Here is a 56,977-nt window from a genome sequence, read left to right as displayed (position 1 = left end):
CTCTGGTCGCGGGTCGAAGTGCTCGGCTCCGTCTGGGACATCGTGACCCCGCCGGCCTATCACCACGGCGAGCGCAGGACGCGGCACTGGTCGATCGATATCCGCGAGAGGCCGAGCTGATGGCCGAGCTCTACTGGAAGCCTGGGAAGGACGAGAAGGACCGACTGCACAAGCTCGTCGCCGAGCTCGACGGCGTACAGGAGGAGGTCTGGGAGCGAACCTTCCAGATCGCGGCCAAGGCTGAGGCCCTCCTGGTCAAGCGCCGGGCCGAGGGTATCGCCCGCATCGACATGGCCAAGGGCGACATCGACGGCTACGTGGTCCTCGAAGACACCAACCGGACCAACACCGGCTCGGACAAGGCCAGCTCTAACTCTGCCGCCTCGATCGAGTTCGGCCGCAGCGGCTACGAGGTCGAGCTGGTCAACGACCAGGGCCAGGTCGTCAAGGAGTACGAGGTCGGGCCGGCTGAGGGCCTCTTCATCCTCACCGAGGCGTCGCACCTGCCGAAGAAGCAGCGCAGCCTCTCGGTCCGGAAGAAGAAGGTCCGGATCAAGATCGAGAAGAACAAGAAGCGTGGCGGGGGTCGAGGCTGATGGCTGGACTCCCCCCGGAGATCAAGGCGCTCGCCGAGCTCTCCCCCGTCGAAGACCTGATGCTCGCGGTACTCCGTCAAGGACTGCCTGGCATTCAGGTCAACTCGCTGATCGCCAAGAGCCAGACGTTCCCGCTCGTACTTGCGCGCCGCGACCCGTCCTTCGGGGCGTGGAGTGGCGACACCCGATTCCTCGACGCGGCCCGCGTAGCAGTCCACTGCTTCTGCGAGGACCCCAACGGCGACGAGGACGCCTCCATCCTTTCGGAGGCTGTCCGTGTCGTGCTGCGTGACGCCTGGCTGAAGCAGAAGGTCTACCCAGGCCTGGGCCACATCACGCGAGTTGACCTCGCTTCCGCTCCCCGTCGACAGACGGACTGGGCCACCTCTACGGGGCCGGTCCAGTACGCCGACCTGCCGACCGGTGTCTGGCGCTATGAGGCGACCTACGACATCGAGATCCGCAAGCCGCGCTCCCGCCCCTACCCCCTTCCGTAAGGAGTCCCCTTCGTGTCGCTGAACGACGCCGCAACCCTCGTCATCGGGAACGGTAACTACCTCACCGCCCCGACCGGCACCGACATTCCGTCCGACCTCCTGGCCCCGGCCTCCCCCTGGGACAACGTCGGCCACACCAGCCTGGAGGACATCTTCTCGATCACCTCCGAGGGTGGCGAGGCCACGGTCATCGGTTCGCTCCAGAACAAGTCCCTGCGCACGAAGTACTCGGCCAGGACCGAAACGATGACATTCACTTTGCAGCAGTTCGACGTCGCCGGCCTGAAGCTGTACTACGGCGCCAACGCGCCGATCCTGCCGGACGGTTCGGTCGGTGTCCCGGTCGAGCCGACCCCCACGGTCTGCGCCTTCCTCGTCGTCTTCGTGGACGGCGAGAACCACTTCGCCTTCTACGCCCCGAAGGCCGAGATCTACCGCGCGGACGACGTGTCCTTCGGTGACACCGAGTCCCTGGCCGGCCTGCCGCTCGGCGTGAAGCCGATGGCTCACGGCGCGAACAACTGGACGTACGCGATCACCCCGCTGGGCTCGGTCGCCGCGACCGGCGCGACCGCTGGCACGCCCGGCTCCTTCACTCCGTCCGGCTCGGTCGCCCCCGGCGACATCACCGACCTGACCACCGTGACCGCTTCGCCGGCCACCGCCTGGACGACCGGCCAGTACGTCGTTCTGGGCGACGCCACCGAGGCGCACTGGGACGGCGACTCGTGGGAGTCCGGCCGCAAGGTCTGATCCTGAACTCCCCGGCTGTGTAAGTGACGCGGACCTCCTTGCACAGCCGGGGCCCCTTCGGGGGTCCCTTCCTGATGGTCCGCACCGTTCGACACCCCCTACGACCTGGAGGTCCGCAACCCCATGGCCCAGTTCTCTCTCGATGACATCCGCGCCGCAGCCGACGCGAAGTACAGCTCGACCGACATCGAGGTGGACGAGAAGACCACCGTCCACCTGCTCAACCCGCTCCGTCTGCCCAAGGAGAAGCGCGAGAAGCTCATGCACCTCCAGGACGAGCTCGACGCCGAGGGCTCGGATGTCGACCAGGAACAGCTCCTGGCCGACGCGATCCGGCTGGTGGCCGACCATCCCAAGAAGGCGGAGATCCTCCTGTCGGCGGTCGGCGACGACCTCGCCGTCCTGGCCCAGATCTTCGAGACCTACGGCAAGGGCGCCCAGGTGGGGGAAGCCTCGGCCTCTGCAAGCTGATTGACGAGTACGGGGAAGGGCTGTACGCCGACCTCCGCTTCCATTACGGCGTTGACCTGGTGGACGTGATTGAGGGGCGCGGCCCTTCCCCGTACTTCGTCATGGCGCTTGTCCGGAGGCTGCCTGACACATCCCTGACCGTCGCTCTCGCGTCGGGCGGCAGGGAGCACTTCGGGTGGGGCATCGACCGCCACCTGAAGGCCGATCTCTACGACGCGCTCAACCAGAACACGCGGGCGACGGGCCAGTGGGGCAAGGGCAAGGCGCCCAAGATCCCAGCGTGGCCGCGCCCGAAGGCGCTGAAGAAGCCGACCAAGTCCGACGGCCCGAAGAAGGCCGGCAAGCGGGTCTCCGTGGCGGAGATCTACAAGAGATTCACAGCCCGGAGGTAGCCCATGTCAGCAGGGCAGGTGGTCGGTCGCGTCAGCGTTCGCGTGCTTCCCGACACCAGCGACTTCCGCCGCCAGGCGGAGAAGCAGCTCGATCGGATCGAGAAGCAGCTCAAGCCGATCGCCATCCATACGCGGCTGGACATGACCGGCTTCACCCGCGACATGATCAAGCAGATCCGCGAGATCAACCGCGTGAACCGCACGAGCGACAGCCGCAAGATCCGCTTCCAGACCATGCTGTCCACGGCCGGCATGGTCCAGGAGGTCAAGAAGGCCGTCCGTGCACTCCAGGCCCGAGCGGACACTGGCGACAGGATCGAGTTCAAAACCCAGCTCAGCACTGTTGACGTTGATCTCAAGATCAGCGACCAGTCCCTGCGGGACATGACCGACCAGCTCAAGGACTGGCGGGACCGTAACTCCCCGCTGAAGATCCAGATCGAGCCGGACGTCGCAGCCGCGGCGAGTGCAGCCACTTCGGCTCGCCTCGGGCTCCTGACCCGCCCGCGGACGGTCTCGATCATCCCCACGCTGAACGACGCGGCTGTCGCCAAGGTGGCCGCCTCGCTCGCTGCCCTGTCGGGTATGCGCGTGGTGAACAACATGTTCGAGAAGTTCGGGAACATCCTGAAGAACCTCGACAAGAACGTGCCGATCATCGGCACCATCGCGACCGCCATTGCCGGCCTGTCCGCGTGGGGCCTCGCAGCGGCCAGCAACCTCTTCGCACTGTCGGCCTCGCTCGCGCAGATCGGAGCCGTATCGCTCACGCTGCCCGGCCTCCTGGGCGGCTTCGCGGTCGGCATCGGCGTCACGGTCGCAGCCCTGCGGGACTTCAACAAGGAAGTTCCCGAGTTCAAGGCCGCGCTGTCGCAGATGCAGAACCAGATCAGCGCGAACTTCTGGGAGCAGGCCCGCCAGCCGATCCGCGACCTGGTCGACAACCTCCTGCCTCGCTTCGCCGAGGGCTTCCGGTCCTCGTCCACCGCGATCGGCAAGTTCTTCGGCGCGTTCGCGACCGACCTGACGTCCGCACTGGACCCCGGCCTGGTCGACAAGATGTTCGGCTACCTCAACGAGTCGATCACGACCGCGACCGGCGGTACTAAGACCTTCGCCTCGATCATCGCCCAGCTCGGCGAAGTTGGCGCCTCCTACCTGCCGAACCTGGCGGGCTGGTTCGTCAACATCTCCAAGGAGTTCGACGCCTGGCTGAAGAAGAAGGGCGAGATCGGTCTCAAGAAGGAGATCGACGAGGGCATCCAGTCCCTGAAGGATCTCGGCGGAATCCTCTTCGAGACGGGCGGCATCTTCGCCGGGCTCTCGCGCGCCGCGAACGAAGCGGGCGGCTCCTCGCTCGGCATGCTCCGCCAGACGCTGAAGGACATTCACGCCACGGTCGACTCGCCTGGCTTCCAGGCCGGCCTCGTGGACGTCTTCAAGGCGGCCCACCAGGCGATGAGCAACCTGTCCAAGCAGGCAGGGCCGGCCGTGAAGAACCTCTTCATCGAGCTCGGCAAGCTCCTTACGACGGTCCTGCCGATGGCGGGAACGATCATCGGCACGGTCATGGGCGCCATCTCTGGCGCTCTGTCGCAGCCGATCGTGACCAGCGGCATCACCACTGTGTTCGCTGGCCTCCTGACCGCGGTTCAGATCCTCGCTCCCGCGATGGCTCCGCTTGGGCAGGCCCTCGGCGCGCTGATGCAGGTGGTTGCCGCCATGCTCCCGGCCTTCGCGGCCCTGGTGAGCGCCGCCATCCTTCCGCTTGCCGGCGCCTTCTCTCAGCTCGCGCCAATGATCATCCCGATCGTCCGGCTCCTGGCCGGCGAGCTGACCTCCGCGTTCGAGATGCTGGCTCCGCTGATTCAGCAGATGGTTCCGATCGTCGGCCAGTTGCTCGGCACTGCATTCCAGGTGCTGGCGCAGATCCTCCCGGTCGTCAGCCAACTGCTCGGCAAGGTCTTCAAGATCCTCGGCCCGATCGTCGCCCAGCTCGCTGGAGCACTGGGGCCGATCCTGGCGTCGATCGGCGGCTACATCACTCAGGTCATGGCCGCAGCGATGCCGCTCGTCGAGCTGGGATTGAAGATCATCGCTTCAGTCCTGAAGCCGCTGATCCCGATGGTCCAAGAGGTCATCACCAAGTACATGCCGAAGCTCGCAGACGCGTTCACGCGCGTCTACGCGGCCCTTCAGCCGTTCCTTGAGGCACTGCTCGCGCTGGTGAACTTCCTGATGCCGATCCTGGTCCCGGTCCTCGGGTTCATCATCGACATCCTGGCCGTCTCGCTGGTCGCCGCAGTCAACGGCGTGGCCCTGGTCTTCGAGGGACTCCGAGAGATATTCGTCGGCGTCTTCGACTACCTCTCGGGCTGGTTCAAGCTGTGGTGGGGCCTATTCAAGGGCATCTGGGACCAAGACTGGACCATCTTCCAGGAGGGCTGGAGCCAGCTCTGGGACGGCGTCTGGGGCATCGTCAAGGGTGTCTGGGACACCATCGTCGGTGCGCTCGCGGTGTTCCTGAACATCGGAATCCTGGGCGCGGCCGGCAAGGCGATGTCGGGCCTCAAGAGCCTGTTCACCTCCGCCTGGAAGGCGATCACCGACCTCTTCACCGGTGCCTTCGCCGCGATCCGCGGGTACGTCACCCTGTTCTTCACCGGGGCCAAGACTCTGGTAGATGACGGGATGAAGGCCATCGGCCGGTTCTTCTCAGCCGGCTGGACCGCGATCACCAGCTACATCCGAGTGTTCTTCACGGGCGCCAAGCAGCTCGTCATCGACGGCATCAAGGCCATCGGGAAGTTCTTCTCGGACGGCTGGAGCGCGATCCGTACGACCGCGTCATCCGGGCTCAGCTCACTGGTGTCGACGGTCTCGACGTGGATCGGCAAGGCCGCAGCCAAGGTGGGCGAACTGCCTGGCATGGCGAAGTCGGCGCTCAGCTCGATCGGCTCCGCGCTCCGCAGTGCAGGCATGGACCTGATCCGCGGATTCATCGAAGGCATCAAGGCCAAGGCCAGTGACGTCGCCTCCGCAGCGATGGACGTAGCCAAGAAGGCAGTCGACGGAGTCAAGGGCTTCCTCGGAATCCACAGCCCGTCGCGCGTCTTCGCCACCCTCGGCGACTTCACAATGCAGGGCTTCCTGAAGGGCCTGGAGTCGAACTACGACACCGTCCGCAAGTCGCTCAGGGGCCTCGCGTCCGAGATCGCCAGCACGGACTTCGCCCTCCCTGACATCGGCACCGTGAGTGCGTCCAGCGGAGTCGCGTACGCGGTGAACGCCGCGCTCGACGGGTCGGCAGCCGCCGGCACCACGAAGGTACTCAACTACTACGCAGCGCCGGGTAGCTCGCTCGGGTCCGAAGAGGATCTGTTCGACGCTTCCAACCGTGCGCGGTTCGGATGGTGATGCGGTAGATGCCCAAGCTGCTCCTGAGCAGCGAGACGGACACGCTCGACCTCAACGAGATCATGGACAAGGGCCTGGGCTACCAGGCCAAGACGGGGGTGACAGGCTTCGGCCTGCCCCCCGTCTCCGTCCAGTGGCTCGAAGGGGCCGGCGATGGCGCCACCTTCCGGAGGCGCCGCGTCCTGACGCGCGACATCGACATACCCCTGGAGATCCTGGCCAGGGATCGACGACACCTCCAGGAGCTCACTGACCGGATGGCCCTCACGCTGGCCGGTCAGTGCACGCTCACCCTCCTCGACGACGACGGCACACGCTGGACAACGGACGTACACCGCACCGGCGGAGGCGAGTACGCCTACGGCGTGGACACGACCGGCGAGCGCGAGTTCCAGACCGTCATCACCTTCCGCGCCCCCGACCCGTATTGGACCTCCTCGGAGGCGCAGATCCGATCCATCGGCGGCACCAGTGCGGGCGCCTTCCTGGCGAATCTGTCCTCCGTCGCGGTCTCCGCCTCGCAGGCGATCGGCGAGATCCAGCTCGATAACCGCGGCAACGCGGACGCCTACCCGATCTGGGAGATCACTGGACCGGGCCGCAACTTCCTTGCGGTCTCCCCCGCGAATGAGCGCCTGGCCTGGTCCGGCACGCTGACTGCAAACCAGCGCCTGATCATCGACACCCGCAAGGGCACGGTCGTCGACCAGGACGGCGACAACCGCTACGCCGAGCTCGACGTAGCCCCGCGGTTCTGGACCGTCAAGCCTGGCCTGTCCACCGCGACCGCCCAGCTCGAAGACGTCTCGACCGCCTCGAAGATCACCTGCTCCTGGCGGCCACGGAAGTGGATGGTGGTCTGAGTGAGGCTGGAAGACATCACGGTCGAGGTTCGCGACAAGTCCCTGGCTCGTCGCGGCCTCGTCCGGCCCGAGGAACTCCAACTGGAGGCCACGGACAACTTCAACGGCGTCGGCACCTGGAAGCTGACGCTGGGCGCCGAGCGCCCGCTGGCGCAAGTCCTGCGCCAGCCCGGCGCCGGCCTCATCATCACCGGCCCCAACGACGTCCTCATGTCCGGGCCGATGGTGAAGGCCGAGTTCGCCGCTACACAGGAGGACCCTGGAGGGTCGATCACCTTCGAGGGCGTGTCCGACTCGATCTGTCTTGCGGACGCGCTCGCCTACCCCGACCCGACCAACGCGAACGGCGCCAGTCAGACGAAGGCGCACGATGTTAGACAGGGCAAGGCGGAGGATGTCATGCACTCCTTCGTCATGGCCAACATCGGTCCGACAGCCCCCGCGGAGCGCCGCAAGACACACCTTGTCGACGGAGTGAGCGGAGGGCGCGGGCCGGCCGTCATCAAGTCCGCCCGCTTCCCTGTTCTCGGCAACCTCCTGACCGAGCTGGCCCTGTTGGGCAATCTCGGCTTCCGTGTCGTGCAGTCCGGATCGAGCCTGGTCTTCGAGACGTTCGAGATCACCGACCGCACCGCGCTGATCCGGCTCGACGTGGCCAACGGCTCCCTTGCCGGACAGCGCGTTGCCATCTCCCCGCCCGGCGTCACACGCGCCATCGTGGCCGGTCAGGGCGAGCTCACAAAGCGCCAGTTCCTCCAAGTGCAGACGCCTCAGTCTGTCGAGGCAGAGGCTGACTGGGGCCGACGCATCGAGCAGTTCATCGACCAGCGCAACACCGACAAGTGGGACGAGCTCCAGCAGGCCGGCGACGAGGCGATGGAAGACGCCGGCTTCACAGCCGTCAACGTCCAGGTCGTCCCGATGGAGGACGGAGCCATGCGCTTCGGCCACGACTGGCACCTGGGAGACAAGGTCTGCGTGATCGTCGAGGACCAGGAGCTGGTGTCCAACGCGACCGGCATGGTCCTGAGGGCCAACGCCGAAGGCTTCCGCGTCGGCGTCTTGCTCGGCGACCCGACCGGCTTCTCCGTGGGCGCGGCCCTCTCGAAGCGCGTGACAACCACCGAGGCCCGTGTCTCACAACTGGAGCGGTCGTCAGACGTCGGCGCCGCTGGTGACAACCAACTCTTGTCGATCATGGGGGTGTACTGATGGCTACCGCGCCCAGGGCGTTCTATCGAGGGCAGCTCCCCACCGAGGAGAGCATCGTCTACACGACGCCCTCGACCGGGCAGGCGATCATCACGGACATCGTCGCCACGAACATGGACACGACCAGCGCGCTGATCGCCGTGAAGATCAACGACGTTCCCCTGCTCGCGAACGTCGGTATCCACCCGAACGGCGTCTTCACGATCCGCCTTTCGCAGGTGCTCGAACCCAACGACACGATCAGCGTTCAGGGCAACTCGGCCACGGCCTACGCCCACATCAGCGGAGTGGAGGTCGCGTAAGTGGCGACAACGTACTACCCCTACGACAACGGAACCGTCGGCCCCACCGGTCCGGAGGGTCCGGCCGGCCCGGCTGGCGCCGCGGGCGCCCCCGGCGTCGTGCAGTCGGTCAACGGCAAGTCTTCCGCGGCTGTCGTGCTCGACGCGGCCGACGTCAACGCCCTGCCGGACGCCGGCAATGCCCAGCTCGACGGCCAGTACCTGTCCCTCAACACAGCAGCCGGCACCGTCCGCGCCTTCACCTGGAAGACGGCTGGCGTGGACCGCTGGCAGGCCCAGGCCGACGAACTTGCCGAGACCGGCTCGGCTGCCGGCTCAAACTTCCGCCTGACCGCCCGCAACGACGACGGCTCCTTCAACAAGACCGTCATCTACGCCCGGCGAGACACCGGCCAGATCGCGTTCAACACAACCGCGCCGCACGGCTCGGCCGACGTCACGTCCGCTGGCGCCATCGGCATCAAGGACCAGGCCGGCGACCCGGCGACCGTCTCGGGTGGCTCCTTCCTCTACTCCAAGTCCGGCGTCCCGTACATCAAGAGGGCGGACGGCACTTCCTTCCAGATCGTCAGCGGCATCGAGTGGTCCAACCGAGGCGCCGCCAACGGCGTTGCCTCGCTGGACGCATCGGTGAAGGTGCCGATCACTCAGCTCCCCGATCCGTCAATCCCGTCCGGCTTCACGCCGGAATCCCTGGGACTGAAGGCGTGGGCCGGCGACCCGGACTTCTGCGCCTCGGGCTTCAGCTACACGGGTGTGGGCACCGGCCGCATGTCGGCGGTCTACGTCAACCGCACGATGACGGTCTCGAAGATCGTGTGGCACGTCTTCAGCTACGGAGGCGGCCTACTCGCCGGCTCCTGGGCCGGGATCTACGACGGCACGGGCGCGCGCGTGGGCTACACGGGCGACATGAGTACAGCGACGTACGAACCCGCCGAGCAGGCTGCCGCGGGTGGCGGCTGGTCCTCCTCGGACCTGACGGCTCCCGTCACGCTGACTCCCGGCGTGTACTACGTGCTGTGGCGCTGGAACTACACAGCCTCCCCCGTGGACGGTCCGGGCCTGGCGCGCTACGAGAGCGCGTCAACCTGCCAGAGCGTCATGGGTCTCGGAACGACCATCTGGCGGCACGGCTCGTACTCGACGACGGCCACTACCGCGCCGACCTCCGTCACCGTGTCCAGCTTCCAGCGGGACCCGATCCGCTTCTGGGTCGCCCTCGCGTAAGGAGGTTCACAAGTGGGGCTCCTGCTCCCCGGCTACATGCCGCGCGGCGTCGTCGCTGTCCTGAACCTGCTCCAGGCGGACACCACGGCTGCCGTAACCACAGAGACGATGGCGTATCAACTGCCGTTCGTCGCAGCCCCGAAGCGCATCTATCGGGTGCACCTCGGGGTCTACATCGTGGACACCAACACCACGGGCGACGGCACCGCAACGTCCTTCCCTGCCAAGAACTCGGCCGTCATCAGGGCGCGATGGGCCCAGGGGTCCTCAGTCACCATCACGGGCACGCCCTTCGGCGCCTCTCGCGCCACCGTGTTCAACGACGACAACTCGACGGCCGGCAGCGCCGACTCCACCTTCTATCTGTTCAACCCGCCGGCCGGCCAGGTGACCGTGGGCGTCTCCATTGCACCTGTCCGTGCCGCGGCGACGTACGGGGCGGTGTCCCTGTCGCCGAGCACGGGCTCTCACCTGGTCATTGAAGACGTCGGCCCGTACGCCGAGTAACTGACCCCTCAACTGAAGGAGGACCCCCCGCGTGTCCATCAGCTCCTACCCGTTCGACGGCCAGGCCGTCTCCGAGGGGCAGTACAGCTACCTCTTCCGCGAGCTGTCCTCTCACTCCGGTATCGCCGACTCGGTTGGCGGCACCGGCTTCAACGTCTACGGCGACAGCTCAGGTATGCAGGTCAAGGTGAACGCCGGCTTCGCGGTCGTGCGCGGCCACGCCGTCCAGTCGACGGCCACCGAGACTGTGACCATCGCGGCGGCCAGCGCAGCGCAGCGCTACGACCGGGTTGTCCTGCGCCTGGACCCCACCGCCAACTCCATCACCCTTGCCGTCGTGCAGGGCAGCTCTGGCGGCAGCGTCCCGGCCCTGACGCAGACCGACACGGGCGTCTACGAGCTCCCGCTGGCTGTCGTCACCGTTCCGGTCGGCGCTGCGACCATCTCGGCCGGCAACGTCGTCAGCGAGCGGCGCTTCCTGGGCAACACGGTGGGCGGCTGGACGACCACGACTCGCCCCGAGAGTCCGCGAGTCGGCCGGCTCGGGCTGAACACCTCGACGAACTCCTGGGAGTTCTGGGACGGCACGCAGTGGAAGGATCTCGCTCCGACGATCAACTGGGCCACGATCGAGGGCCGGCCCGGCAGCTTCGCGCCGACCGCGCACACGCACCTGTGGGCCGACATCACCGACAAGCCCTTGACCTTCCCGTCCAGCCCGCACGGGCACGACTGGGACGACATCACCGGCAAGCCCACCACCTTCGCCCCGTCGACCCACTCGCACGCCTGGTCCACGATCACTTCCAAGCCGGCGACCTTCCCTCCGAGCTCGCACGACCACAGCCAGTTCGTCACGTCCAGCGAGACGATCGCCTGGGCCAACGGCACCAAGCGCGTGCACAACGACTCCGTCTCAGGGTCCGGCACCTACTACGCGGTGTGGGTCCAGGGTGACGGCACCTTCGCGCGGAACACCTCCTCGATCAAGTTCAAGGAGAACGTTCGCGACTATGAGGTGAACGTCGACGCGGTCCTCTCCCTGAACCCCAGGATCTACGACCGCAAGGACGTCTTCAGCGACAAGGGCGACCTGAGGGAGGGCCAGAAGGACGAGGTCGGCCTGATCGCTGAGGAGGTCGCCGCGCTCGGCCTGACCTGGATGGTCAACTACCTGGACGGCGAGATCGACGGCCTTCGCTACGACCTGCTCGGCGTCGCGCTGATCCCGGTCGTCCAGCGTCAGGCCCAGCAGATCTCCGCCCTGGAGGGGCGCCTGGCCGCCCTGGAGGCTGCGCAGTCGTGAGCATCCTCGGCATGGACCCAAGTGTGCAAGTGTCGCTAGTGACAGTTGGGGGCACCATCCTGGTCACCCTGCTCGGCATCGGCGCCGAGCTCATGCGCCGCCAGATGAAGGCGATCGGCGAGGTCGCCGACAACGCACAGGAAGCCCGCGACCAGGTGTCCAACACCCACTCGACGAACCTGCGCGACGACCTGGACGCAGTGGCCAGCCGCATCGACCGCGTGCTCGCGCTCCAGGAGATGCACAGCACGGAGATCGCCGGCCTCCGCGCCGACATCGCACACGAACGCCGCGAGCGCCTCGCCGTGGCCGAACGACTCGATGACCACGTGGCCGCCACCGCGGCCTGACAGACAAGGAGACCAGTTCAGTGACTGCGCACATCTACCCGAAGGCCGACGCGTCGAGCCAGTTCTTCCACAAGGCCTACCCCGGCGACACGATGAAGCCGAACGTCATCGTGCTGCACACCACCGAGGGCGGCTCGTTCCCCTCATACGGGGGCGGCGGCTCCGCGCCGAACTTCACCATCAAGGTCGGCATCGTCCGCCAGCACTTCTACGCCAACGAGTCCAGCCGGGCCCTGCGTAACCTGGCGGGCGGCGTGCAGACCAACACGCTCAACGCGATCCAGATCGAGCTCGTCGGCACCTGCGAGAAGGGTGGGCCGGGCCTGTACTGGCCGGACGCCGAGGACGACGACCTCGCGCCCCTGGTCGACCTGATCGACTGGCTCACCGACGAGTACGACGTCCCGCTGGTCGCCACCTCGAAGCCGTGGCTGAGCTACCCGACGAGCTACGGCTCGCGGAGTGGCCAGCGGATGAGCTTCGCCGAGTGGGAGGCGTTCAAGGGGATCTGCGGCCACCAGCACGTTCCGGAGAACGACCACGGCGACCCCGGCAACTTCCCGATCAAGCGGCTGATCGAGCTGGTCAAGGCGAAGAAGGGCAAGCCGGCCACCCCGGCGCCCGCGCCCGCGCCCGCCCCGGCACCCAAGCCGCCGGCCAAGAGCACGATCGTCGCCCTGAATAGCGCGGTGAAGCCCGGCGCCAAGCACGCCCAGGTCAAGGAGCTCCAGCAGCTCCTCGTCAAGGCCGGCTACGGCCCGATCAAGGGCGCGTACACCACCTACTACGGCCCCGAGACCGAGAAGGCCGTCGCTCGGTTCCACAACAAGAACCCCCACCTGCGCTCGGCCGGCAAGAGCTACGACCCGGCCATCGGCAAGAAGGGCTTCGTCGAGCTCCAGAGGGAGGCCGGCCGCAAGTGAGTAAGCACCGGAAGGTCACAGAGAAGGGCCTGGGCGCTATCGCTCGGGCCCTTCCTACGAAGTACAGAAGCAAGGCCGGGCTGGTAGCCGCCACCCTCGGCGTGCTCCTGTCCGTCGCGGCCGTGGTCGGCACCGATCACCCCCAGGTGGCCCTTGCGATCCAGGCCCTCACCGCCTTCGGTTTTGTCGAGCAGTCCGACTCGGAATGAGAGAACGCCCCCGCTAGCTTCGTGCTGGCGGGGGCGTTCTTGTCGTCTCATGCCTTCTTTGAAGCCTCGATCTCCTCCAGGCTCACGATCTTCGGCCTGCGCCGCACGGGCACCGCCTTCTTGGTGGCTGGCTTGCTGGCGGCCCTCCGCTTCGGCACTACAGGGGCCGGCTCGGGCTCCAGCTCGGCCTCGGGCGCCTGCTCCTCCTCCAGCTCGACCTCTTCCAGCCACTCCTCGAACGGCTCGGCGTGCTCCGCACACAGATCCTTGGAGATGCTGCGGCCGTCGCTCGCTGTGATGGTGTAAGTCTTCGCGGGGAACTTCTTGTCGATGTCGCAGGCGAGCACTTCGACCTTGAGCTTCATGCGTCCTCTCCGGTGTGCATCTTGGTGTGACGCCCACGATACTCGTGCGCAATTGACCAGCGCAGCGTAGTGTGGAAGTGTTACACGGTCCTAAGATCACGAGAGAGAGGAGACGCATGGGTAAGCGCAAGATCCAGAACGAACAGGAGGTCATCCGCTGGTTCGAGGAGGGCAAGACGTACCAGTGGATGATTGACGAGTATCAGCGGAAGTACGGCATCAAGACCGTCCCGTCCATGTGGGGTAACTTCCGCAGCCGACGGGGCCTCGATCGACGGATCGTGCGAGATGACGAACTCATCCCCTGGTTCGTGAAGGAGGAACATCGCTGGGCCTATCCGCTGGCGATGCTCCGGACAGAGGCTCGGCACCGCGCCGGCAAGGAGCTGACCGAGGGGGACCAGGCCCGGCTGACCTCCTGGAAGGAGATGCTGGAGACGGAGAACGCGGTCGTGCACTACGACCCCGAGACGGAGGCAGGCTTCCATTACATCCCTCGACAGGAGGGCGACGACGACATCATCCATCGCCCCAAGGAGAAGACCACGCCTCGCCCGAACGCCGACAAGGAGTAACCTGGTAGTCGCAGGTACCAGAGCCCCCCGCAGTGCTAGTGCGGGGGGCTCTGGCTTGTCCAGATTAAGGGGATGTTAGGTGAATCCCAAATTTGTTCAATGTTTTGTGCAACCATCTGCACACCCGTGGAGTCGTACCGTCCGGATGTGATGATTCGGTGACGGTCAGCGAAGATTCAGTAAGCGATTGCTTGACAGGGTGTTCATGGGTCAAGCAAGATGGATCTCGCCAGCGACACTTACACAGATGGGGGGCGCGTACTTATGCCAAACAGGTACAGGCTTGGAGATGGCCCCACCGACACCCCCGGTGGCTGGAAGGGTACCTACGAGAGCGCCGACGGCCTAATAAGCCTCCACTACGACACCGAAGCGTACGACTTCCACATCGACGCCAGGGAGGGCTACAAGCCCGGAGCCATGAAGGCCCTGCTAGAAGGAGCGCGCAGTGGCTTTGGCCTGAGACTGCTAGACGAAGACGAGATGGAACCCGAGATCCTGGAGGACGGAACTATTCGACTGTATCTTGCACCGATCGCGGCGCAGGCCGGCGCCCGACTGTGCCTGGTGGCCGCGTGACCCTGAACCTGATGGAGATCCCGCAGCAGGCCAAGCCGCTGCACCCGAACCTGTCGGTCCCTCGCGACGGCTGGGGCAGGCCCCTGGTCGTCCCCCGCGGCGGCGGCAAGCCGAAGGGTCACACCCGCACCACGACGTTCATCGACTGCATCGAGGACAAGTCGAACATCGTCGACTGGAAGACGCGCAACGTGCTGATCGGTGCCGCCAGGCGGCCCGACCTGGCCGACAAGGCGCGAGAGCTGGATCCCGAGGACGCGGCCGACAAGAAGAGGCTGAACGCCCTGGTCGAACAGGCTGAGGATGCGGCCGGCGCGAACGAGAAGTCCCGCAAGGGCACCTACCTGCACGACCTCTCCGAGTACGTAGACCGCGGGGAACCGCTGCCCAAGACGATCTCGGGCGCAGACCTGGACGACATGGCCGCGTACATGATGGCCACCTCCGTCCTGAAGGTGATCGCCGTCGAGCAGTTCGTCATCGTGCCCGAGCTGTCCGTGGGTGGCACCTTCGACCGGCTGTGTGAGTACGAGGGCCCCGGTCCGGACGGCAAGCCGATCGCCGGCAACTTCATCACGGACACCAAGACGGGCAGCATCGAGTACGGCCGGCTGAAGATGGCCGCGCAGCTCGCGACGTACTCGCGCGGTGAGCTGTACGACCACACGAAGTTCCCCGCGCCGGACAAGGACGACAAGAAGGCGTTCGCGGCCTGGAAGAAGCAGGAGTTCACCGCCGAGCAGGCCGCACAGGCTTACTCGCCGCTGCCTCCTGTGAATCCGGACTGGGGCATCATCGTCCACTTGCCTCAAGGGCGGGGGGTGTGTAACCTGTACTGGGCCGACCTGAGGATCGGATGGTCGCTGGCGCAGCTTGCACTCACCATCCGCCAGGCACGCTCGACGAAGGGTGCAGTACTGCCCTTCGTGACGCAGGCCACATGAACTGAAGTTGACACACTTACACCAAGGTGTGTAAGTTGAACAACATCACCGAGAGAGAGGGGGGCCGATGGCCCACCGGAAGCGGAACCGGACGAAGTGCTGCTACGACTTCATGGATCGCTCCATGTGCGACGAGCTGACCGAGGACGGATTGTCCCAGTTCTGCTGTGGGTGCGGGCGCCTGTATCAGGAGCCGAAGAAGCGGGGATCGAGAGAGGGGCAAAACACCAAGTGAAGGTCACCATCAAGTACGGCAAGGGCTACGACGACTCCTGGGTCGTCTTCGAGGGGTCAGTCCTGGAGATCAGGACGGACATCCTCGACTACTTCGGGATGGACCCCGAGACGCAGCGCGGGCTCAGCCTGAGCTCGATCGTCGTCAACGCCACGAACCTCGCGCACGGCAAGGGCCTGATCGCCACGTCGCTGGGCGGAACGGTCGTTGAGGAGACGAAGACCGAGCCGACCAAGCCCACCGACGACCCGTGGGCGGCTGCGGCCAGCCAGCAGTCCGCACCTGCGGCCAGCAGTGTAAGTGTCGCAGAGCCTGCGAAGGAGGAGCCGAACGCCTGGATTCTCGGGGAGATCGAGAAGCAGACAGCGATCCCGGCCCTCAAGAAGCTGTGGGCCGACAACCAGTCCTTCTTCGCTGACGCGTCGGTGATGGCCGCATGGAAGGCGAAGGGCAAGGCCCTCCAGGCGGCCGGCTGATGAGCCGGAAGTCCAGCAACGGGGAGGACATCGCGGTCATCATCACGCTCCTGCTGGGAGTGATCGCGAGCATCTGGATTTGGACCTCGGCCCCCTGCGGGCTGTGGTCCTGGGGCAAGGTCGGCGACATGCCGGCCCGCTGCCTCAACAAGTAACACCCATCGCACCGTAACTGCCCGCGTGGGCAACGAACGAAGGAGATCAACACAGTGGCAGCTCTCAACATCATCGACATCCCGATCCAGGGCGGCGGCTGGTTCAAGCCGAAGGACAACCTCAACGCGGTGGCCATCCTCCTGGAGGTCCACTCCTACGAGTCGCAGCGCCCCACCCCGAACGGCCCGAAGAACTCCGTCCTCGCGGACGTGACCATCTTCCAGGACGCCGCCTCCCTCGCGGCCGGCACCCCGCAGGTCACCAAGGGTCAGAGGATCGAGCAGACCATCCTCGCCCGCGACCTGGAGACCATCGTCGGCGGCGCCACCATCGTGAGCCTGGCGCAGGTTCCCCCGACCAAGCCCGGCGCGCACCCGGCGTGGGTGTGGCGTCCGATCACCGACGCGGCCGTCCGTAACGCGGTCATCGCGTACGCCGCGAAGCGCGAGGAGGCCGCGGAGGCGGCACTGGCGGACGCCCCCGACTTCGACTGACCTGACTGTGTAAGTGTCGCAACGAGCAGGAAGGAGGTACGTGAGCGGGCGCCAGCCCGCAGGAGGGAGGGTCGAGTGAGACCTTCGAGAGATGAGTGGGCGCTCGGCATTGCTGCCGAAGTGGCCACGATGGCTGACTGCACACGGGCCCAGGTGGGCGCCGTGATCCTGAACCGCCGCAAGCGGCTCCTGGGCGTGGGCTACAACGGCCTGCCGCCCGGTATCCCCGGCTGCAAGACGGCCGGCAACTGCCCGCGAGGGCGCCTGTCCCGCTCCGAGTGTGAGCCGGACAGCGACTACGCCAACTGCGCGGCCGACCATGCCGAGCGCAACGCGATCCGAGACGTGCTCGACAAGGGGTTCCACCCCGACGAGCTGAAGGACGCGACCCTCGCCGTCACTCGCAAGCCGTGCCCGGCCTGCCAGACCCTGATCGAAGCCGTAGGCATCGGGCGCGTCGTCGTCCAAGGAGAGGAGGACAGCAAGTGCTCACCCCCGGAAGGTCCCTGGCGCTCCATGCTGCAAGCGGCCGTGAACTCCCGCGCGTAGAGGCGTTCGACGACCTGTACGCCATGGGCGTGAGGCCCAGGCATGGCGAGGTCGTCATGGTCGCCGGCCGCTCGGGCACGCAGAAGTCGGGCTTCGCCCTGTTCTGGGTAGCTCAGATGAACTTGCCGTCGCTGTACTTCTCCGCGGACATGTCCGCCTTCACGGCGAGCTCGCGCCTTGCCTCCATGGCCACGATGGACACGACCGAGATGGTCGAGGCCGGCATGGCGGAGGGTGGCAAGTACAGGCAGGCGTACATCGACGCGCTGGCCGACTCGAACATCACCTTCTCCTTCGGCTCCCCCATCTCGTGGCGGGCGGTCGACGAGGAGCTGGAGGCGTACGTCGAGCTGTGGGACCGGTACCCCGAGGTCATCGTGTTCGACAACCTGATGGACTTCGAGGGCGCCGAGAGCGACTACACCGAGCAGATGGCGGTGATGCAGGGCTGCACCGAGCTGGCCCGTCACACGGGCGCAACGGTCATCATCCTGCACCACGCGAGCGACAAGAACTGGGAAGCCAAGACCAACCCCTGGAACCCGCCTTCGCGCGACCAGGTCAAGGGTGGCTTGTCGGAGAAGCCCGAGCTGTCCCTGTCCGTCGCGCTCGACCCAACGTCGCTGGCGTACCACGTCGCCTGCATCAAGCAGCGCATGGGCCCTTGCGACCCGACCGCCCAGCGGTACGCCACGATGATCTGCCAGCCCGAGTACACGCGCTTCAAGAAGGCGGAGAAGCGGGAGATCATCCAGTCCGCCAAGGCGAAGCCGGCCGAGGAGTGGAGCCCGACGAAGGTTGCCCTGACAATGGGATCGTAGTGTGATAGTGTCGCAGAACATCGCCGGGCGCCAGCTCGGCTCACCGAGAGGGGGTTGTGCAAGTTGAGCAACAGTATCGCAGCGAGGAACCGGCGCAACAAGCGCAAGGGCGCCGACTGGGAATCGGACCTGCGGGATGGCCTGCGGGGTGAGGGCTTCGATGTCGAGTCCCTGCGCCTGGCCGGCAAGGAGGACGAGGGTGACCTGGTCGTCCGTGAGGGCGACGGCAAGTACCTGGTCATCGAGGCCAAGAACGCGAAGTTCGAGCCCGGCGTCTTCCTCGGTGAGGCCATCGTCGAGCGCGAGAACTTCGCCAAGCACCGCGGCCTGGACCTGGACGACGTCGAGTCGATCGTGATCGTCAAGCGCCGGGGCAAGAACTGGCGGCAGGCGTTCGTCCTCACCACCGTCGAGGACTATCTCGGGCTGGACCCGCAGTGACAGCGCCGCTGGCCGCGCTTCAGGCCGCCATCGACGAGATGATCGAAGAGGTGGTGCTCGTCGGATGGCTGTACGAGGTCATGGCCTTCGAGGCGTTCCTCGACCTGCTCAACGACCCGGAATTCGACGCTCACTTCCTCTTCGCGTGGGAGGAGCGCCTGGGGGTCGACTTCTCCGATCTGGAGGAGTGGATGCTCCCGTGAGATTCCACCGCATCGACTCTGACCGCAGCGGAGGTACCGACTCCAAGCCGACGCTCGATGCGGTCATGCACCACTTCGACGTGGACTTCAACGACCAGCGCAACACGGGCATGGCCAAGTGCCCGCTGCACGACGACAACACCCCCTCGTTCTCCTACCGGATCGACGAGGGCCTGTGGAACTGCCACTCCTGCTCCAACGGCGGAGACAGCTTCACCCTGATCGAGAAGTACCACGAGATGCAGCTCGGCAAGGCGATCGACTTCAAGCAGGCCAAGGCGTACGCCAAGGAGCACGGCCTGGAGGAGGGCGCGGTCGCCAAGGAGACGAGCTACACCAGCCGCTACGGGGGCGGGCGCCGGACCCCCAGCAAGGCGGCCGGCAAGAAGCCAGGAGGCGGCTACGTGCCGGCCTGGAAGAGGAAGTAGAAGGAGGAGAACAGCTTGGCCGAGCACGAACCGCTCACGCCGCTCTCGACGTCCCAGAAGGAGATGCTGGAGGAGGCGGTAGCCACCTACCAGGCCCACCTCAACGCCGAGACGGCCACCTACCTGCTGAAGCGAGGTATCGGGCGGGACGAGGCCCTGGCCTTCCGGCTCGGGATCGTCGCCGACCCGGCGCCGGGTCACGAGAAGTATCGCGGGATGCTCGCCATCCCCTACCTCGGCCGCGACGGGCAGCCGCTCACCGTGCGCTTTCGCTGCCTGAGCGAGCACAACCACCGCGACTACTTCCATGGCAAGTACAACACCATCAAGGACGACACCCCCCGCATGTTCAACGTCGGGGCCATCCATCGCGCTCTCGACGAAATCCACGTCACCGAGGGCGAGCTCGACGCCATCATCCTGAACAAGCTGGGCCTGCCGGCTGTCGCCATCCCCGGCGCCAACATGTGGTTCGGCCGGCACCGAAGGATGCTCGCCGGCTTCAACCGCGTATGGAGCTGGGCCGACCCGGACGACGCGGGCGCCGAGCTCACCGGCAAGATCACGCGCGCTCTGCGCTCTGCCAAGGCAGTGCGGCTGAAGGCCGACGTGACCGACACATACATGGCACACGGGGCCGAGCACGTGCTCTCCCTCGTGCAGAAGAAGGAGGACTGACTCAGTGGCAGACGAGACGACCGAGCAGGCGCAGAAGAAGACGCCCCGCAAGCCCGACCCGATGACGCAGCTCCTGAACGAGCTCAAGGTCCAGATCAAGGCCGTGGAGAACTGGGACGTCAAGGGCATCCCGGCCGGCCGTATCGAGCAGTACGACCGCCGCGCCTCGGCCTGGGGCCGGCACTACGGACAGAACGGCACGCTCGACGGGCTGATTCTCTCGCTCGCCTTCGAGGCCCTGGCCTGCTACCCGCAGGAGCGCCGATACTCCCTCGTCCAGCTCGCCGCCGCAGCGCTGCTCGCGGCCGAGAAGCTGGAGCCGGGCAAGTGAACGGCGACGAGGAGCAGTTCATCTCCCCGGAGGACCGGGAGGGCGGCGAGGTTGCGGCCTCCCCCGAACTCGTCGACCACTTCGCGGGCGTGAGCCGGGCCGCCTCAATCGTGGGTGACCTGCGAGAGGCCCTCCGCAAGGAGGGCTTCACCCGCAAGGAGACGTTCGAGCTGGTCAAGACGTACTGGGCCGCGGAGATGGGGGTGTTCGACTGATGACCATCGACTTCGACTTCGAGCTCGACTGGGACGAGATCCCCGAGGAGCGCCCCATCCTTCACGCCGGCAAGGAGCCGGTCAGCGAGCAGCCTCACGTCCTGGTGGTCGAGGAGGACCCGGATGACGGCTTCACCGTCATCCACACCCACGACTGCCTCGACCGGTGGGGCGACGTGGGGTGCGACGTCTCGTGGAACGAGGACTGGGTCGGGCTGGACCTGTTCTTCCACCGCGCCGACGTCGAGGCCGGCGACAAGACCACGGATGGCCTCCTGGTCGGCCGGTACTGGGTCCAGGCATGGCAGTCCGAGTATTACAGCTACGCGTACGGCACCACCGAGTACGACCACGGCGTCGCGCTCCTCTACCCGGAGGAGGGCGAGTGAGCGATCTGCCCGGCAGGCCCGGCCCCCGCCTGGAGGCCATCTACGAGGCCCTGAGCGAGGACGAGAAGGCGGCCCTGGTTCAGGTACTCATCGAGCGCGCGATGCCGGCAGAACAGCTTGCGGCGCTCCTCTCGCACCACGGCCGGTCCGTCTCGGCCTCCACGATCCGTACGTACAGGCGCTCGTTGCGCAGAGAGGGGGTGACCAGTGTCTGAGCTCGTTGACGCACTGCTCGCCAAGCCGACCGCCCCCGCGGTCGCCGGCCGGAAGACCGACCCCGAGAAGGACTTCACCCGCCAGATCGAGGTGAAGGGCGACAGCGCGGACGTGACCGTGCGCGCCGAGACGTTCGAGGAGACCGAGTCGGCCGCGACCGACGTGCTGCGCGGCCAGGGCCTGGACCCTGCCGAGTGGACGGTCACGGGCTTCCGCTCCTCGGAGTGGACGATGGCCAACGGAGACACGGGCGTATCCACGCGCTTCTCCTTCGCCAGACGTGTAAGTGTCGCAGAGGTGGAGCGTCCCCCGCTCGATGACCTCCTGGCCGCGATCGAGGCCCATCCTCTCGTTCACGTCCGCGAGAACCGCGAGCTTGGCGAGCACTCGTTCGTCGTGGCGCTCGGGGACATGCAGTTCGGGAAGATCGACGGCGATGGAGTGGAGGGCACGCTCCAGCGGACGATCGACTGCCTGGACGAGGCCGCCGCACTCCTGGAGGAGTACCGAGCCCGCTTCGACATCGAGCACGTTCACATCGCCTGGCTCGGTGACCATACCGAAGGCTTCGTCTCGCAAGGCGGAGCGAACACCTGGCGGACGCAGCTCACGCTCAACGAGCAGATCCGCCTCACTCGGCGAGTGATGCTCCATGCGCTTCTCCTGTTCGCTCCGGTGGTCCAGCGCCTGACCATGGCGGCCGTCCCCGGCAACCACGGCGAGGCTGTCCGATTCATGGGCAAGGGTGTGACGCGGTACGACGACAGCCACGACACCGAGTCCCTGATCGCCGTCAAGGACGCGGCCGACCTGAACCCCGAGCGGTTCAGTCATGTCGAGTTCTACGTCCCCGACACGGACGAACTGACCGTCGTTGTCGAGTGCTCGGGCACGGTCGTGGCCCACGCTCACGGCCACCAGTTCAGGCCGGGCAAGCACTTCGACTGGTGGAGGGGGCAGGCCTTCGGGCGCAGCTCGGCCATGCATCAGGCGGACGTCTTGCTCGCCGGCCACCTGCACCACGAGTTCATCGAAGCGGACGGCCCGCGGACCTTCATTCAGGTGCCGTCGATGGAGTCCGAGTCCACATGGTTCCGGCACAGCAAGGGCTCGGAGGGAGCTCCCGGACTGATCGTCGCAGTGACCAAGGACGGGCGCGTGCCCGTGAAGGAGGTAGTCAGCCAGTGAACATCATCGAGATCACCAACGCCTACGAGAGCGCCGAGGAAGCGCGGGCCGACTGGAGCCTCACAGAGGACCCCGAAGTGCAGGCCATCGCCCGCCGCGCCGCCCGCGGAGCCAGCACCAGCTACGGCCTGACCCTGGAGCCGGAAGACGCCTACCAGGAGGCCCTCCTCTTCATCGCGACCAGGCCGGATCGAGCCAGGACGGCCTACGACACGGGCCCCGGCGTCCTGCACACGTGGATCGGCCAGCGCCTGCGCGACAAGCACCTCACGGAGGCGCGGCGCCGCTCGGAGCACAAGTCCTGGGAGGTCAACCAGGACCAGCTCGTCAGCCAGGGGTACTGAGTGGCGGGAGGCTACGACCGCGCGACGGTCGAGCGCACGCTCCCGGCGGTCTGGGACCCCAACTCCGCGTACGGCATGAAGAACGACCTCGCCCCCGATGCTGACATGCCCAAGGGTCACGTCGACAAGAAGAAGGGTTCGAACTTCCCGGCTCAGCTCGCCGATGTGCGACGGGCTTGGGAGGTGGCGCCGCTCTCGCTGGTCGAGAAGCAGGCGGTGTTCCTGCACTACGCGCTCGACACCCACGACGCCGACATCGCCTCCTTCCAGGGGGTGACTGACCGGGCGGTGCGCTACCGGGTCGAACGGGGCGTCGGCAAGCTGACTGCCCACCTGAACGGCGACCGCTACATCGACGGCTACGACCAGCTCGACGAACAAGACGTGTAAGTGTCGCAGGCGGTAGCCCTTCGGGGCTGCCGCCTTGCGGCAGTGAGAGACCAACCACTTCAGGAGGAATTCACCAGTGACTGACGTTCCCTTTGGCCCGACCGGCGAGCTCGTCTACAACCGCACCTACTCGCGCACGCTGGCCGACGGCTCGAAGGAGACCTGGCCGGACACGGTCCGCCGCGTCGCGGCCGGCAACCTCGCCCTCGTCCACGGCCCCGACAAGAGCGCCTGGGGCGAGGCCGTGATCGCCGAGTACAACGAGCTCGTCGCCTACATGGACCGCTTCGCCATCATCCCCGCAGGGCGCCACCTGTGGGCTACGGGCGTGAAGGGCAGGCAGTACCTCTTTAACTGCCACGTCGCCCCCTGGGGCGAGAAGCTCAGCAGGCACTTCGAGTTCACCTTCATGCGCCTGATGGAGGGCGGCGGGGTCGGCGGCAACTACAGCTCCGAGTACCTCCAGCCGTACGGCGCCCCGCGCCGCGAGCTCGACGTCCACGTGGTGTGTGACCCGATGCACCAGGACTACGAGGAGATGAAGGCCGCGGGCCTGCTCTCCGAGGAGTACGACTCGGACTGGGCGGGCGCCTTCGAGGTCGAGGACTCCCGTGAGGGCTGGGCCGGCGCGCTTGTCGACCTGATCGACACCTTCATGACCGGCGACGAGGTCAAGCACCGCGCCCGCGTCTACGACGTGTCTCGCGTGCGCTGCAAGGGCAGCCGGCTGAAGACCTTCGGAGGCACCGCCTCGGGCCCTGGCCCCTTCGCTCGAATGCTCCAGGAGGTGGCCCACGTCCTCAACCGATCGCGCGCGAACATGCCGATCGGCGCCACGGTACCGGCCGGCTGGTACGTAACTCCCGTCGAGGCCATGGAGATCGACCACGCCATCGCCGAGTGCGTCGTCTCGGGCGGCGTCCGCCGCTCGGCCCGCATGGCGATCTGCGCCTGGTATGACCCGTTCATCGACGAGTTCCTGGCATGCAAGGCGGACGGCTCGAAGCACTGGACGACGAACATCTCCGTCGAGATCGACGACCGGTTCATCGAGCTGCTGAACGCCTTCAAGGGCTACGACCAGCACTCGACGTACGCCCCCGAGGCACAGGCCGCGAGAGTCCACGAGGCCGTAGTCCGCGGCATGCTCCGCAACGGCGAGCCCGGCTACTGGAACTCGACCTACTCCAACGAGGGCGAGGTCAACCCCGTCGTCGCGACCAACCCGTGCGGGGAGATAGCCCTCCCCGAGACCGGCGCCTGCGTGCTCGGCCACGTCAACCTCGACTACTTCGCACCGAAGGAGAAGGGCGGGCACTCCGACTTCACCGGCCTGCGCCGGGCGCACGAGCTGATGACGCGCTTCCTGATCAGGGCCACCTACGGCGACATGACGGACGACCAGCAGCGCGAGGTGATGCACAGTGAGCGCCGTATCGGCGTCGGCCACCTGGGCGTGCAGGGCTTCCTCGCCAAGCACGGCACCAGCTACTCGGACGCCCCGCACGACCTGGCGTTCCGCAACCTGCTCACCTTCCTGTACGACACGGTCCGCGACGAGGCCCGCGAGTACGCCTTCACGCTTCGCGTCCCGGAGCCCGTGAAGGTGACCACGGTGGCGCCGACCGGCTCGATCGCGAAACTCCCCGGAGTGAGCGAGGGCATTCACCCGATCTACGCCCGGCACTTCCTGCGTCGCGTCCGGTTCTCCATGACCGATCCGGCCCAGGCTGCGACGGTGCAGGAGGCAGTGAGCGCCGGCCACCTGGTCGAGAAGTGCACCTACGATCAGTCCGGCAACACGATGGTCGTGGCCTATCCGACGAAGGAGAAGCTGGTCGCCGAAGTGGAGGCCATGGGCTACGACCCGGCGATCGTAGAGTCCGCGGACGAGATCGACCTGAACGAGATGCTCGCCATCCAGGCCATGTATCAGGCCGAGTACGCCGACAACGCCGTCTCCTTCACCGCGAACTTCCCCGAGGGCAAGTACACGGTCGAGGAGGCCGCGGGGATCATCAAGGCATGGCTGCCGGACCTGAAGGGCACCACCCTGATGCCCGACGGCACGCGCGAGCAGGCTCCGTACGAGCGGCTGACCGCGGAGCAGTTCGCGGAGTACGAGGTGACGTCCGTTGAGGACTCCACGGACGAGGAGTGCAGCACGGGCGCCTGCCCGGTTCGCTGACCTGCGAAGTCCCTTCCTTGTCGTGATCGAGTGAATTAGACTCATCCACTGTTCAACCAGGGGAGGGAATTGTCGTGGGACTCTTTCGCAAAACGCTGTCGGTCAGCACGCTCGGCGCCGTTGACTTCCGCTCAGACAAGGAGCGTACGGCGGCCTACACCAAGGCCACCAAGAAGCAGGCGAAGAAGCAGACCAAGCTTCTGAAGCAGCAAGTGAAGCTCCAGAAGAAGCTCGGACGCTGACGAGCAAGACGAAGACCCCCCGGCCTCGCGGGCCGGGGGGTCTTTTGTCGTCAGTGGGGGTGTCCCCCCGGCTGCTCGTGGTTGTCCGAGTCTCCGCCTGCCTCGCCGGGGCCGAAGTAGGGCTCTTGGGCTGGCAGGTAGATCTCAGGGTTGCACGATTCGCAGCCGCTACAGGAGCCGCCTTGCGTGAGTGGGCATGCCATGCGCTTGTCCTTGTATTGGCGCTGTTTGGTCATGGTGAGGCCCCGCCCAAGCGTCACGGGGAGAACTGCAAGGGCGGGGCCGGTCTCAGGGGTTGTGCATGAACGTGCGCCAGGGTCGGGTGATGATCTCGCTGAACGAGTGGTGCGAGGGGTTCTCCCCGGAGTGCCCCAGGGCCCACGACTGCGGCGGATCCCACGAGCCGTCCTTGCCGGACTCCTCCCCGCACACCGCGCACTTGAACTGGTGCGTCACCTGCTCTGCGTCGGGCTCACGGTCGGGCGTGATCGTCCAGGTCTCGTGTCGGATGATCGCCTTCGGCGCAGTCACTCGCCGGCTCCACTGTCCGTCAACTCTTCCATGTCGTCGTCCGGGCGCGGGTCTTCGATGCCGATGCGGATGCCGCGGGACTCGGCCACACGCAGCGCATCGGCCAGGCACTCGGTCAGCCGCTTGCTGACGAAGCGGAGCTCCAGCCGACCGAGGCGCTCCTCCTCCAGCATCAGGCGCGACTCGGCCAGCACTTCGCGCGCGGTGCGGATCTGCTCCGCCTCCATGGCGTCGGCCATCTTGCTGATGACCCCGCCCGCGCTGGCCGACGTCAGGTAGCAGGGCTTCCCGTCGTCCGTCATCCACGGTAGGAGGCGCCCCATCCTGGACGGGGCGATGTCAGTGTCTCGCTGTGTGTCATCGGCCATGACCATGAAGTTACGGTCGCATGTAGGCACCATCCAGACGCGAGGCGTAGTAGTTGTCTGACTGATCGCCAGGAAGTGCTACGGCGCGTGGTAGTTACCCGGCGACGCCCAGGTGAACAGCCATGTCGCGCATGTCCTGGGTCAGCGTGCGCTTCCGCGTGCCCAGGATGTCCCGCATGACGTGACGGGCCATCGCCTGATGCCTCAGCCACTCCGGAGCCTCCGTCTTGACCCCGGCCAGCTCATCCATCGCGTCCTGGTGCGATCCGAGGAGGACGTGGGCCTTCGCGACGTCCAGGCGATGCCTCGCCCAGTTGTTCGCGCTCGGCCGGCCGAGCCTCTTCACCGCCTTGGGGCCCACGGCCCCGTCGTCAGCCCGATTGAGGACTCCGCGAGCGTCCCCGATCAGGGCGAGGTCTTCGATCACCTTCGTCTCAGCCGTCACGGGCCCGAACGTGGTCCAGTGCTGCCGGAAGTCGACGTGCTCGCGGTCCAGCGCGCTCGCGGCGGTCGCGGCCATGCGCCGGGCCGCCTTGGCGACGTCGGGGCGATTGTTGCGGCGCGCGGCGGAGGCTACGCGCAGGTTCAGCTCACCCCAGACGGCCAGTTGGCCCGGCGTGGCGCTGGAGAGGCGCGGTTCGATCGCTTCGGCTGTGGTGGCGGCCAGTTGTTCGGCCTCGTCGAAGCGGTCCTGTCGCAGGAGGAGCCAGCCCATGCCTACGACACCCGTAGCTGCAAGCTGCGTGTCACCGGCATCACGAGCGTCCATGATGGCCCGCGAGAGGGCGTGGTAGGCCATGTCGTAGCGTCGGACCTGGGTGAGGTACTTCCCGGCCAGGAGGAAGGCGCTGGCGCGCGTGATGACAGCCTGTTGACGTGCCTCACCGTCGCTCAGGGCGACCGCCGTCTCGCTGGCGCGCAGGATGCCCGGCAGGCGCTTGGCGACGGAGTCGTAGCGGTCGGCGTGATACAGGGAGTGCGAGTCGGCGATGTCGCTCTGAATGGCGTGCAGGTCGCGGACGTCGGTGGGCTCGGTGACTACTGTGGTCAGCCCGATCGGTGGCATGAGCGCCCGGCGCAGCTCGGTCAGCTTGGGGCCGTCGCCCTCCGCCTCATGGACGGGGGCCGGCGCCTCGGAGGCGAACAGGCTGGAGGTTGTGGTGCCGAGGGCTCGCGCGAGGGCGTGAATCGTCTCGACTGCGACGGTCCCGCCTTGTTCGACCTTGCGGACGGTGCCCACCGAGAGGTCTGCCTCTTCGGCGAGCCGTTCCTGGGTCCATCCTTCGCGCCGCCGATGGCTGCGGACGTTCTCTTGGAGCGACATCGAATCACCTCCGCTCCAGGGTACGGCCTGCGGCAGTAGGGGCGGTTGCCCTTGCCGTCGCTGGAGGTAATCGGAAGGACCAGGACCCTGGTTCGCCCGCGACCCTTCCGGATACGACGAAGGCCCCCGCCATACGGCAGGGGCCTTTCGATCATTCTCGGACAGCTCAACAGTGAACGCGGCGGGGGGATCACGCGGCCAGGCTGCGCGCCTCGTCTTCCTCCTCTTCGTCGAGCGCTCGGACGATGCGCTCCAGGGCCTCGTCGTCGAGTCGAGGCGCTCGCTCGGACCAGTGGGCAAGCCACTGCTCATCGGTCATCATTGCAGGTCACCGGCCTTTCGCGCGTACGGACTTGGATCAAACTCCGCCCACGCCGCGTTCGGCGGCTACAAGCAGTCGGGCATCGGCCGCGAGACGCACAAGATGATGCTGGAGCACTACCAGCAGACGAAGAACCTTCTTGTTTCCTACAGTCCGAAGAAGCTTGGGTTCTTCTAGAGCCACAAGTCGCATGCCCGGTGGGAGCTTTCGCCCCCCAGGCACCCAGGACTCGGACAGAGCGGAGTAGTCCACTCGCTTTCTGTGTGACTCCCGGACCAGACACGGGCCAACCGGCGCCTCGCATGCGAGAAATCGCCAGCCCTGGAGCCCCGAACCGGGGTGGCAGAAGTTGGGGCACCCGCCGGGCAGCCCGCGCGAAGCGTACCCACGCCAGAGGCCAGGGACAACGATGCAAGGCCAGTATGGCCAGCGCACTGAACAGGGGGATGAGAGCAACCCACGGGTAGGCCACTGCGACGGGTATCAGAGCGCCCCCTGAAACCAGGCCGAGCAGCGGCCGCGCCCTCACGGGTCGATAGTGCTCGCCATGCGCAAGTATCACCGCGGCCATCGCCCAGTACACCCGCGACTCCGAACTGTGGGGCAGCTGCTCGTAGTAGGTTCCATTTCTTAAGCTATCGGTAAGAGCGCGGTCCCCAGCGACGCTCTAATCCTGGCCTCAGGTTGATCGGGGAAAATGAGCGGCAAAAACATCGACTGGAAGAGGGCGGGCCGGCGTGCGGATCATGATCGCGGATGATGAAGCGGCCATCCGGGATTCGCTGGAGCGGGTGCTCCAGGTCGAGGGTTACGACACCAGCACCGTCGCCAACGGTCTCGCCGTGCTCGACGGGGTCGGTGGGGCCGACGGTGACACGCTGGATCTGCTGATCCTCGACGTGATGATGCCCCGCCTCGGCGGGTTGGAGACCTGCCGGCGGTTGCGGGCCGCCGGCCGGGATCTGCCGGTGCTGATGCTGACCGCCCGTGACCAGGTCTCCGACCGGGTCACGGGGCTGGACGCGGGCGCCGACGACTACCTGCCCAAGCCGTTCGCCACCGAGGAGTTGCTGGCCCGGGTGCGGGCCCTGCTGCGCCGGCGCACGCCGACCGACGAGGAGTCGCAGATCCTGTCGTTCGCCGATGTCCGGCTCGATCCCGACAGGTTCGAGGCATGGCGGGGCGGACGGCCGCTGCGCCTGACCCGGACCGAGTTCTCCCTCCTGCAGGTCCTCATGAGCAACGCCACCCGGGTCTTGACCCGCGACGCGCTGTTCGAGGCGATCTGGGGCTTCGACATGAGCGCCACCGCCAACAACCTCCAGGTATACGTGAGCTACCTGCGCCGCAAGATGGAGGCCGGGGGTGAGCCGCGATTGATCTACACACTGCGCGGCCTGGGATACACGTTGCGGGAGACTTCTCCGTGAGCAGGCCCGCCGGCCGGGAACCGCGCCGGCTGACCCGATGGTGGCGCCGGCGGTCCCTGCGGAGCAGGCTGACGGTGATCGCGGCGACGGCCATCGCGGTCAGCGTGTTCGTGGCCTTCCAGGTGGCCAGCCAACTACTGGGCTGGGAGCTGCAGGACAGCGCCAAGAGTCAGCTGCGCGCCGACTCCCGCGTCCTGGCGACGAACGCGCAGCGCGCCGGTCTGGCGCAGGTACAGCTACCGCCGTATCCCGGATCCGGTCGGCTGGTGCGGGTCATCCTGCCCGGCGGCTCGCTCCGGACGCCGGCCGGCCAACCCGCGCTGCCCCCCGTCAGCGAGCACGCCGAGCGCGTGGCGCAGGGCGCGTCGGCCGACCTGATGGAGTCGAACGACAGCGACGAGGACGGCTACCTCATCTACACGCTGCGGGCGGGCGACGGCGCGGTCCAGGTGGCCCAGGTCGCCGACGACAGCCCGATCAACCAGTTCGGGTTCGGCATGCTGCTGATCGGGCTGCTCTGCGTGGCCGGTGGCGCCCTTGTCGGGCGGACCGTGGCGCGGACCGGGCTGGCACCGATCGACCGGCTGACCGCCGCCGCGGTACATGTCGCGCACACCCGGGATCTCGACGCCGACATCCCGGATGAGGGCGGTGGGGAGATCAGGCGGCTGATCCAGTCGATCAACGACATGCTCGCCGCGCTCCGGGACTCCCGGCGGGCCCAGCGGCTCCTCGCCGAGGACGCCGCCCACGAGCTCAAGACCCCGCTCACCAGCCTGCGCCTCAACGCCGAGCTGCTGATCCGGCTCGATCGGCGCGGCACCCTGGACAGCGCACTTCCGGCGGAGAGCCGGACCAGGCTGCTCAACGATCTCGGCGCCCAGGTGGCCGAGTTGAGCACCCTTGTCGCCGAGCTGACCGATCTGGCGCGCGGTGACGTCAGCGACGAGAACACCGAGCTGCTCGACCTCGCCGACGTGGTGGCGGCCGCCGCGACCCGGGCACGTTCCCGCACGCCCGACGTCGAGGTCGCGCTCGACGTGACCTCCGTGTGGGTGAGCGGGCGTCCCGCTGCGCTCGAGCGGGCGGTGCTCAACCTCATCGACAACGCCGGCAAGTGGTCTCCCGCGGACCAGCCGGTCCAGGTCCGGCTCCGTGCCGAGGGCGCGTCGGTGGTGCTCGAGGTCGACGACGCCGGGCCGGGCATCGACGCCGCCGACGTACCGCGGGTGTTCGACCGGTTCTACCGTGCCGACAGCGCCCGGGCGTTGCCGGGATCCGGTCTGGGGCTGTCGATCGTGCAGCGGGTCGTCGACGCCCATGGCGGCCTGGCCACCGTCGCCCGCTCCGCACGCGGTGGCGCGCTGCTTCGGGTCGACCTTCCGGCCGCGGCCCCGCCCGCCCCGATCGCGCGGCTCACCGCCCAGGAGGACACCGCGATGCGCCGGCCACAGCCCCGGCCGCACGGCTCAGGACCAAAGAGCGACAGCCGTCGAGCCCCATGAAAAAGATCCGGGACGGGCCTGGGGCCCGTCCCGGATCTCGTCCGTGCCGCCGCGCTCACCGTTGCAGCGCGGGCTCCTCATCGTCGGCGAGCGGCTGTTGACCGTCCGGCAGCTTTGCCGCTGGACGCGACAGCCGGCTCGGCCACCACATCCGTCGGCCGATCAGCAGGGTGAGGGCGGGCACCAGGACCGACCGCACCAGCAGGGCGTCGAGCAGCACGCCGAAGGCCACCAGGAACCCGACCTCGACCAGCATCACCAGCGGAAGGGTGACGAGGACCCCGAACGTGGCCGCCAGGACCAGGCCTGCCGAGGTGATGACGCCACCGGTGGCCGAGAGGGCTTTGAGCATGCCCTCTCTGGTGCCGAGACGCATGGTCTCCTCCCGGGCCCGGCTGGCCAGGAAGATGTTGTAGTCGACGCCGAGCGCCACCAGGAACAGGAATGCCAGCAGCGGCACCGAATAGTCGACACCCTTGAACCCGAGGATCGTGTCGAAGACGAACACGCTGCCGCCGAAGGCCGCGGCGAATGAGACGATCACGGTGGACATCAGGACCAGCGGGGCCAGGACCGCGCGCAGCAACAGTCCGAGGACGATCAGGACGACGGCGAGCACCAGCGGGATCACCAGCTTCTCGTCGCGCTTGGTGGTCACCTCGGTGTCGAGGTTCTCCGCACTCGGCCCGCCGACGATCGCCTCCGCCCCGCTCACCGTGTGCACGGCGGTGCGCACCCGCAGAATCGTGTCGTACTCCGCGGCGGTGTCCGGCGCGTCCTTCGGGAACACGGAGATGTTGGCCCAGCCACCGCTGGTCTGCTCCGGGACGGCCAGGGCCACGCCTCGAGTGTCCTTGACGATGTCGAGCACCCGTTCCTGGTGCGCCGGCCGTGTGAAGACCGTCATCGGCTGGCCGCCGAGCTCCGGGAAGTGCTGGCGGAGAACGGTGAAGCCGGTGACCGACTCCGGCGCGGAAAGGAACTGGTCCTGCTCCCGCAGGGCGCCGGTGTTGCCCGCCAGCCCGAGGGCGAGCACGCCGAGGACTCCGAGCGAGCCGACGGTCGCCACCCACCGGCGACGGCTGATGGCGGTGCCGAGCCGTCCCCACAGCCCCGGCTTCTCCGCCACGGCCGTGCTGAACCGCGGGATGGCCGGCCAGAAGATCCGCCGGCCGAGCACCACGAGCACCGCCGGGAACAGCGTCAGCATGGCCACCAACGCGCACAGGATGCCGGCCGCACCGATCGGGCCCAGCCCGCTGGTGCTGTTCAGGTCCGCGACGAGCAGGCAGAGCAGGCCGGCGACCACGGTGGCCGCGGACGCGACGATGGCCGGCGCCGCGGAGCGCAGCGCGTGAACCATGGCGACCCGGACGTTCTCGTGGTGGTGCAGCGCCTCCCGATATCGGGCGATGAGCAACAGCGCGTAGTCCGTGCCGACGCCGAACACCAGGATCGTCAGCAGCGCCGAGTTCTGGTCGTTGACCACGATGCCGAAGCCCTTGACGAGCAGGTAGACGGTCCCCATCGAGGTCAGTGCGGCCGCGCCGACGGCCACCAGCGGGATGATCCACAACACCGGGCTGCGATAGGTGAGGATGAGCAGGAGCGTGACGACGACGATGGTGGTGAGGAGGACCTGCACGTCGATGCCGTCGAAGACGGCATCCATGTCGCCGTCGATCGCACCCGGGCCGGTCACGTCGAGTTCCAGGCCGGAGGGGCGGCCCTTCGCAGCCTCACGCAACGGGCCGACGATGTCCTCCGGCGCGCCGTAGGCCGTGCTCACCTCGAGGGTGAACATCATCGCCTTGCGGTCGGTGGAGGGGCTCGTCGGTGAGCCCTCGTCGTCCTCGCCGGCCGCCGCCGTCACCTTCGGCGGGTACCGCTTGGCAAGGGTGTTGTAGTGGCGCTCGACCGTCGCGCGGTCGGCGTCGGTCATGCCGCCGGCGCGGTGGTACACGAAGACGAACGTGTTGTTGTCACCGCCGGGGAGACTGTCGTCCAGCACCGCCACCTTGGTGGACTCGGCACTGGCCGGCAGGGTGTCCACGGCGCTGTCGGTGGTGACCGAGCTCAACTTTCCGCTCAGCGGCACCATGCCCGCCGCCAGCACCAGCCACAAGCCGATCACCAACCACGGCACCCACCGGCCTGCCAACCGACCGGCCGGCGCTTCCCCGGACGGCGCTGCGTTGACTGCCATCACTAGCCTCCTACATACGGGTTGCATCGCTTATCTGGATGCCTACTTCCTACTGAGCGAACCTGAGGCGACTGTTAATGCGGTGCTCAGGCCGGTTGCCCGCACCATGTGTCCAGCGCACGCACCAGCGTGGTGGCGGCGAGGCCCTGCCCGGTAGGCAAGGCCCAGGCGACACAACCGTCGGGCCGGATGAGCAACGCGTCGGCGTCCACCCGGTCCGTGCGGGCGGTGACGGTGTTGACCCGTCCGGACCACGCGGCCGCGGCGTGGCGGACCTGCGCGCGGTCGACGAGGTCGAGCAGGAGCCCATGGCCCTCACGCAGCAGGTCCGCCGACCGGGTCACCGCGGTGCCGACGTCCGGGTCGGGCCGCTCCGGCGTCAACTTCATGTCCGGGCACAGGGTGCCGACGAGCCGGTGGTCGTCCCCCAGGTCGTACCGGACGTCCATGCCGGCGAGCATGTCGGCGACGTACCGGTGGGCGTCGTCGAGGGTCCTGGCGCAAGGTCCCCTCTCCGTGGCGCCGGCTGCCGGTCGTCGCACTGCCCGCGGCTGTGGGCTGGGCGTGGGGTTCCTTCGCCGTGCCGGATGACCCGTCCCGTTCTGGCGAGAGCGATATCCACACCCCCGGACCAGTGCGCCTGCTCCTCCAACTCACTGTGTTCTTCGGCGCGGTGGCCGCGCTCAACTTCGCCTGCCTGCGCCGCGCGGTCCGCCGGCTTGTTGTGATCATGGTCGGTTACCAGGTCCTCGCCCACGACCGAATCGGCCGGCTGCTCAGCCACTGATCCGCATCCGATTCGTTCGCGCCGTTGGCCGAATGTGCGCCGGCGGAGCCATCCCCCTCCCACAGAGCCACACCCAACTTCGACTTCCTCATGCGCGCCCGGGAGGCAGACAAGCCGAGGGAGGTCATCGCCCCCACGATCACCGATGGCGACGGTCGGCGCCCCGCCACCTGGGCCGTCTCCAACCGCGACGAAACCCGCCACGCCACCCGCTACGGCCCCGCCCCCACACCGGCATCACGACCCCGCTGCGCGACCAGGGCCACCCCGCCGACCGCACCCTCGGCACCCGTCGAACCCGAGCAGCGGCCCTGATGATGCCGGCCCTGGAGGTCCGTCACGAGGACGCTTTCCCCGTACGGACCATCGCCTCGTAGTACCTCGCGGCCACGACTCGCAGCCTCGTGATGCGACTCCTTGAGAAGTTCGGCCGTCTTCAGTACGGGCCGTTGCGCCGTCGCTCCGGCCGACCTCAGCAGCGGCTCAGTGATCAGCGGAGCCGAGGCCCAACCTCGCGCCACCCCACCACTCGGATGCCCCTGCCCAGCCTTGGCGGGCATCGACGGCACGGCATCGGAACGGACACCTCCGTTTCCCTGTGTCCTGCCAGCGTCCCGAATTCGACGTCCAGCCGCTCGCACCGGCCATATTCAGCAACGTCCCCGACCACGGCGGCAGCACATCTGTGCGGGTCAGGCCAGTTCGAAAGAGACTCCGACAGCCACAACCCCAAACCCGCGAGCAGTGGATTCAGTCCGTTCAGGCAGAGTTGATGCTCCGCCACCCGAAAGAATGAACGTTTCCGCAGGTCAGAGACCTGCGCAGGTGGGGCGGGTGGGACTCGAACCCATTTCAGTGACGCGTCTCACCTGCGACGATGCCGAAGTGTCGGACAAGTTGCTGAGCAGGCTGCGCGCGCCGCGCCTGATCCGGATGTACGACACCCTGACCGTGGACGACCCCGTCCGCCCGGAGCTCGACGGCGCCACCGTCCTCGTACTGGAACGGGCCGAGGGCTCCCTGGACTCCGTACTCGACCAGGCGCCGAAGCCGGACGCGGGACCGGCGCTGCTCGCGCAGATCTGCGAGGACCTGCACCAGTTGCACCACGCTGGCTGGGTGCACGGCGACCTGAAACCGGCCAACGTCCTGCTGATGAAGGATTCTTCGGCGCGCCTCGCCGACTTCAACATGGCCGCCGAACTCAAGGGCACGCATGCGTACGCGCCTCCGTTCGCGACCCCCGACTACACCCCGCCGGAACTTCTCCGGCCGGAGATCGACGAGCGGGGAACCCGTATCCGCCCGTCGGCGGACGTATGGGCCTTCGGTGTCCTGGCGCACACCGTCCTCACCGGCACCTTCCCGCTCCCGGGCAGCACCACGGAGGCCCGCTGCGACGCGGTGGCGCGTTACGCGCGCGGCGCCGAGGAGCTCCGGCTCTCCTCCGAACTCCCGGAAGCCTGGCGGGAGATCGTCCGGGGTTGCCTGGCCGCCACTCACGCCGAACGCCCCACTGCACAGGAGCTGCTGCGCCGTGTGGAGGACGCCGCGGGCGCCGACCGCTCGCCCCGCCTGCCGCGTCTTCGCCCCCGGCGCCGCCCTACACTCGTCGGCGCGCTCGTGGCGGCGGCCCTGCTGAGCGCCACGACCGCGGCCTACGCCCTCTGGGACGAGCCCCCGGCCACCGCGTCCGCACCACCCACCTGCGAGAAGCCCGCGGTGTACGAGGACACGAAGTACGGCCGCGGCTACACCGCGGGCGAGAACGGCACCTGGGACTTCACCATCGAGCGCGGCGACGGCGGCAGCCAGGTCCGTGAACTCCAGTGCCTGCTGCGGTACCTGCACGGCGTCACCGAAGTCGGCCAGGTGGACGGCGACTTCGGCCCCATGACGCACGGAGCCGTCATCACCTTCCAGAAGCGGGCGGGCCTGGACGCGGACGGAACGGTCGGCCCAGCGACATGGAGCGCGCTGCGCAAGGCGGAGGATGCCTGACGCCTTGCGCCGACGGCTAACTGCAGGTGCGGTAGTCGTACCCCGCCTGCCGCCAGTTGCCGTCGGCGTCCTTGAAGAGGTACTTGCCCTCGGTGTTGCGGCGCATGGGGAAGGAGTGGCTCCGGCCTCGGTACTCCAGGTACAGCGTTTTACCCCGGTCGGTGCTGCCGCCCGTCTGGAAGACGTGTACGTGGGCATAGCCGAAGGTCTGGTTGCCGACCTTGCCGTCCACGTCCAGATGCCAGTACCTCTGAAGCCACTTCGTGGCCGTCGTGGTGTCGTTACCGAAGTGGCCGTCGATGAAGGACTCCCCGAAGGGCGTCCCGGTGGTGGTCAGCGCGCCCTCCGCCCAGAGGATGCGCTGCCACATACACGTGGCGTTGGACTCACGGTGTTCGGCCAGGGAGGAGGACAGGGTTCCCTCGTCGTTGAAGTCGTCGATCGAATAGTCGTACCCCCGTACCCACCCATCGGACGCCTTCGCCGAGGCCGGCGAGGCACTCAGCCCCAGCGTGGCCGCCAGAGCGGCGCCTACGACGACCGCAGCCGTCCGTGAACACTTCCCGCGCATGCTCATGTGATCCCCTCCTGTTGCGCTTACCGCCCAAAGGATTCCCCAAAGCGACGCCGGAGGGACCCTGCAACTTTCGAGGTTCCCCATGCTCCCGTCATGGGTGATGGTCTGGCGGCGGGGTGTCGTGGCGCCCTTCCGGTCTCGGAACGAACCCAACGGGGGACAGATCGCATGGAAGATCCCAATGTGCTCGCGGCCCAGCAATGGGTGAACGCGACCTACGACGGCGTGGCCGCCGGGTACGTCCGCTGCGCCCAGGACGGCAGCACCGGATGGCAGACGGTACTCAGCCTCACCCAGGGCCTCCAGCACGAGCTGGGGATCTCGCCGACCGTGCAGAACTTCGGGCCGGGCACGTTCGACGCGCTTGTGGCACGCGGCGGCATCCGTCCGTCCGAGTCCAACGCCAACATCGTCCGCATCGTCAACTACGCCCTGTGGTGCAAGGGGTACCCCGGCGCTTCAACGGCGAGTCAGTGGACCTCGACGACCACCGACTCGATGAACGACCTGATCCGTGACGCCGGCCTGGCGTCGGCCGCAACCATGTCCAACATCCCCACCAGGCTCCTCGTGCAGTTCATCAAGGCGCTCCTGCGGATGGACCAGTTCCAGCGCGTCCCCGGCGGCACCGACGAGATCCGTAAGTTCCAGCAGCATCTGAATCTGAACTACGTGTACGGCGAGGACATCACCACCATGGACCTCAGTCCATGCGACGGCTTCTACTCGCGTGATGTGCAGCAGGCCGTGATGAAGGCCCTCCAGTTCGAGATCGGCATCCCCCGCTCGGAGATCGGCGGGTACTTCGGCGCGAACACCAAGGCGAAGCTCAAGGAGCAGCCCACCCTGAGCGTGGGCAGCAGCGGGGACCTGGTCCATCTGTTCACGGCCCTGTGCGTGTTCAACTCGCCGGTCGTCGAGGGCGAGGGCGAGACCACGGCGGCGATCCGCCGCGAGTACATCGACCTGACGGAGAGCTTCGTCCGGTCCTTCCAGAGGTTCAGCCAGCTCTCCCTGACCGGCAAGTCGGACTTCGACACCTGGGCGCAGCTCCTGGTCTCCACCGGCAACGAGTTCCGCGCGACCACCGCGTGCGACGAGGCGGAACCGCTCACCTTCGCCCGCGCGCAGGCGCTCAGCAACGCCGGGTTCCGGATCGTGGGCCGATACCTCGACGAACACCTCCCCCCGGAGGATCCGTACTACCAGGGGAAGGCGCTCACCAGTGCCGAGCTGAGCGACATCATCCGCGGTGGCCTGAAGGTGTACCCGATCTTCCAGTGGAACGCCAGGTACAACTGGAACTTCACGTACGCCAAGGGCTTCGAGCAAGGCGACGTGGCCGAGAAGAGGGCGCGGGAGTTCGGGTTCGGCCGCGGCACCTGTATCTATTTCGCCGTGGACTTCGACGCCACCGGGGCGGACATGGACGTGGTCATCGACTACTTCCGCGGCGTACGCGCGGCCCTGGGCCGGACGAACCGCTACACCTACGGCGTCTACGGCTCCCGGAACGTGTGCAGCACCGTCACCCACCGCGTCGGAGCCACCTGGTCGTTCGTCGCCGGCCTCTCGTGGGGGTTCTCCGGCAACCTCGGCTATCCGCTGCCCGCGAACTGGTCGTTCAACCAGATCCGCAACGGCACGTTCAGCTACGGCAGCGGAAGTTTCGGCGAGTCCTGGGAGATCGACCGGAACGTGTGGCGCCGCTTCTCCGACCCGGGCACGTCCGTGCTCAATCCCGCCCACTCCCCCGCACAGGACTTCATCGACCTCATCCAGCGCCTGTTCACGGAGGCCCTGAAGTACAACCCGGCAGTCGACCCGTACCGGCTCGTCTGCATGTTCTTCCGGCAGGAAAAGTACAGCAACCTCGCCTGGAGCGCGATCCTGGAATCAGGAATCGACGAGGGCTGGATCGAGCACCTGGCGGCGCAGGGGATCACCCTCGCCGGCCGGAAGCACTTCACCGATCCGGTGACCGGGGCCCCCACCGGTACGGAGCACCTGATGGCGACCCTGGAGATGTGCCTGAGGTCTCCGGGGACCGCCGACCGCGTGACGGTGGGGGACATGGGAGGCTGGGCCGGTGACCTCGCGTCGTTCTACGAGGCATGGCGCCAGGCCAAGGAGCAGTACCCGAGCCCCATGCTCTACGCCCAGGACTACCTGGGACGGCGTGACACCGCGTCCAAGTTCTCGAACGCCGACTGGGTCCAGGATGCCGACGCGTTCAACATCATGCGGCTCATCAGGGCGGAGGAGATCAATCTCCCCACGGCGTTCGCCCGTTACTACGGCACCGACAGCCCGGCAGCCGGTGACCGGGTCTGCCAGCGGCGCTACACGCTGTTCTTCAGGGATCGTTTCAGCAGCGACATCGCGCGGGCGCAGACCCTCGCCAAGAACATGCTCCTCGGCGTGAACTCGGACATCGAAGTGCGAGGGGGCGCCTGGTATTTGAGCGGTGGCTGGAGCCTCGGCGCGGAGGACCGTCCGGCCAACATCCCCGTGAACCTGCTCAACAGCTTCGTCCTCGCCTACGCGTTCGAGCTCGAGGAGCGCGCCGATGCCGAGAAGGGTGTATGACATGACACTGACACGACGATCCGTCCTCCTCTCCGCCGGCGCTCTGGGCGCGGGCGCCGCGCTGGGCGGCGTGTTCACCGGGCCCGCGGTCGCGGCCGACGGCACGTGGAGCGCGCGGCGCAGCGACAACGGCTGGGCCATCGACCCGGATGACATCGCTTCGTTCCGTATCGAGGGCTCCCCCGCCACCGTCCGTCTGCACCGTGAGGCGTCGGCGGTGCTGCTGCATGTCGCGAGACGCTGGCACTACGAGGTGGTGCCGCTGCACAGTTCCAAGGACGTCCTGGGGCACCGTACCGACCGCGCCGTTCGGGCCGCGTACGAGTCGAACTACCTGTCCGGCAGTGCGATCGCGCTGCTCGGGGCGGGTGACGGTCTGTGGCCGCATCAGGAGGCGGTGGTCCGCGACATCCTGGCCGACTGCGGTGGTGTGGTGCGCTGGGGTGCGGACCTCTCCCCCGCCGCCGCGGGTCACTTCCAGATCGACGTCGGGCCGGACGCGAAGCCTTTCACCCAGCTCACGCGGGCCTTCCGCGACCGCGCCGTGCACCACAACGGCCCGCGTCCCGGCGCGGTGGAGGACCCGGCCTCACCGGAGCGCCGCGCGAAGGCCCGCCGTCTGACCAGGGCTCAGAGCAGGAACTGACGACTGTCGTCCTGCGCTCGAGCCGATGGAAGCTCGGCCTCGGTCAACACCCACGCTCCACCCAAAACCGCAGGTCAACAAGGTACGACCCCTGTGACACAAGCCGGGGCAGCAGCGGGCTTCCGGACGTCGGCGGCGGCCGAAGAGCGACGAGAGCGCCCGTTCCGCTGCACCGATGCGAGGTGACCGCTGCGCGCGAAAACACCCCTCCAGGGGCGTTTCCGCAGGTCAGAAGGTTCTTCTTGGTGGGGCGGGTGGGACTCGAACCCACGGCCGACGGATTGTGAGTCCTTTGAGGATCTTGGCGGACCTTGTCGATCAACGCTCATCTTGGCCATTTTCCCAGGTCAGAAGGGGTTTGATGCCTCACCCCTTCCCGGCCCTTGTCAGTCTCTTCCGATCCTTGTGTCCAACCTGCGTCCCGAACGCCTCCCGGATCGACAGGTCCAGCTGGACGCCGAGACGACCACCCCAGCTCGGAAGTGGGCCTCGAAACTCGCACGCAGCGGATTCACCTTCCAGCGCACAGAGGCTCCGCCCCCCGGCACGGGTCGTGTCCCCGGTCGTGGTGTAGCCGATCACGGTCCGTCGCCTCCGCCTTGGAGCCGTCCGGTGCGTGCCGCAGCCAGCCATCGTGCGATCACCGCTGGTCCCGGCCCCGCGAGCCTCAACAGGGCTTCCGGTGAGGGCGATTCGAGGTCATGCGGGCGAAGACGTGCTCGACGCGGGCGCGGACCTGGTTGTGGGACTTGTTGTGTTCCTCTTTCCAGTCCGGGAGTTCGGTCTGGCCGCGCTCGCGGCGGTGCGGGATGACGAGTCCGGTGCCCGGGTAGCCGCCGTCGGCGATCGTGAGGGTCTTGCCGACGGCGGCCTTGGCGCCGGATTCCTCCCATGCCTTGCAGTCGTTGCGGTTCCCGGCGAGCGGCCGGCCGACTATGACGACCAGGCGACTGTCGGCGTCGATGACGACCTGGTGGTTGGTGGAGTACCGGTAGTTCTTCGACCGCTCGGCGATGGTGTGGTCCCGGGTGGGGACCAGGGTGCCGTCCACGATGAGCACGGTGTCCTTGGCGAACCGCTTGCGGGGCTGGAGAGCGAGCATCGGCCCGAGATGGTCGATGATCCGGGCGGCCGCTGATTTGGACACCCCGAACAGCGGTGCGAGCTGGCGCATGGTCAGGTTCGTGCGTGATCACACCAGCCACACCAAGATCATCCCAGTTGCCGACGCTGCCCCATGTCCTCGATCCTGTGTGCTCGGAAAGCAGGGAGGGCACATGGGGCTGGTTCTTTTCCCGGGCGACGGAGACACCAGCAGTCTGGATGTCTCCTGGTCCTACAGCGGCTTTGCCGCGTTCCGGCGGCGTCTGGCCGAGACCGAAGGGATCGTCCTCTCCGAGATGTGGGGCTTCGGCGGCGAGCGCCCGTGGAGTGAGGTGTCCACCGCTCTGGAACCCCTCCTCGATCATCCGGATGACGGCGGTGACGACCTCTCTCCTGCCGAGTGCGCGTCGATTCTGGTCCGGCTGGAGGCGATCACCGACCAGTGGGCACGGGAGGGCAGCGACCAGTTCCTCCAGCAACACATCGAGGACGCCCACCAGCTGGCGGGCGTCCTGCGGCTCTGCATCGAGAAGGACGTCCATCTGGTCTTTCTCTGAAGCCCACCGCCCACGGAACCCACTTACGGGACATCGCTTAGCCCCACGGCCGCTGGCTATCGTTGCTTCCACGGCCACCACGTCTTGATACGTTGTCACAAACTTTCATGATCACGGTGGCCGTCCTCATGCCCGCGCCCGCCCCGGCAACACACTGACCAGTGCAGACGCTGGAACTACAGCTGCCGTGTCAGAGAGGGACACCAGGTCCTTTCGGAAGGAGCTTCTTCAGTACGGGCTCGTATGTGGCAGCGATATCCATGAATTGATGGTTATTGCGACAGAACACCTTACCTTCTGCAATAACTTCGAGGATCAGCGTCTTCGTATCCAAGAAGACTTGGGCAGCGAGCGTTGAGGTGCAGGCTTCCAACCACCTGGTACCCTCACGGGCCAAGATGGCGTAGCTATGAGGCGCGCTCGCCCCACATTGTTTGGTCACGGCGTGGAGGTCATGAACAGCGTTAACCGCGGCACTCTCAAGTCCTGGATTCTTTGACGCCTCGGCTGCCGCTTTCAGATGGATCGCACTACTCGTAGTACGCACCAGGGGATCCTGCTCGCCCCCGTCGCACCCCTTAGCCGTCTCCAGGTGGTTTCGGGCGATTCTCAGGTGCCCGTGCTCCAACTCGAACGAGCCTCGCTGCAGCCAATAGTGGCGGTCGTCTTGCAAAGAGTCGTGCGCGGCGTCGTAGATTTCCCGTACGGTTTCGACGGGGAGCTTGAGGTCACGCATCAGAGTGTGGCTGAGCAGCTTGATCATGGCTCGGCGAATGGGATGGTCATTGTCTTGGATGTTCCGTGCCCGGGCCGCGTAGAACACCAAAAGATGCCGGGCCACGGAGGCCAGTTGGTCCAGATTGGCTCTGAGGACTGAGTCAACGACGCTGTCGGCGATGGCCCGCTGGCGGCAACGGAGTCGACCGTCGGCGGCCCTCACCAAGATGCCCATGCGGACTAGTTGGGAGACGGCATCTCGGTGCCGTCTGGTCGGCGCGGCTGATGAGGCGACAATCAGCAAGAGATCCTCTTCGTCAATTCCTCGCTGCTTGTAGACGAGGGCCGACTCGAAGAGGCAAACGGTGGCATACGCTGCCCGCTGTTCGCTGTCTAGCTGCTGGAACTCACTTCGAATCTTCTCCTCGAACTGCTCTCCGGTAACCACCTGGATCATTGCAGCCAGAAGGCTGTTCTCGCAGATCGCGCGGAGCCTGTTGATGCGCTGATGGGGAAATCGGTGCTGCTTCAGAATTCCCAGGAGCCCATTTTTCTTGAGCACCTTGATAAGGTTCCTGAGATCGTCGTCATTCAGTGGAGTATCGGAATGTACGACGTCGGGTGTGAAAGTGGCATCGAGCTCATGTTCACGGGTCGTGCGGATCGCCGCCACGACGAGGGTTTTCCCTCCATTGCTTAGATTCTTGAGCAATGAAGTCGCTTGCTTGCCGAAGATGTCGACATCGTCGATGAAAATAGCATTCAGTCTCTGTTCTCGAGCCTGGGTCTCGATGGTCCGGCGGGAGACCGATACGTCACGGTCCACCCAGCCGACGTTTTTCCCCATCGTGTGCAGACGATAGGCGTATTGCATCAAAGCTGTGGTCTTGCCCGACCCGGCGCTGCCCTTGAGTAGGACGATCGGGGCACGGCTGCCCGAGCTTGGCCGCCCAGCGTCTTCCAACGCGTCCTTTATAGATAGCTCGGCGGCTACCTTGTCGATGATGTCGCCCCACGCTGCGTCCCGGCCTTCCAGGAATCCGCGGCTTCCCTTCGACGCTTCACTCACCAATGTCGCCACTCGAGCCACGCCCGTGCCCTTGCGTTCGCCAGCGTAGGTCTGTGCGAGCAACCGCTGGCCCTCGACGAGGCTTTGGTGGCCGGACGGCAGACAATGGGTCGAGAAGGTGAAGGGGGACTGCCGGATGTGGCTGAGAGCGGCCCGCCGCAACCGCGCCCGATCGGCCAGGGCGCCGTCGGATGTGACGATGAAGCCTGGAAACTCCTCCGCTCCTGAAAGTCTGCCGGTCATGGCGAGTGTTTCCCACAGGGCCGCGCTGTCGGGTGACAGCGCCATGAACAGCGTGGGCCTGATGAGCACTTCTGCCTGGAACTGCCGGAACCATAGGTTGCGAGGGTCGCTGGCGTTCACGGGGACCTCGCCGAAGTCGACAGTCCCGGTTGTGTTGCCGACCGTCCCGTTCATTGCGATGACTTCGACGACACTCTTCTTGTCTCCCGGTCCGACCTGGCCAGCATTGACCAAGGAGACAGTTTCGGCCAGCTTCGGAACTTGGGCGACCGCGGTGGCAAAGGTGTCAGAGCCTGTGAAGTCGTAGATGCGCCACCAGGGGGATTGAAGCAGCCGGTGCGCGGCTTGCGGGAAGGTGTCCGGAGCGCCGCGCAGCGCCTGGAGGTGGTGTTCGAGCTGTTGAGCCGTCAGTTCCTCGCGGGCGGCTGCCCAGGTCTCCTTCAACGGTGGGATCGGATGAGGCATTGCACCGAATGCGGCCAGAGCTAGGCGGCGGTTCAGCTCGTCCGTATCGATGGGACCTCCGTCGGCTTCCGGCCCGGAGACCAGCACGAGCACCATCCGCCCTGTGGCTGCCTGCTGGTAGAACGCGTCGAGTAGCGGGCCCTCCTCGTAGTCTTCTTGAGAAGAGGCGTCCTCTGTCGCACGTGCGGGCGCCGCTTCGGGCGTGGGGTAACGAGGTCCTTGCAGAGCAAGTGTGTGGCCAGTCCCAATATCGGTGACCTCGGGGCGCGTGTCGCGTGCAAGGTTCACGCGCAGCAACTGGTGCACAGATTCTGCGCCATGGGATAGCACGCGCCAGAGCCCGTCTTCGTCTCCAGACCCGGCGAGCGGCAACACCGGTGACGGGAGGCCCGACAGATCAGGCAGGCTGCCCGTACGGCCGGCGAGTAGGAGCGTCAGATCGTTGCTTCCGGCCCAGGCATCGAACTCTTCACCGACTGCGCACCTCAGTTGTTCCTCTGAGCAGCCTGCCATCCCATCGTCGGCGTCGGCGGAAACCATCCGGAAGACGGTGTTGACTGTGACCAAGCCGATGGATCTGCCATCGGCCTCCCATCGCAGTGCGCCCTCGCCGGGCAGTAGCCCCGCGTGCCTGCCGGGGAGGACGTGATAGACCTTCTGATGCCACTCCTGGAAATCCCGGAACACCTCGGATTCCAGGGGGCGTACGACGTCATCCGTGAGCCCTCCGCTCCACAGCTCGGATCCGAGTTGCTCCCACATTCCAGTCAGGGCCTTGGTCAGCAAGAGCCCTGCTGAGCCCATCCGGCGGTCTCCCAAGCCTGCTGCGGCCAGGACCATCGGTAGCGCCCCGTCGGCGCTGTGGTTGAGGCAGTCAAGGAGGAGTGAGTCGACAAACTCCCTTGCTGCCGGATACCCGTAATCCGACAATCCACCCGCAGTACCCAGAACGAACAGCCCGTCGAGCCTGTGCCCTGTGCTGTGAAGCTGTGTCAGATCGGCGGACGCTGCAGCCCGTGCTCGTTCACACACCTCAGCGTCCTCGGGCAGCGGCCCAATGCACAGGAAGTGAGCGATCGCGTTCGAATCAGGCATCTTGCCACCTCACGGCTTTCACGGCGGAACGCGGAATCTGCAGGACACCGCTCTTGGCTCCGCATGTGTTCTTCGTAGGCTTCACCTCGACGAATGGGGTGCCCAGGGAACCTTTGGTGACCATGCCTTCGACTCGGTCGGTCTTTCCGCCGCACAGCATCGTCAATGTATTCCTGTACGAAGGCTCCAGAACAACCGTGCCATGTGCAGATTCCTTTTCTGGTCCCACAAGTACGCCAAGAGCAAAGGTGAGGACGCTCATAGCGACTGCGGCTGCCGCAACCCAGTTCGCATGCCCCTGCCTCTTGTCGATCTTCTCGGCCTCATGCTTGGCCTTCTCAAGGACGCTTCTGATCAGCGCCTCACGGCTAGTCACGTAGTCAGGACCAGGAAGGTCTACGACGGGGAATGCCACGGCTCGCATGTAGAGCAGAGCTGCCAATAGCCATAGCCCGACGGTGGCGATTGCGACAATCTGAGTCAGCTTGCCTCGATCCGCCAAGGTAGTGACGGTCAAGGCTGCGATCAACCCACCAGCGAACAGTGTGATGGTGGACTGGGCGGCTTGGTCTCGCACCCGCGCGTTGAACCCTGACTGAACCCGTTGGGAGTAGTACGCCTCAGTAACTGGCGCGATCACAGCTTCCAAGACACTCTCGTAGTCTTCGGAACCCGTCGGCTGCCCCGCCAACCTCGCCTCCACGTCTTGAGTTGGCGCTGAGCGTAACAACACCCGAGGGCACTGGGGATGTATCAGCACGTGATTGATCGCATCGGCGTGCGTCTCACCAGCCCGGCACAGTTCCACCCAACGAGCCGACCGGATAGTGGATGGCGCGTCGCTGCGTGATGTAGGCGATCTTGCGGAAGTCCTCCTCCTGGAGCCCCGGCAGTCCAGTCGGCAGGCTCCCCTCAGGCGCCAACCGCAGGGATGCATGGATCATCTGCCGGCGTGCTTGCGGTCCACCAGTTCAGCAGTGCGCCACGGGTGAGGTGAGCGAACGTGTGAAGGTGGATGGGAGTGTCGGCGGCGGTCCAGGTGGTGGTGCCGACGGAGGACTGTCGGCCAAGGGGACGCTCAGCTGCGATTCCGTCAATCCTGTTCGGGGGGAGGCACAGGTCCGCAGGGAACGGGGTACCGCTGTGGAGGAGGGCAGAGCGGTGGCGGTAGATCGTCTTGAGGGTTGGACGTAGGTTGTCCCAGTCCGCGCGTGTTTCCACGGGGGTGACGGTTTCGGGGGAGCTCGGGGTGAGGGCGCCGCTGTCGTCCCAAAGATTGCGATTCACGGCTGTCGGGGGGCGCTCACTCGGCGGCTCCGGCTTGTACTTCTCTACGAAGTCCAGGAAGCCGCGGCTGGCTCCGATCAGGCCCTTGAAGTGCTTGGCGACCTTGGCGAGGAGTTCGTCGCCGCCGCTTCCGCGCACCAGCTCGGCCGCGTCGGGGTAGGTCTCGGCGAACAGTTCAGCGGGGTTCGCCGATACCAGTTGGAGCCAAGCTTGCTCGGGGTCGTTGTCCGCCACCCATAGGGCGGTGGCGTAGTGGCGTGCTGCTCGTACGAGAGTGACGGCCTCTTGGGCTTTCAGCTGTGGATAGCGGGGCAGAAGCCTTTTCACGTAGGGGAGGGGAACTCGCATGTCCTCAAGCCCGGGCAGTATCGGGGCGTTCCATGCGGGGACGGGGAGGGCTGGCATGGCGTGTTCCGCGTAGGCCGGACGTCCCGTGGGTTCGTCGTCCGTGAAGGTACGGACTCTTCCGCCGGATCGAATCCGCACGCCAAGGATCAGGCTGAGCAGGGACGCGATCTCGTCGTCTGCGTTCAGCGCAATCCATCTGCTGCCTTCCTTCTTGATCGTTGTCTTGCTGCGTTCAGGTGCTTCGCCGGGGTCGCGCCAGTGGACCCGCAGGGCGATCCGCGGCGCCAGCGCGGTCTTCATGAGGTCGGCCATTGTGGGGAACATCTGAAACGGTCCGAGGCCGTCGACGGTATCGCCGATGGGGTGCGCGTCGGTGTAGAGCAGGAATTCCCGGCCTTCTGTGCTGGGGACGCCTGCGGTCGCGGCACGCCACAGGCGCCAGGCTTGAGGGCCATCGTCGATCAAATTCGCACTGTTCGCTGCGGGAGAGTTCATCAGAGCCTCGCTGTATCGTGACGCGCCCCGTCCGGAACAACGGGACAACTGCCTTCTGAGCCTGGCGCGTTGGAGTATCACACTGTGGGCACAGCGACGGTCTCCAGGACCTGCCGCGCGCTGTCGACGAAGGCACGCCGCTTGGTGTAGGCGACGGCTTCGGCGTCGCGCCACGGTCCCCAGTCCGGGGTCCGGGCTTCTGGACTGGCGTGGCTGGGGGGCCAGCGGATCCGGTCTTCGGTGACATTCCGGAGCACGCGGAGGGCGGCCAGCATGTCCGAGTCCATTGCGTTGGCCTCCATAAGGCCGAGCATCGTCACCCGTTCTACGGGTAGTTCTACCGCTTCCACGGCTGTCGAACTACGCGACTCAGGCCGCGTTGCACGGATGTGCAGCAGCGAAATATTGCAACCGTCTACGCCAGCAGCTGATGCACCACGTCGTCGTCTGTCACTTCGTACACATCGATACGCAGCATCCTGCGGACGTGCGCCGGAACGCGTTCGACGGCTTTGACGGCCGAGGACGGAACGATGAGGGCATACCGTATCTGCGGTTCTTGGCTCGTCATACGACGCAACAGCTGTCCATAGGCTATGTCGGCGTCGATGCCTTTCTCGCTGGTGCGGCCCTTGGCTTCGCAGATCAGCCGCTCGTCGCCGCGCACGGCTTCGAGGTCGGTCCAGCGGTCGGTGGGATCGATCGGTGTCCAGCCTTCAGCGAGCAGCCAGGTTCGGAAGGCATCGGCGACTCGGTCCTCGTCACTGTCGCGTGCCAGGATCTTCCGCAGCTCCGCCAGATCGGCCTCCTGGTTGCGGCGCAGCCGTCCTCGGTTGTCCGCATCGAGGTCGGCCGGACGGATCACGACCAGCCGCAGTCCGTGAGCGGGAATCTCCGTATCGCGGCGGGCGTCGTACAGTGCCCGTTGCTCGCCCCGGTGAACGCCACTGACGGTGAGTCTGTCCGGCTTGTCGAAGTGGGGCATGGGCTGGTCGTGCTGCAGTTCCCGGTATTCGACCACGAGCTGGTGGCCGGGCCAGTAGGCGTCGACCGGCAGCTTGGCCTGCCGGCCGCCTGCACCGGCATCCCCCAGCAGCCAGTCGAACTTGTGCTGGGTCAAGGCGGTCTCGCCGAGTACCTGGTCGCACAGGCCGACTATGTACGCCTCGTCTCTGTCGTATCTCGTTCCCATGACCGCGCATCATGTCACCCCCACTCTGCTCGCCAACCGCGCGCCCGGCCTGCTGCGTGCCCCTGTGCGAGTCCGACCACGACTACGTCCTGCCGGACGGCACCCTGGCGGAGTGCGACCGAGTCGGCGACAGTCGGGCCGACTTCTCCCACAAGCACCGCCGGCACGGGCTGAACGGGCAGGTGTTGACCGACCCATTCGGGCGGCTGCTGTGGATCTCGCCGACGCTGCCCGGCCGTACGCACGATCTCACCGCGGCCCGCCCACCGGATCATCCGGATCTGCGAGCGCCAGGGCGTTCCGATTCTCGCCGACCACGCCTACACGGGAGCCGGCCCCTGGGTGACGACACCCCCAGACGCCCACCGGGCCGCGACATCACGCCGACCCAGCAAACCGTCAACCACACGCTGTCCACGGCACGGACACCGGTCGAGCGCGGCATCGCACGACTGAAGTCGTGGCGGATCTTCCGCAAGTCCCGATGCAACCCGAATCGAATGCCGTCAATCGCCGCTGCCGTCCGAGCCCGGCAGCAGATCTGCGGCTACCCCGAAGCCGAAGTGCCCTTCGGGCGGAGCCTGCGCGAGGAATCCGAACGAGCGCACCTGGTGGCCCCGGCATCAACCCCCTCGGCCACCAGGAATCCCACCCCGGCCACTGCCCCGTCCTGTCCGAAGATCTGGGCCACTGCGGCGAGTAGATCCAATGCGATGCCGCGGCGCGCAGGTGGTCGCGGGCGATGGTCATGCGTCATTCGGTCGACAAGGTAGGTGACAGGGCCGACCAGTGCCTTCGCCCATGCCTTCCCCACGCTCGCGGAACCAGCCATCTTGCCCGGCTGCCCTCGACGGGGTCACCGCCATCGACACCAACCCGCTGCTGGCGACCGTCAAACGCGGGCCTGATCCGCCACTGACAACAGAGGCGACCCGCCGACCGACCGCCAGCACTGCGTCCTCGGCCGGTCCGTCCCTGCTTCGATGGTGCTGCGTACTGCTCGGTCGAAGTCGATGACGGCGAGCTTCTGTCGGCGGACCAAGCCTTCGGCCCCCTCTGCACGACTCCGCCGGAGTCGACCTGAGCCCACCGACGCCTGGGCAGCGGATCACGTCACGCCTGAGTGCCAGCCGTCGCCGCCCTGGAGGGAAAGCATGGGGCAGGAAAACCGGTGCGGCTACATGTGGGCGGGGAACCGCCCGGACCGGCCGCTCCTGCCATGTCTGTCGGTCCTCTCCGGGCCGTTTCCAGTACGGGCCGTTTTCGCATCCCAGCTCGGACCACACCCCATTCGGGCCGGCGCATACCCACCCGCCGGCCCGGCAGAGCCGCCTACTCGAAGGTCCCCAGCCAGCACTTCTGAATCCTCGCGTCCAGCCAGCGTCCAGAATCCGGTACCCAAGGCCTCGAACACGCCACCCGCGGCAACGTGCCCCATCGCCGGTGCGCGACATCTGTGCAGGTCAGAGCGGTGTGCACTAACACTAACCGCAACGGAGCCGAACTCACGAGCAGCGGATTCAGGCCGTTCAGGCAAAGTTGACGATCCGACAGGAAAAAATCAACGTTTCCGCAGGTCAGAGACCTACTGAAGTGGGGCGGGTGGGACTCGAACCCACGGCCGACGGATTATGAGTCCGCTGCTCGACTCAACATTCTTCCGGAGCCTGAAGTCGGCGGAGTGGAGCCAGGATCCTCCTGGCTCCACTCCTTGGTGCGGGTGTGCGGGCGGGTCACTGGAACTGTGCGAAGAACCTCCATATCTCCGCCTTGGTCCAGGTGGCGACGCCGCTTTCGCCGGAGGAACCGTCGACCGGACCCGGTAGGTGGCCTCCGTCGAAGGCGGCCCACTGGACCGGGTATCCGGCACGGCAGCCCGCGTAGGTGACGGTGATGTGTGTCCGGCTGCCCGGCGCCGGCTCGCGCGGGTTCTGAGCGGTGCAGCCGTTGTTGCTGACGAATCTGTCGCGCAGGGACCGTCCTTGCGCGATGTTGAGGACGGAGTCGCTGACGCCGTGGATTCCGAAGTAGGCGATGGGCTGGGTGCCTCCGTCGCACCCGCTGATCTGGGCGCCGGAAATGACGGCGACGGCCCTGAAGGCGTTCGCCCGGCTGCAGGCGAGTGCGTAGCTCATCCCGCCGCCCCAGCTGAATCCCGTGGCGAAGCGCTGCGCCGGGTTGACGCAGAGACCGCCCTCGATGCGCCGGATCATGTCGTCGACGAAGGTGATGTCCTCACCGCCCGAATTGGCCCAGCCGTTGCCGAGGCCCTGGGGGGCGACGAGGATCGCGCCGTTGTTCGACTGTTCCTGTTGGCCGTAGTAGGACCAGGCGTTCCCGCTCGTGCCGCCCGAGACGACCTCGCCGGCGGTTCCGCCCCGCCAGTGGAACGCGAAGATCAGCCGGTAGCGGTGGCTGTTGTCGTAGTTGGCGGGAACCCTGAGGATGAAGCTGCGGCTCTTGCCTCCGCTCTGCATCGTGTGCGTACCGCTCGCCAGTGTCGGGCTGCTACCGCATCCGCCGCCGCCACCTGACGACAGCCTGATCATCTGCCATTGCTGGTTGGCGCCGCCCCAGTCGGTGTACTGGACGACGTTGCCGCCGTCGGCGGTGGAGGCGCCTTGCACCTCCACCGCTTTGCCGCTCTGGCGCGAGACGAGCCTCACGTGGCCGTCCGAGCTGTCGGCCAGGCGGAACTGCTGGTTGGCCCCGTTGTGGTCGGCCCACTGCTGGATCGCGGCACCGTCCGCGGTCGAGGCGCCGGCCACGTCGAGAACCTTGCCCGAATGCCGGGCCTTGAGACGGTAGAAGCCGCCGCCGGAGTCCACGAACTGCCACTGCTGGCTGGCTCCGTCGTCGCGCGTCCGCTGGCTGACCCGCGCGCCGTCGGCGGTGGAGGCGCCGGTGACGTGCAGCGCCTTGCCGCTGTTGCGATTGACCAGGACGTACCAGGCACTGGTGTCCACCGTCGCCGCCTCGGCGGGCGACGGATTCACCGCGGCGAGCATGCCGATCGCGAGGGCCGTCGCCACCACGGCGGCGACCCGGGACCACCAGCGGTGTTTTCGTGGAGGGGCGGGGGAAGCCGCACCGCAGGTGTTCATCGATTCACCCCTTCCTTCGTTCATGGCAGGTGCCATCAGGTGCGGGTCCAGCGTTGGTTGCTGCCGTTGGAGCAGGTGTAGAGCTGGATCAGGGTGCCGTTGGCGGTGGCGGCCCCGACGGCGTCGAGGCAGAGGCCGGACTGGACGCCGGCAATGGATCCGTCGGAGTTGAGGCGCCATTTCTGGTTGTCGCCGCCCCAGCAGCTGTAGATCTGGACCTTGGTGCCGTTGCCGGTGCCGGCGGCGTCCAGGCACTTGTTGCCGTAGACCCTGAGTTCGCCGGCGGCGGTGTACGTCCACTGCTGGTTGGTGGCGCTGCGGCAGTCCCACAGGTTGAGCTGGGTGCCGTCCGTGGTGCTGCTGCCGGGCACGTCCAGGCAGCGGCCCGAACCGACGCCCTTGATCTGTCCGGAACCCGAAGGCGGCGTGGTGGTACCGCCGTTGAGCGCGTTGAGGACCGCGGTGTAGGCGGCCTTCTTGCTGCCGTCGCCGTTGAACAGCAGCGGCGAGTGCTCCGGTCGCCAGGAGTCGGTGTCGCGCACACCCCAGACGGTGATGCCGAGGCAGCGCGGGACGGCCAGGCAGTCGTTGGTCACGTTGGCGAAGGTCGTGGCCGAGGCGCCCTGGATGTCGAGTTCGGTGATGGCCACGTCGACGCCGAGTGCGGCGAAGTTCTGCAGGGTGGTGCGGAAGTTGCTGTTGTAGGGGCTGCCGTTGTTGAAGTGCGACTGGAAGCCGACGCAGTCGATCGGCACGCCGCGCTGCTTGAAGTCTCGGACCATGGCGTACATGGCCTGGGTTTTGGCCCAGGTCCAGTTCTCGACGTTGTAGTCGTTGTAGCAGAGCTTGGCGGCCGGGTCGGCGGCGCGCGCGGTGCGGAAGGCGACCTCGATCCAGTCGTTGCCGGTGCGCTGGAGGTTGGAGTCGCGGCGGGCTCCCGAACTGCCGTCGTCGAAGGCCTCGTTCACGACGTCCCACTGGGTGATCTTGCCCTTGTAGTGGGCCATCACGCCGTTGATGTGGCCGATCATCGCCTGGCGCAGGTTGCTGCCGCTGAGGCTCTGCATCCAGCCGGGCTGCTGGGAGTACCACGCCAGGGTGTGGCCGCGCACCTGCTTGCCGTTCTGCACCGCCCAGTTGTAGACGCGGTCACCGGCGGTGAAGTTGAACTGGCCACGCTGGGGCTCGGTGGCGTCGATCTTCATCTCGTTCTCGGCCGTCACCGAGTTGAACTCACGGCCCGCGATCGCCGTGTACGCCGAGTCGCCCAGCCTGCCCGAGGCGATGGCGGTGCCGAAGTAGCGGCCGCTCTGCGCCGCCGCGGCGCCGAGCGTGTTCTCGGCGGCCTGTGCGGTCGGCGGCGCGACCAGTGCGCCGCCCGCACCGAGGACACCGACGACCAGCGCCAGCACCAGGCCGCGGATCTTCCGGCGGACAACGGGTCTGGGAAGGGCATACGAGCCCATGGCTGTGCCTCCAAGGTAGACATCGGGGAGGGACCGAAGCGCAGCGGAGTGTTTCGTCCGCTCCCGTTCGGCAGACGGACGGGGCTGACCGGAACCGGGCAGCAGGGAATCACCGGACCTGGCGGTCATGGGACCGGGACGGGCTCGACGGACACGGACGGCACCCGGTCCACCGTCGGGTGCGGTACGGCGGGCGGCGGGCGGCTGCTGTGTTTCGAGACAGGCATGGGGGGTGCTCCATCGCGGCTCGACCGGGGGACCACCACGCGGCGTCGCATGCCTCTCCGCCTGGGCGAAGAGTCAGGATGCGCTGGTGCGGACCTCACCGGAAACGGGTGGCGCAGGTGCTGTGGTGCGCGGCTCTGTCGTGCGGCTCTTCGTGCGGCTCTGTCGTGCGGCTCTGCGTGGAACTGGTCTGCCGTACAGCACAGATTGCCCAGGGCCCACAAGGTTCGACATTTCGAACTGGAGCCGGTTTCTCAGACACGGATGATTGAGGAGTTGACGATGGATCGTCAATACTCCCCGCAGGAAAACTTTCGGTTTCCCGCCCGAAACTTTCCGGCATCGGGGTGGGCCGGAAGGCGAACCTCCGCCCCGCTGTCGGCGAATGCCGTCGACCCGGCGCCGAGGGCGGGGCCTGGACGAGTGTGCGGACGCCGACTGTTCGCCCTTTCTCCTCAGCACTGACGCCTCGGAATGGCGAGCTGCATCCGGGCGTTCCGGCGTGGTCACGGTCGGCGCGACGGCTCGTCAGACCCACTGCGCCGGAGGCGGTGCCGACCGCGACGACCCCCGCTCGCCGTCCAGGGCGCGGAGGCGCTGTTTGTGGACAGATCAGTGACAGGCCTTGACCAAAGGGCTCCACATTCCTAGCTTGTGGCGTCGAAGCATCCGGGAATTCTTCGAAACTTTCGAGATTGCCCCTGTACCCGGAGTCCCTGTCCCCCGGCGCGTCCGCTCCGCGGTTCATCGGGGTCACCTCACCCCCCACCCCCAAAGGAGACCCTCTGATGTGGTTTCGCCACCTGTCCCCGGTCCGTCCAAGACGGTTACTCGCCGTCCTTGCACCCTTCCTGCTCGTGGCTGCCTTCCTCGGCGCCCAGCCGGCCGAGGCGGCGACCGTGGAACCCAACGCCTCGTATGTGCTGGTCAACCGCACCAGCGGCAAGGCCCTCGACCTCTACAACATGGCGACCGGTGACGGCGCCCGCATCACCCAGTGGACCAGGAACAACCAGAGCCAGCAGCAGTGGCAGTTCGTCGATTCCGGGGGTGGCTACTACCGCATCAAGTCCCGCCTCTCGGGCAAGGTGCTGGACGTCCACAACTGGTCCACCGCGAACGGCGGCGCGATCGTCCAGTGGACCGACCTGAACGCCACCAACCAGCAGTGGCGGCTGGCCGACAGCGCGGACGGCTACGTAAGGCTCATCTCGCGCCACAGCGGCAAGGCCCTCGAGGTGCAGGGCGCCTCCACCGCCGACAACGCGAACATCGTCCAGTACGACGACTGGGGCGGCACCAACCAGCAGTGGCAGCTCGTCAAGGCCGGCGGCGGCAACCCCGGCACGTGCGCTCTTCCGTCGACCTACCGCTGGACCTCGACGGGCGCGCTGGCCCAGCCCAAGGCCGGGTGGGCCTCGCTCAAGGACTTCACCGTCGCCCCGTACAACGGCAAGCATCTCGTCTATGCGACGACGCACGGCTCGGGACCGGGATCGGGCTGGGGCTCGATGAACTTCAACCTGTTCAGCAACTGGTCGGAGATGGCCTCGGCCGGCCAGAACACGATGTCGAACTCCGTCGTGGCGCCCACGCTCTTCTACTTCGCGCCGAAGAACATCTGGGTGCTCGCCTACCAGTGGGGAGGCGGGAGCGCCTTCTCCTACCGGACGTCGAGCGACCCCACCAACCCCAATGGCTGGTCGTCACAGCAGGTGCTCTTCTCCGGAAGCATCACCGGCTCCGGAACAGGCCCCATCGACCAGACGCTCATCGCCGACGGCACGAACATGTACCTGTTCTTCGCCGGTGACAACGGCAAGATCTACCGGGCCAGCATGCCGATCGGGAACTTCCCGAGCAGTTTCGGCTCGAACTACACAACGATCATGAGCGATACGACGAACAACCTGTTCGAAGCGCCGCAGGTCTACAAGCTCCAGGGCCAGGACCGTTACCTCATGATCGTCGAGGCGCAGAGCGCGCAGGGCCGCTTCTTCCGCTCGTTCACGGCCACCAGTCTGAACGGCACATGGACACCCCAGGCCGGGACCCAGAGCAACCCCTTCGCCGGCAAGGCCAACAGTGGCGCCACCTGGACCAACGACATCAGCCATGGCGAACTGATCCGCACCAGCGCCGATCAGACCTTCACCGTCGATCCCTGCAACCTGCAGTTCCTTTACCAGGGACGCGACCCCAACTCCGGAGGCGAATACGGCCAGTGGCCCTACCGGCCAGGTCTGCTGACGCTGCAGCGCTGACGACGTGACGCTGACGACGTGACGTGGATCCGGCTCCGCGATGGAGCCGGCCTGGCGGGCTCGGCGGAAGGCCGAGCCCGCCCGGTCACGCGACAACGTCGGCGCTCGATCGGCGACGGAACGCGAGACCGGGCAACGCTCTCCAGCCCCAGGGCCCTCGGGCACCGCCCGAAGGGAGCGGTCGCGCGACGGCCGGGCCGGGGCGACCGGGCCGGGGCGACCGGAGACGCGCTGCCCGCCGCCCGCCGCCCTACGTGGCATCCCCCTGGGTGTCCCGCTCCGTCAGCGAAGGCCGGGGCTCGCCGTCGAAGCCGGCCGCGCCGTGCAGGCTCCGCATCTTGTCCATCAGCTCCTCCAGTCGCGCGATCGGCTGCGTCTCGAGATAGGCGGAGAGGTGGGTCCCGCAGATCCACCGGCCTGCGGATACGGGCGAAGGGCGGCAGGTCCACGTCCTCCACCAGTACCGGGATGAAGCGGCGACCGCCCGAGTGCACACGCTGGAGCAGGGCCGCGTATTCGTCACGGATCGCGGCGTCGTTCATGGTCGCGACGCTGAAGACCAGGAGTCCGTTGGCCGAGGCGTGCAGGGCCGCTTCCTTTTCCAGGCTCTCCACGAGACCGGGGCCGATCCACCTGTCCAGAAAGACGCGCAGCCCCTCCGCGCGCAGCCGGGAGGCGAGTGTTTCCGCCGACCCGCCGTCCGCTTCGGCGTAGGAGATGAACACGTCGTAACTGCCGCCCGGGTCCACTACGGGAGGGGCGGGAGTTCGTCTGCGGGCCAGCCGCCCACGAACCTCGAAGCCGGTCGAGACCACCGCGGCGACCGCACCGACGATGCCTGCCGCCAACCCCCACTCGTCGGGCCCCATGCCGGGAAGATTACCCGCGGGCCTGGCGGTTCCGCAGTCATTCATGCCGTCAACCGGCTTCCTGGCGCACTGCTTGAGAGCGGCGCCGCGGTACGCACGCACGATCGGGCGACAGGGTTGCTCCGCGCCGTCGGATCGCATGCGGCCGCTCCCGGACCCAGCGCGGCGGAGAGCCGGTCAGGAGCGCTGCCGGCAAGGTCATGGACCACACGCGTCCCGGCTCCGCCTCGACGCCGATCACTCCCTCGTCCGGGCAGAACAGAAGCGTCCGTGGGCGCGGTGCGTGCCGGGAGAGTCCCGCTCCGTGGGCGCCGTGCGGGGCCTGGAGAGCCCCGAAAATCTGGTCTCCGAGTAGGGGCGACCGCCGGTTCGGGCGCCGCTGAGACCGTCACGCCTGTATCGCCCGTACCCTTGATGCTGTCTACGGCGTCACATAGCGGGCGCCAAACCACTGGAGGCAACACCCCGTGCTGATTGCTCAGCGTCCGTCACTGACCGAAGAGGTCGTCGACGAGTTCCGCTCCCGGTTCGTGATCGAGCCGCTGGAGCCGGGCTTCGGCTACACCCTCGGCAACTCTCTCCGCCGCACGCTCCTGTCCTCGATCCCGGGTGCGGCTGTCACGTCCATCCGTGTCGACGGTGTCCTGCACGAGTTCACCACCGTGCCGGGCGTCAAGGAGGACGTCACCGACCTGATCCTCAACATCAAGCAGCTC

At 66.9% G+C, this 56,977-nt stretch carries 61 protein-coding genes and 4 pseudogenes (1 of these 65 cut by a window edge); 49 read left to right on the top strand and 16 right to left on the bottom strand.

Annotation, left to right across the window (positions count from 1 at the left end):
- From P1P75_RS01070 to P1P75_RS00995, 16 genes are all read left to right on the top strand, one after another.
- Positions 1-120, top strand: partial view of a phage head-tail adapter protein gene (locus P1P75_RS01070; protein ID WP_319251123.1) — the 3' end only. The gene continues 213 nt to the left of window position 1, outside the view; only the last 120 of its 333 coding nucleotides appear in the window; the start codon falls outside the window, past its left edge; its stop codon occupies positions 118-120.
- Entirely contained in the window at positions 120-596 is a 477-nt protein-coding gene (locus P1P75_RS01065; protein WP_319250993.1) for a DUF5403 family protein, read from the top strand. The genes P1P75_RS01070 and P1P75_RS01065 overlap by 1 nt, the downstream gene beginning before the upstream one ends.
- Positions 596-1,093: a hypothetical protein gene (locus tag P1P75_RS01060; protein ID WP_319250991.1), complete on the top strand. Its 498-nt coding sequence runs from the start codon at positions 596-598 to the stop codon at positions 1,091-1,093. The genes P1P75_RS01065 and P1P75_RS01060 overlap by 1 nt, the downstream gene beginning before the upstream one ends.
- A gap of 12 nt (positions 1,094-1,105) precedes the next feature.
- Positions 1,106-1,846: a hypothetical protein gene (locus P1P75_RS01055; protein WP_319250989.1), complete on the top strand. Its 741-nt coding sequence runs from the start codon at positions 1,106-1,108 to the stop codon at positions 1,844-1,846.
- A gap of 123 nt (positions 1,847-1,969) precedes the next feature.
- On the top strand, positions 1,970-2,317 hold the full coding sequence (locus tag P1P75_RS01050) for a phage tail assembly protein (RefSeq protein WP_319250988.1): 348 nt from the start codon (positions 1,970-1,972) through the stop codon (positions 2,315-2,317).
- Positions 2,318-2,376: 59 nt separating this feature from the next.
- Complete coding sequence (locus P1P75_RS01045; RefSeq protein WP_319250986.1) at positions 2,377-2,709, top strand: hypothetical protein; 333 nt, start codon at positions 2,377-2,379, stop codon at positions 2,707-2,709.
- A gap of 3 nt (positions 2,710-2,712) precedes the next feature.
- Entirely contained in the window at positions 2,713-6,126 is a 3,414-nt protein-coding gene (locus tag P1P75_RS01040) for a hypothetical protein (protein WP_319250984.1), read from the top strand.
- Positions 6,127-6,134: 8 nt separating this feature from the next.
- Positions 6,135-6,989: a phage tail domain-containing protein gene (locus tag P1P75_RS01035; protein WP_319250982.1), complete on the top strand. Its 855-nt coding sequence runs from the start codon at positions 6,135-6,137 to the stop codon at positions 6,987-6,989.
- Positions 6,990-8,201 (top strand): siphovirus ReqiPepy6 Gp37-like family protein, encoded by a 1,212-nt coding sequence (locus P1P75_RS01030; RefSeq protein WP_319250980.1) that lies wholly within the window; start codon positions 6,990-6,992, stop codon positions 8,199-8,201.
- Complete coding sequence (locus P1P75_RS01025; protein WP_319250978.1) at positions 8,201-8,503, top strand: hypothetical protein; 303 nt, start codon at positions 8,201-8,203, stop codon at positions 8,501-8,503. Before P1P75_RS01030 ends, P1P75_RS01025 begins: the two co-directional genes overlap by 1 nt.
- A complete protein-coding gene (locus tag P1P75_RS01020) occupies positions 8,504-9,733 on the top strand; it encodes a hypothetical protein (protein ID WP_319250976.1) in 1,230 nt (409 codons plus the stop codon). It abuts the gene before it with no gap.
- Positions 9,734-9,745: 12 nt separating this feature from the next.
- Positions 9,746-10,240, top strand: a complete 495-nt coding sequence (locus tag P1P75_RS01015) for a hypothetical protein (protein ID WP_319250973.1) — start codon at positions 9,746-9,748, stop codon at positions 10,238-10,240.
- A gap of 31 nt (positions 10,241-10,271) precedes the next feature.
- Complete coding sequence (locus P1P75_RS01010) at positions 10,272-11,546, top strand: tail fiber domain-containing protein (RefSeq protein WP_319250971.1); 1,275 nt, start codon at positions 10,272-10,274, stop codon at positions 11,544-11,546.
- A gap of 38 nt (positions 11,547-11,584) precedes the next feature.
- Positions 11,585-11,896: a DUF2746 domain-containing protein gene (locus tag P1P75_RS01005; RefSeq protein ID WP_319250969.1), complete on the top strand. Its 312-nt coding sequence runs from the start codon at positions 11,585-11,587 to the stop codon at positions 11,894-11,896.
- A 20-nt stretch (positions 11,897-11,916) separates the two neighbouring features.
- A complete protein-coding gene (locus tag P1P75_RS01000) occupies positions 11,917-12,819 on the top strand; it encodes a peptidoglycan-binding domain-containing protein (RefSeq protein ID WP_319250968.1) in 903 nt (300 codons plus the stop codon).
- Positions 12,816-13,028 carry a hypothetical protein gene (locus P1P75_RS00995; RefSeq protein ID WP_319250966.1) on the top strand — a complete coding sequence of 71 codons (213 nt, stop codon included), beginning with the start codon at positions 12,816-12,818 and terminating at the stop codon, positions 13,026-13,028. Before P1P75_RS01000 ends, P1P75_RS00995 begins: the two co-directional genes overlap by 4 nt.
- A gap of 47 nt (positions 13,029-13,075) precedes the next feature.
- Here the strand turns inward: P1P75_RS00995 and P1P75_RS00990 are convergent, their stop codons facing one another.
- Positions 13,076-13,393, bottom strand: a complete 318-nt coding sequence (locus P1P75_RS00990; protein ID WP_319250964.1) for a hypothetical protein — start codon at positions 13,391-13,393, stop codon at positions 13,076-13,078.
- Between the two features lie 116 nt (positions 13,394-13,509).
- Here P1P75_RS00990 and P1P75_RS00985 point away from each other — a divergent pair, with 116 nt between their 5' ends.
- The 21 genes from P1P75_RS00985 to P1P75_RS00885 all read left to right on the top strand — a co-directional run bounded on the left by P1P75_RS00985 (position 13,510) and on the right by P1P75_RS00885 (position 25,475).
- Positions 13,510-13,968, top strand: coding sequence for a hypothetical protein (locus tag P1P75_RS00985; RefSeq protein WP_319250962.1), 459 nt, complete (start codon positions 13,510-13,512; stop codon positions 13,966-13,968).
- 219 nt (positions 13,969-14,187) lie between these two features.
- On the top strand, positions 14,188-14,547 hold the full coding sequence (locus P1P75_RS00980) for a hypothetical protein (protein WP_319250960.1): 360 nt from the start codon (positions 14,188-14,190) through the stop codon (positions 14,545-14,547).
- Positions 14,544-15,491, top strand: a complete 948-nt coding sequence (locus P1P75_RS00975) for a hypothetical protein (RefSeq protein WP_319250958.1) — start codon at positions 14,544-14,546, stop codon at positions 15,489-15,491. Before P1P75_RS00980 ends, P1P75_RS00975 begins: the two co-directional genes overlap by 4 nt.
- A 231-nt stretch (positions 15,492-15,722) precedes the next feature.
- Positions 15,723-16,202, top strand: a complete 480-nt coding sequence (locus tag P1P75_RS00970) for a hypothetical protein (protein ID WP_319250956.1) — start codon at positions 15,723-15,725, stop codon at positions 16,200-16,202.
- Positions 16,202-16,357 (top strand): hypothetical protein, encoded by a 156-nt coding sequence (locus P1P75_RS00965; RefSeq protein WP_319250954.1) that lies wholly within the window; start codon positions 16,202-16,204, stop codon positions 16,355-16,357. The genes P1P75_RS00970 and P1P75_RS00965 overlap by 1 nt, the downstream gene beginning before the upstream one ends.
- A gap of 54 nt (positions 16,358-16,411) precedes the next feature.
- Positions 16,412-16,852, top strand: coding sequence for a hypothetical protein (locus P1P75_RS00960; RefSeq protein WP_319250952.1), 441 nt, complete (start codon positions 16,412-16,414; stop codon positions 16,850-16,852).
- A 75-nt stretch (positions 16,853-16,927) separates the two neighbouring features.
- Entirely contained in the window at positions 16,928-17,401 is a 474-nt protein-coding gene (locus P1P75_RS00955; RefSeq protein WP_319250950.1) for a deaminase, read from the top strand.
- Positions 17,338-18,222: an AAA family ATPase gene (locus P1P75_RS00950; protein WP_319250948.1), complete on the top strand. Its 885-nt coding sequence runs from the start codon at positions 17,338-17,340 to the stop codon at positions 18,220-18,222. The genes P1P75_RS00955 and P1P75_RS00950 overlap by 64 nt, the downstream gene beginning before the upstream one ends.
- Before the next feature lie 63 nt (positions 18,223-18,285).
- Positions 18,286-18,663 carry a hypothetical protein gene (locus tag P1P75_RS00945; RefSeq protein WP_319250946.1) on the top strand — a complete coding sequence of 126 codons (378 nt, stop codon included), beginning with the start codon at positions 18,286-18,288 and terminating at the stop codon, positions 18,661-18,663.
- A complete protein-coding gene (locus P1P75_RS00940; protein ID WP_319250944.1) occupies positions 18,660-18,866 on the top strand; it encodes a hypothetical protein in 207 nt (68 codons plus the stop codon). Before P1P75_RS00945 ends, P1P75_RS00940 begins: the two co-directional genes overlap by 4 nt.
- A complete protein-coding gene (locus tag P1P75_RS00935) occupies positions 18,863-19,294 on the top strand; it encodes a CHC2 zinc finger domain-containing protein (RefSeq protein ID WP_319250942.1) in 432 nt (143 codons plus the stop codon). The genes P1P75_RS00940 and P1P75_RS00935 overlap by 4 nt, the downstream gene beginning before the upstream one ends.
- Before the next feature lie 15 nt (positions 19,295-19,309).
- Complete coding sequence (locus P1P75_RS00930; RefSeq protein ID WP_319250940.1) at positions 19,310-19,972, top strand: toprim domain-containing protein; 663 nt, start codon at positions 19,310-19,312, stop codon at positions 19,970-19,972.
- Between the two features lie 4 nt (positions 19,973-19,976).
- A complete protein-coding gene (locus tag P1P75_RS00925; RefSeq protein ID WP_319250938.1) occupies positions 19,977-20,303 on the top strand; it encodes a hypothetical protein in 327 nt (108 codons plus the stop codon).
- Positions 20,300-20,518: a hypothetical protein gene (locus P1P75_RS00920; RefSeq protein ID WP_319250936.1), complete on the top strand. Its 219-nt coding sequence runs from the start codon at positions 20,300-20,302 to the stop codon at positions 20,516-20,518. The genes P1P75_RS00925 and P1P75_RS00920 overlap by 4 nt, the downstream gene beginning before the upstream one ends.
- Positions 20,518-20,907, top strand: a complete 390-nt coding sequence (locus P1P75_RS00915; RefSeq protein ID WP_319250934.1) for a hypothetical protein — start codon at positions 20,518-20,520, stop codon at positions 20,905-20,907. The genes P1P75_RS00920 and P1P75_RS00915 overlap by 1 nt, the downstream gene beginning before the upstream one ends.
- Positions 20,904-21,122 (top strand): hypothetical protein, encoded by a 219-nt coding sequence (locus P1P75_RS00910; protein ID WP_319250932.1) that lies wholly within the window; start codon positions 20,904-20,906, stop codon positions 21,120-21,122. The genes P1P75_RS00915 and P1P75_RS00910 overlap by 4 nt, the downstream gene beginning before the upstream one ends.
- Positions 21,115-22,311 carry a hypothetical protein gene (locus P1P75_RS00905; RefSeq protein WP_319250930.1) on the top strand — a complete coding sequence of 399 codons (1,197 nt, stop codon included), beginning with the start codon at positions 21,115-21,117 and terminating at the stop codon, positions 22,309-22,311. Before P1P75_RS00910 ends, P1P75_RS00905 begins: the two co-directional genes overlap by 8 nt.
- Positions 22,308-22,655, top strand: coding sequence for a hypothetical protein (locus P1P75_RS00900; RefSeq protein WP_319250928.1), 348 nt, complete (start codon positions 22,308-22,310; stop codon positions 22,653-22,655). Before P1P75_RS00905 ends, P1P75_RS00900 begins: the two co-directional genes overlap by 4 nt.
- On the top strand, positions 22,656-23,045 hold the full coding sequence (locus tag P1P75_RS00895) for a hypothetical protein (RefSeq protein WP_319250926.1): 390 nt from the start codon (positions 22,656-22,658) through the stop codon (positions 23,043-23,045).
- 76 nt (positions 23,046-23,121) lie between these two features.
- Positions 23,122-25,233: a ribonucleoside-triphosphate reductase, adenosylcobalamin-dependent gene (gene nrdJ / locus P1P75_RS00890; protein WP_319250924.1), complete on the top strand. Its 2,112-nt coding sequence runs from the start codon at positions 23,122-23,124 to the stop codon at positions 25,231-25,233.
- 74 nt (positions 25,234-25,307) lie between these two features.
- Entirely contained in the window at positions 25,308-25,475 is a 168-nt protein-coding gene (locus P1P75_RS00885) for a hypothetical protein (RefSeq protein ID WP_319250922.1), read from the top strand.
- A gap of 288 nt (positions 25,476-25,763) precedes the next feature.
- On the opposite strand, the gene P1P75_RS00880 is transcribed toward P1P75_RS00885, so the two are convergent.
- From P1P75_RS00880 to P1P75_RS00870, 3 genes are all read right to left on the bottom strand, one after another.
- Positions 25,764-26,006, bottom strand: a complete 243-nt coding sequence (locus P1P75_RS00880; RefSeq protein WP_319250920.1) for a hypothetical protein — start codon at positions 26,004-26,006, stop codon at positions 25,764-25,766.
- Positions 26,003-26,308, bottom strand: coding sequence for a hypothetical protein (locus tag P1P75_RS00875; RefSeq protein WP_319250918.1), 306 nt, complete (start codon positions 26,306-26,308; stop codon positions 26,003-26,005). Before P1P75_RS00875 ends, P1P75_RS00880 begins: the two co-directional genes overlap by 4 nt.
- A gap of 160 nt (positions 26,309-26,468) precedes the next feature.
- The gene (locus P1P75_RS00870) at positions 26,469-27,698 is read right to left on the bottom strand and encodes a helix-turn-helix transcriptional regulator (RefSeq protein WP_319250916.1); all 1,230 of its coding nucleotides are present in this window, start codon (positions 27,696-27,698) and stop codon (positions 26,469-26,471) included.
- Between the two features lie 172 nt (positions 27,699-27,870).
- On the opposite strand from P1P75_RS00870, the gene P1P75_RS00865 reads away from it, so the two are divergent.
- The 3 genes from P1P75_RS00865 (at position 27,871) to P1P75_RS00855 (ending at position 30,955) form a co-directional block, all read left to right on the top strand.
- Complete coding sequence (locus P1P75_RS00865; RefSeq protein WP_319250914.1) at positions 27,871-28,197, top strand: aldehyde dehydrogenase family protein; 327 nt, start codon at positions 27,871-27,873, stop codon at positions 28,195-28,197.
- Between the two features lie 560 nt (positions 28,198-28,757).
- A complete protein-coding gene (locus P1P75_RS00860) occupies positions 28,758-29,450 on the top strand; it encodes a response regulator transcription factor (RefSeq protein WP_319250912.1) in 693 nt (230 codons plus the stop codon).
- Entirely contained in the window at positions 29,447-30,955 is a 1,509-nt protein-coding gene (locus P1P75_RS00855) for an ATP-binding protein (RefSeq protein ID WP_319250910.1), read from the top strand. Before P1P75_RS00860 ends, P1P75_RS00855 begins: the two co-directional genes overlap by 4 nt.
- Before the next feature lie 55 nt (positions 30,956-31,010).
- Here P1P75_RS00855 and P1P75_RS00850 read toward each other — a convergent pair whose 3' ends face one another.
- Positions 31,011-33,161: an MMPL family transporter gene (locus P1P75_RS00850; protein ID WP_319250908.1), complete on the bottom strand. Its 2,151-nt coding sequence runs from the start codon at positions 33,159-33,161 to the stop codon at positions 31,011-31,013.
- A gap of 86 nt (positions 33,162-33,247) precedes the next feature.
- Positions 33,248-33,703 (bottom strand): hypothetical protein, encoded by a 456-nt coding sequence (locus tag P1P75_RS00845; RefSeq protein WP_319250906.1) that lies wholly within the window; start codon positions 33,701-33,703, stop codon positions 33,248-33,250.
- 11 nt (positions 33,704-33,714) lie between these two features.
- Here P1P75_RS00845 and P1P75_RS00840 point away from each other — a divergent pair, with 11 nt between their 5' ends.
- The 3 genes and pseudogenes from P1P75_RS00840 to P1P75_RS00830 all read left to right on the top strand — a co-directional run.
- Positions 33,715-33,948, top strand: coding sequence for a DUF2568 domain-containing protein (locus P1P75_RS00840; protein ID WP_319250904.1), 234 nt, complete (start codon positions 33,715-33,717; stop codon positions 33,946-33,948).
- 90 nt (positions 33,949-34,038) lie between these two features.
- Positions 34,039-34,263, top strand: a complete 225-nt coding sequence (locus tag P1P75_RS00835; RefSeq protein WP_319250902.1) for a hypothetical protein — start codon at positions 34,039-34,041, stop codon at positions 34,261-34,263.
- 579 nt (positions 34,264-34,842) lie between these two features.
- Positions 34,843-35,949: pseudogene (locus tag P1P75_RS00830) on the top strand (protein kinase); the annotation flags it as partial.
- A 16-nt stretch (positions 35,950-35,965) separates the two neighbouring features.
- Here the strand turns inward: P1P75_RS00830 and P1P75_RS00825 are convergent.
- A complete protein-coding gene (locus P1P75_RS00825; protein ID WP_319250900.1) occupies positions 35,966-36,526 on the bottom strand; it encodes a peptidoglycan-binding domain-containing protein in 561 nt (186 codons plus the stop codon).
- A 168-nt stretch (positions 36,527-36,694) separates the two neighbouring features.
- On the opposite strand from P1P75_RS00825, the gene P1P75_RS00820 reads away from it, so the two are divergent.
- Both P1P75_RS00820 and P1P75_RS00815 read left to right on the top strand, forming a co-directional pair.
- Positions 36,695-39,115: a glycoside hydrolase domain-containing protein gene (locus P1P75_RS00820; RefSeq protein WP_319250898.1), complete on the top strand. Its 2,421-nt coding sequence runs from the start codon at positions 36,695-36,697 to the stop codon at positions 39,113-39,115.
- A 1-nt stretch (position 39,116) separates the two neighbouring features.
- A complete protein-coding gene (locus tag P1P75_RS00815) occupies positions 39,117-39,761 on the top strand; it encodes a hypothetical protein (RefSeq protein ID WP_319250896.1) in 645 nt (214 codons plus the stop codon).
- A gap of 700 nt (positions 39,762-40,461) precedes the next feature.
- On the opposite strand, the pseudogene P1P75_RS00810 reads toward P1P75_RS00815, so the two are convergent.
- Positions 40,462-40,950 (bottom strand): annotated as a pseudogene (locus P1P75_RS00810) (transposase); the annotation flags it as partial.
- A gap of 88 nt (positions 40,951-41,038) precedes the next feature.
- Here P1P75_RS00810 and P1P75_RS00805 point away from each other — a divergent pair.
- Positions 41,039-41,422 carry a hypothetical protein gene (locus P1P75_RS00805; protein WP_319250894.1) on the top strand — a complete coding sequence of 128 codons (384 nt, stop codon included), beginning with the start codon at positions 41,039-41,041 and terminating at the stop codon, positions 41,420-41,422.
- Between the two features lie 190 nt (positions 41,423-41,612).
- Here the strand turns inward: P1P75_RS00805 and P1P75_RS00800 are convergent, their stop codons facing one another.
- From P1P75_RS00800 to P1P75_RS00780, 5 genes are all read right to left on the bottom strand, one after another.
- The gene (locus tag P1P75_RS00800) at positions 41,613-45,011 is read right to left on the bottom strand and encodes a hypothetical protein (protein ID WP_319250892.1); all 3,399 of its coding nucleotides are present in this window, start codon (positions 45,009-45,011) and stop codon (positions 41,613-41,615) included.
- Complete coding sequence (locus tag P1P75_RS00795; protein WP_319250890.1) at positions 45,004-45,660, bottom strand: hypothetical protein; 657 nt, start codon at positions 45,658-45,660, stop codon at positions 45,004-45,006. Before P1P75_RS00795 ends, P1P75_RS00800 begins: the two co-directional genes overlap by 8 nt.
- A 263-nt stretch (positions 45,661-45,923) precedes the next feature.
- Positions 45,924-47,111 carry a hypothetical protein gene (locus tag P1P75_RS00790; RefSeq protein WP_319250888.1) on the bottom strand — a complete coding sequence of 396 codons (1,188 nt, stop codon included), beginning with the start codon at positions 47,109-47,111 and terminating at the stop codon, positions 45,924-45,926.
- Between the two features lie 107 nt (positions 47,112-47,218).
- Positions 47,219-47,443, bottom strand: coding sequence for a hypothetical protein (locus tag P1P75_RS00785; RefSeq protein WP_319250886.1), 225 nt, complete (start codon positions 47,441-47,443; stop codon positions 47,219-47,221).
- Between the two features lie 113 nt (positions 47,444-47,556).
- Positions 47,557-48,333 (bottom strand): hypothetical protein, encoded by a 777-nt coding sequence (locus tag P1P75_RS00780; protein ID WP_319250884.1) that lies wholly within the window; start codon positions 48,331-48,333, stop codon positions 47,557-47,559.
- 11 nt (positions 48,334-48,344) lie between these two features.
- On the opposite strand from P1P75_RS00780, the gene P1P75_RS00775 reads away from it, so the two are divergent.
- Positions 48,345-49,106: a transposase family protein gene (locus P1P75_RS00775; RefSeq protein ID WP_369076323.1), complete on the top strand. Its 762-nt coding sequence runs from the start codon at positions 48,345-48,347 to the stop codon at positions 49,104-49,106.
- Positions 49,107-50,066: 960 nt separating this feature from the next.
- Here the strand turns inward: P1P75_RS00775 and P1P75_RS00770 are convergent.
- Together P1P75_RS00770 and P1P75_RS00765 are read right to left on the bottom strand one after the other, a co-directional pair.
- The gene (locus P1P75_RS00770; RefSeq protein WP_319251121.1) at positions 50,067-51,368 is read right to left on the bottom strand and encodes an RICIN domain-containing protein; all 1,302 of its coding nucleotides are present in this window, start codon (positions 51,366-51,368) and stop codon (positions 50,067-50,069) included.
- A gap of 104 nt (positions 51,369-51,472) precedes the next feature.
- A complete protein-coding gene (locus tag P1P75_RS00765; RefSeq protein WP_319250882.1) occupies positions 51,473-52,903 on the bottom strand; it encodes an endo-1,4-beta-xylanase in 1,431 nt (476 codons plus the stop codon).
- A gap of 1,013 nt (positions 52,904-53,916) precedes the next feature.
- Between P1P75_RS00765 and P1P75_RS00760 the strand changes: the two genes are divergently transcribed.
- A complete protein-coding gene (locus P1P75_RS00760; protein WP_319250880.1) occupies positions 53,917-55,392 on the top strand; it encodes a non-reducing end alpha-L-arabinofuranosidase family hydrolase in 1,476 nt (491 codons plus the stop codon).
- A gap of 458 nt (positions 55,393-55,850) precedes the next feature.
- Here P1P75_RS00760 and P1P75_RS00755 read toward each other — a convergent pair.
- A pseudogene (locus P1P75_RS00755) lies at positions 55,851-56,261 on the bottom strand (toll/interleukin-1 receptor domain-containing protein); the annotation flags it as partial.
- A 467-nt stretch (positions 56,262-56,728) separates the two neighbouring features.
- Between P1P75_RS00755 and P1P75_RS00750 the strand changes: the two are divergent.
- Positions 56,729-56,977: pseudogene (locus P1P75_RS00750) on the top strand (DNA-directed RNA polymerase subunit alpha); the annotation flags it as partial.

This window comes from Streptomyces sp. ID05-39B (assembly GCF_033794725.1).
GTDB classification, from domain to species: Bacteria; Actinomycetota; Actinomycetes; order Streptomycetales; family Streptomycetaceae; genus Streptomyces; species Streptomyces bobili.
The sequence above is the reverse complement of the archived record's forward strand: the minus strand, read 5'-3'. Positions and strand labels throughout refer to the sequence as shown.

Excerpts from the sequence above, each read along its gene's own strand:
- P1P75_RS00785 (WP_319250886.1), bottom strand. The coding sequence starts at position 47,443 with ATGGAGGCCAACGCAATGGACTCGGACATGCTGGCCGCCCTCCGCGTG.
- P1P75_RS00835 (WP_319250902.1), top strand. The coding sequence starts at position 34,039 with ATGCGCGCCCGGGAGGCAGACAAGCCGAGGGAGGTCATCGCCCCCACG.
- P1P75_RS00990 (WP_319250964.1), bottom strand. The coding sequence starts at position 13,393 with ATGAAGCTCAAGGTCGAAGTGCTCGCCTGCGACATCGACAAGAAGTTC.
- P1P75_RS01025 (WP_319250978.1), top strand. The coding sequence starts at position 8,201 with ATGGCTACCGCGCCCAGGGCGTTCTATCGAGGGCAGCTCCCCACCGAG.
- P1P75_RS00775 (WP_369076323.1), top strand. The coding sequence starts at position 48,345 with ATGTCACCCCCACTCTGCTCGCCAACCGCGCGCCCGGCCTGCTGCGTG.
- P1P75_RS01035 (WP_319250982.1), top strand. The coding sequence starts at position 6,135 with ATGCCCAAGCTGCTCCTGAGCAGCGAGACGGACACGCTCGACCTCAAC.
- P1P75_RS00765 (WP_319250882.1), bottom strand. The coding sequence starts at position 52,903 with ATGGGCTCGTATGCCCTTCCCAGACCCGTTGTCCGCCGGAAGATCCGC.
- P1P75_RS00820 (WP_319250898.1), top strand. The coding sequence starts at position 36,695 with ATGGAAGATCCCAATGTGCTCGCGGCCCAGCAATGGGTGAACGCGACC.
- P1P75_RS00915 (WP_319250934.1), top strand. The coding sequence starts at position 20,518 with ATGACCATCGACTTCGACTTCGAGCTCGACTGGGACGAGATCCCCGAG.
- P1P75_RS01040 (WP_319250984.1), top strand. The coding sequence starts at position 2,713 with ATGTCAGCAGGGCAGGTGGTCGGTCGCGTCAGCGTTCGCGTGCTTCCC.
- P1P75_RS01050 (WP_319250988.1), top strand. The coding sequence starts at position 1,970 with ATGGCCCAGTTCTCTCTCGATGACATCCGCGCCGCAGCCGACGCGAAG.
- P1P75_RS00760 (WP_319250880.1), top strand. The coding sequence starts at position 53,917 with ATGTGGTTTCGCCACCTGTCCCCGGTCCGTCCAAGACGGTTACTCGCC.
- P1P75_RS00800 (WP_319250892.1), bottom strand. The coding sequence starts at position 45,011 with ATGCCTGATTCGAACGCGATCGCTCACTTCCTGTGCATTGGGCCGCTG.
- P1P75_RS00780 (WP_319250884.1), bottom strand. The coding sequence starts at position 48,333 with ATGGGAACGAGATACGACAGAGACGAGGCGTACATAGTCGGCCTGTGC.
- P1P75_RS00850 (WP_319250908.1), bottom strand. The coding sequence starts at position 33,161 with ATGGCAGTCAACGCAGCGCCGTCCGGGGAAGCGCCGGCCGGTCGGTTG.
- P1P75_RS00805 (WP_319250894.1), top strand. The coding sequence starts at position 41,039 with ATGGGGCTGGTTCTTTTCCCGGGCGACGGAGACACCAGCAGTCTGGAT.
- P1P75_RS00825 (WP_319250900.1), bottom strand. The coding sequence starts at position 36,526 with ATGAGCATGCGCGGGAAGTGTTCACGGACGGCTGCGGTCGTCGTAGGC.
- P1P75_RS00980 (WP_319250960.1), top strand. The coding sequence starts at position 14,188 with ATGGATCTCGCCAGCGACACTTACACAGATGGGGGGCGCGTACTTATG.
- P1P75_RS00985 (WP_319250962.1), top strand. The coding sequence starts at position 13,510 with ATGGGTAAGCGCAAGATCCAGAACGAACAGGAGGTCATCCGCTGGTTC.
- P1P75_RS01065 (WP_319250993.1), top strand. The coding sequence starts at position 120 with ATGGCCGAGCTCTACTGGAAGCCTGGGAAGGACGAGAAGGACCGACTG.
- P1P75_RS00815 (WP_319250896.1), top strand. The coding sequence starts at position 39,117 with ATGACACTGACACGACGATCCGTCCTCCTCTCCGCCGGCGCTCTGGGC.
- P1P75_RS00965 (WP_319250954.1), top strand. The coding sequence starts at position 16,202 with ATGAGCCGGAAGTCCAGCAACGGGGAGGACATCGCGGTCATCATCACG.
- P1P75_RS00875 (WP_319250918.1), bottom strand. The coding sequence starts at position 26,308 with ATGACGGACGACGGGAAGCCCTGCTACCTGACGTCGGCCAGCGCGGGC.
- P1P75_RS01060 (WP_319250991.1), top strand. The coding sequence starts at position 596 with ATGGCTGGACTCCCCCCGGAGATCAAGGCGCTCGCCGAGCTCTCCCCC.
- P1P75_RS00870 (WP_319250916.1), bottom strand. The coding sequence starts at position 27,698 with ATGTCGCTCCAAGAGAACGTCCGCAGCCATCGGCGGCGCGAAGGATGG.